Source organism: Zooshikella ganghwensis (assembly GCF_018263875.1).
Classification (GTDB): Bacteria; Pseudomonadota; Gammaproteobacteria; order Pseudomonadales; family Zooshikellaceae; genus Zooshikella; species Zooshikella ganghwensis.
In genome coordinates this window covers 1-57,671 of the sequence record NZ_JAEVHG010000016.1, presented here as the reverse complement: position 1 = coordinate 57,671, position 57,671 = coordinate 1, and the positions used below count along the sequence as shown (strand labels likewise).

Below are 57,671 nucleotides of genomic sequence, written 5' to 3'. Positions count from 1 at the left end.
GCGGCCAAATGAGGTTATATTTGTTGCTACTGCAGCCTTAGATCAAGCTGTGAGCTATACATCGACATTAATTGAGGCGAGTGGCATCACTACTAAAATCGTTTTTATTAGTGATGAGTGGAACTTTAGTGGGCATTTAATGGCTATAAACGCTTTGCTTCAGGATAGAGATACTATTGATTATGTATTGAATATATCAGGTGGTAATAAAGTTTTAGCTATCGCAGCTTATGAAGTCTTCAAACAGAACAATTTGGGCATCTTTCAGGTAAATCAAACTTGTGATGCTGTTGTGTGGTTGAATAATCCCAACGAGATAGGGAAAATAAACTTAGAAGATCATCTGACAATTGAGCGGTATTTCCAATTGCAGGGCGTTGCAGTTACAAATATGCAAATGACGAAGGTTTCTTATGACGCGCAACGAATAGGAAAGCGATGGGTTAAACGCGCTAGGTATTTGACTAAGGGATTAGCATTACTTAATCACTTAGCATCAACGGCAAATAATCTAAAGCTCTGTTCTCGCCGCTTATCCAGTCAAGAGTATTATAATGCTCAACTTCAAGAGTTAGTGGGGTCTTTGGAATACTATCAGATGGTTAGGTTGGAAAAAAAACGCTTAATATTTTCAAGTGAAGAGGCTAGAGCATTTTGTAATGGGTTTTGGTTGGAAGAATATGTTTTTTCTGAGTTAGATAAAATAGCAGCAGAAAGTGACTATATACAAAATGTTGCCAGAGGCGTTGAAGTCGTTTGGGATTATGGTAATAGTACTGTTAGAAATGAACTGGATGTCGTTTTTTTAGCAAATAACCGGTTGTTTATTATAGAGTGTAAAGCTAGGAACTTTTTAGCGCAAAGGAAGAGTGGAATTAATACTATTTATAAAATGGAAGCTTTATTGCATAGGCTTGGGGGTAAAAATACCTGTGGTATTATAGCCTCATTTGGAAGCTTTAATAGACATAATAAAGAGCGTGCAAGATTGATGGGGCTTTACATTTTAGAAGCAGAAACGCTGTTGGATCTGAAAACACATATCTTGGGTATTTTGCGAGATATTGAACAGTATTAAGTCAATTCGTATTTGTGAATATCACATTAAATCTAGGGGCTTCTTTATTTGAAGGCCCCTTAAAAGTATATTATTTGTGCTTTCTTAAAAAAGCTTTTATTATACCCAAAATGAAGGGTTTTTAGGGGCGGCCGTCAAGTGATGAAGCCCCCGGAGGTTATATTAATAAGTGACTGGGGTGAAGAGCGCTGACAACAAACCCTAAAAATGATTCGTGAAGGGTAGAGAGTCACTTATTATTAAAAGCTATACTTATCACGTACTTGAGCTATCTTGGCCTGCAACTCATCCGATATTTCTTCTATCCTTACTTTGTTAAGAATATTAGTTAATACTCTTTTCTCGTCATCATCAACAACTCCGTCACGGAGGGCGATAGTCATTAGCTGATCAAATTCGTTGGCATTTAACTTGCCATCACTTGCAAAAATATTTACCGCGTAGGTTGCCAACTTGATATAGTCGTGTGTTGTTGTATTCATAAAATTTATTCCTGTAATTTTTTCTTGGTAGGTGTTTGCTTATATAATAGCCAGGCCATGAGTCCACCACTTAACAGTCCTGCTAAGTGGCCTTCCCAAGAAACCTGTTGTGTATTGGGAAAAAGTCCGAAGATTAAACCGCTATAGGTGATGACGACAATAAGTGCGATGATAAGTGAAATGGGACTTCGATCAAACCAGGCTCGGCTGACAAGAAAACCAAAGTAACCATAAATCAGTACACTTGCTCCTATATGAATGGCTGCGCGACCAAACAGCCAGACAACGATACCGGATGCAATACTAATAAATAGTGTGGTTAAAAAGAAGTAATTGCTTCCACGTACAGCCACTAACAATCCTAAAATGGTGAAAGGAATGCTATTGGTGAGTAAGTGGTCAAAACTACCATGTAAAAAACTCCAATAAAATATTGCAGTAAAGTGGCTTATGCTACGAGGAACTAGCCCAAACTGATTGAGCTGGTAACCTAGTAGAAGGTTGACTAAATGAATTAGCCACATAAAACCTAAAAGACCTATTACACTTTTCCAGCAGGAAATATTAGTAACCTTTGAATTAAGCATAGTGAATAATATTTTATTGACGATCCAAAATGGCTTTAAATTGAGCTGATAACTCGTTAACTTTGCGCAATATATTTTGATCAAGTCCAATTTTATGATTCATGGTTGTAACGACAGGCATGAGTGAAGACTCTACTGTGTTTGCGAGGGCACTTAGTGATTGCTCCAGCACAGGGCTTGGCTGGTTAACAACATTGATAGAAAAATCGATGGTTTCAAGGTTTTTCTGGATTTGTTGGCAGGCATCACTTAACGCAGTAATATGTTGTAGGCCATGACTACTTTCTACCAGACTTTCACCGATCATTGTCATTGCTTTACTGATATTACCCAGTTGATGCTGAAGCATTTTACTTGCTGCGAGAGACTGTTTCTGTTGTTGTCCCAGAGTCTGGTGTACTGTTTGCTGAAAACCAGTAAGGTGCTCTGACCAGGCTTGTGCCGATGTTGACTGGCTTAAGCTTTTTTCGATACCGGTTAAACCTTGGTTTAAGCTAGCAATTTGAAAAGCAATTTTAGTCAGTGTATCTTGTTCATCGCCGCCAAGGGCAATTCGTTTAGTGAACTCATCTTTGATTTTTTGCCAGCGAGTAGTCTCGTCGTCATTCAAAAACTGCATTATTTCTTTAAGCTTAAGTAGGTTTTCCTCTGCACCAAAAGTTAATGTTTGAGCTTCTCCTACATAGTGGTCAAGTATCAGGTTGTTTAACTCCTCATCATTCATAATGGCAACTACTTTTTCAGCCATTTTGTTCATATTTCGGTAACTTCCTTGTAGTTTAAAAGGAGGCTCTGTTCTGTAAGCATCTGCTGTAGCAGCAGATTTTATGTAAGCTTGATTAACTTTAAGGACAAATTTTTGAATATGGAGAAGCTTTCGTAAAACACTTAGTATTTCTTCAAGTTCAGCACCTGAATAGTCGTACTCTAACTGTCCATTTGCTGATTGTTTACCTTTAGCCATATCAATAAGATGATATACGTCAGATAAACTACGAGTGGCTAATGGTGCCAATACAGCGTTAGAGGTTAAACTGTTTTCAATGTAGCTTAATTCAAACGTTTCTTCAGAACCGCTGAGTATATCCCCTAGATTATAAATGTCGGCACGGTTTGCGAGCATATCAGGAATTTTAAAGACCTCACCTGATTCTGTATAAGGGTTTCCAGCCATTGCGATGCAGAATTTTTTGCCTCTTAAATCATAGGTTTTGGTTTCACCATCCCAAACACCTTCTACCCGTCGCGTACCATCACACAGAGAAATAAATTTTTGTAAAAATTCAGGGTGTGTATGCTGTATATCATCTAAATACAACATGACATTATTGCCCATTTCAAAACTCAAGTTTAATTTTATAAGCTCTTGCTTTGCAGTTGCATTCGGGGCTTCTTCAGGGTCAAGTGAAATGACTTGATGACCTAACGAGGGACAGTTCACTTTAACAAAGATGAGTCCCAAGCGGTTGGCGATATACTCCATTAATGTTGTTTTTCCATAACCAGGAGGTGAAATAAGCAGTAATAGACCCATTAAGTCAGAGCGCTTCTGGTCACCTGCTGCTCCCATTTGTTTAGCTAAATTATCACCAATGATTTTAAAATAGACATCATTGATCAGTTTGTTTCGGACGAAGGAGGTGAGTGGCTTGGGGGTGAAATCATCAAGGCGTAATCGTTTACGCTCTTGCTCAAGGAGCTTATGCTTTATGCTGACAAGCTTTTCAAAGTTAGCAGTGTCTGTTTGGGTAAAATACTGTAGACGGTTATTGAACTCAGCTAAAGAAAAGGGTAGCTCTCCCTGTTGAATTCGTGGATGATCTCCTAGCATACCTGAAATACTATTACTTTCGGGGAGTGATAGGGTTTTGAGAGACAGCTTTTTATTGGTTAAGATGACTGTCACTGCATCAGCAATAACAGTGTCACGTATACTCTCAGGCATATCTTTTGTTAATGCACTTAACCAATGATAAAGCAATTCCCATTGAGCTTGAAAATTATCACTTAATTCAATTAGTGTTTTTTCAAAAGCAGCATAATAATTCAAGTCATGAAGGGTCTTATCAAGCTGCTCTGCTAGTTGTTGTCCTTGGACACTAATCATAAACTGAGTAGAGGATACGGCTAACACGTCAACGAGGTATTTAGCTGTACTTGTTAAATCGATAGATGCATTAGGTGATTTGTCTTGATAGAATGCCTTTAAATTTTCCTCCAGCTCATCAACCAGCGCATTTAGCGCTTTACTTTCTCCCATCTTATTAGCCAGTATCAGGGCACCTTGAGCTTTACCTGATAGCATATTAACATGTGAAGAGTTGCTTTGAATCGATAACCAAAAGTATGCAGCGCAACATCTTGATAGCCCTGCATATTTTAATAATCCTTGTGTTTCTAAAGCGGTTAAATATACCGTTAGTATTTTAGCACAATCATGATCATGAATACCTTTTTGATAACCTTCTTGATAACGAGGTGTCATATATTCACGAATAGCTTTTATTAGTTGCTCATTATCATATTTTAGTTCTTGTAGCTTTGCTACTGACCAGCCTTGTTCAAAATTTTCAGCTGACTGGATAATCTGATAAGCTAAATATTCAGCTCGATAAACAAATTGATTTTCAGACGAAATGGTTTGATTCCAATAGTCTTTTAAGCTTTCAAGTGCTTCATGATCAATAGGCTGGTAAAAATTTGTACCATTTAAGTGTAGATAAAGTTGACTATTTTTATGTATTAAACCAGTATCAAGCTGTTGTGTATTGACATTAAATAAATGTTTTCCGAGCTTTAATGTTTTACCTTGATCAGAGTATATTTCTGATTTATCTCGTAATGACTTGACTGCTTGATCTTTTATGCCTTTTAGTTGGGAGTGAAGGTCATCAGCTTTAACACTTTCTGTTAAGTTGATAAGCTGGTCTGAAAACGATTTAATTTTCAGCACCATGGCATCAGACGCAAAATAGGTATTAAGGTCTTCCACGGTAGTAAAACTTTGGCTGCGTCGTTCGATGCTTTTTAATACGCGTACTGCTGAATCATATAGATGTTGGGCTCGGCGTTGTCGCTCATCAAGCAGTGTTTGTTTAAGATTCTGGAATGTGTCGTATAACTCTTCACGCTTATTGAGAATTTCACCAAGATACTGTTCGTTTTCTGCAAACTGGCTTTCAATTTCTTCAAGCTGGATTGTTAGCTTCGTAAGCTCTTCATCGCAGCGTTCAGGCGTATCACTGACGCTGACTGCATTAGTAATACTAAGAGAAAATAGTTTAAACTGAGCGCCAAATTCGGCCACAGACTCTGTTGCTTTAATAGCTTTTAGTTTGTTCCGAGATTTAGCTTTTACCTGGTTTACCTGAGCATAAATTTCTGCCACTTTCTCCAGAATAATTGTCCTTTCTGGAGCCTCTTCAACTTCGAGTGTAGATAGAATATTGGTAAGTAAATCAAGACCTTCTGCTGTTTGTTCAATTTCATTCTGAATAGCCTTGAGTGACTTTGAATCTTCTGCTGTTGTAATTGACTCTTCAAATGTTTTGAGTTTTTGTTGGTAAGGGATTAGGGCTTCATCTTTACTAATGAAAGCAATTGTTTGCTGACTTATTTTGTCAATTATTTCATCTGTTTTTTTGTTGAGTTCTGCTAAGCGTTCTTCGTTGATATAACGTGTATCTTGCAGAGTAAGAAGATGACCTTTTTGTTTTTTAAAGTCGTTTAAAGCAGTTACAAACTGTTCAGGGCTATCCCAGCGCTCAGGGGTTAGTCCACTTAACAATGTTTTTTGTTGCTGTTCTGCTTTGTTTAATGCATCTTCTGCTCGATGCTGTAAGTGTTGTACTTTTTTGAACTCATCAAGTACTAACTCTGCATTTTTGACAATTTCTTTGACAGATGGGGCCAGATCGCCCACCTCACTTTGATCTAACCAATAATAATTATCAAATAATGTATTGCATTGGTTTATGAGGGATGTATAAACTTGCGTACTTGGCTGTAATTGTAGAATAGCTTTACTAATACTGTATAAGTCAGAAATTGCTCGCACAAGCTCAGCGTTACCTAACGTTGCAAATAAGCCTGTAGCTGTTTCTTGAGCACTGGCAAAGTCATCACTGACAAATGGCGTTTGCCAGATTTGCATAGGGTGAATATGTGTTGGTTCTTCACCACTATCTGAGAAAATAATCATTTTCCCATCAGGATATAAAGCGTAACCATGCCCTTCAATCGGGTTAGTTAACGTCTTGGTAATAAGGTTGTAAGCACATAACACTAAGCGTCCTGCAACAGGTTCATAATATACATAAAGTATATCTTCACCATTAGGTGATTTAATTGTACGTTTATAAACAAGATTTTCTGTGTTAATTGTTGAAAATGTTTTGTGCTCACCTGTAGTAAGATAATATCCCCCAGGATAAATTATTCCGTGATTTTCTGGTAACTGTTGGCATGAGTTGCCTAACTCATCTATTCGTGTGACAGTATTCAGAAGGGTATTAAATACTAAATACCGATACGATTCTTCACGATAAGGTTTTACTTTGAGTAAAATTAGATTAAACAAATCTGCATAGTAGATTTCTGCATCATCCAGTGATTGGTGCAAATCATCTACAGGCTCACTATATATACCTTGTCCATCAGCGGTGTTATTTTCAACTTTAACGGTAAGGTCACCATTAATCGTTTCAATAAACACCTTGTCAAGTATATTGATATGTGAATGCTCACCGAGTACATGATTATCTCGAGTTGTAGGCGTCCACTCAAAATCATGAGTAGCAGGCAGGGTAATATCACGTTCACCACGATTATCAATATAGCTAGGATTAGTACTATCCAAAGACCAGCGAAAGACACGAATATCGCCTACTTTTTGGCCGATCTGGAATGCAGCAAGTAGCATATTGTTGGTGGCACGGAGCTGAATCAGCTTAGCATGTTTATAATATGTGTAGAGTTCTTTAAAGTCGTCTAAAAACTTTTGGTCGTAAAGAAAACTTGTTTTTAATTCAATTGGAGTAATTTGTAACTCATTGGGGCTATCCTCAGAGAGTTGGTAAAGTGCAAAAACATCACTAATAGCATGTTCTTTTTTTAGCCCCATAAAAACATTAAAACCAAAAAGTAACTGGTTGCCTATTCTGACAATATCGCGTGCAACACAGTTATTCTCTGTTCTTGTTCGAACACGGTTTATGATAGAGATTTCTGTTTTGCCAAAGGCTGCAATACGTTGTTCATTTAACTGGGAAATTCTTTCATTAAGGGCTGATGCCTGCTGATGGAGCCGTGTTTTTAAAACTTCGTAGGCACCTTCTTGATGGACAGCTTGTTCCAGTACTTGTTCTGTATTATTAGTCACGGCTACAACCTCTTACTAAAACAGCTAAAGAAATCATCAATGTCTATACCCAGTTTGTTGAAGATAAAATGACTATTGTTTACATATAAAAGTGATGTGTCGGGTAATGATCGCTAGCTGAGTTTGGCATTCTGTTAATTTTGGGGTGGTTGAACTCATTAACTACTGTCTTCGTAGTGATGTGCAATTTGACTGTTTATTCAGCTTCACTTTGAAATATTGCTTTCCAAAACTTGTCGTAGACGAAGACATCAATGCTGGCCAAAATGCCGCCAGCATTGAGTAAAGCATTGTTAGCTTTTGTAGTTATCAAGCTTTTTCATCTTTGGCTGAGACTTGATCTATGGTATTCACGGATGCGTCCCCATTAGATTTACCCATAAATTGACTAAGCATGGTGGCAATAGATTGTAAAGTAACTGACTTATCAACAGCGCCATCAATAGCTTTTCCAACCGACAGGGCACTGGCAAATCGATCAAAGTATTGTCCATCACCACTGACAATATCGATGTTGGCTTGTTTTAAAGCTTCTGCCAGTACTTTTGCTTGCTCATGTGCAATTTCTTTATTGGTGGCAATAGATGACATATTTTCAGCATGTGAGGTATCCAGCTTCATGCGGAACTCTTCATGTTCTCTGGCCACATCACTGATTTCACCCATAGCTGCAAATTTCTCACGTAAGCCATCAGCTTCAGCTTTAAATCGTTCTTTGATAGCTTCAGCTTCTGCAAGTCCTTGTTTTTCAATCGCTTCTGCTTCAGCAATTTTGACCTTAATATCCACCAAGGCCTGTTTCTCTTGACTAAGAGCGTCAGCTTCTTTAACCCGGACTTCAGCCATACCCAGCTGTTCTTTTCCTTGCGCCTCAGCTTGCATTTTTTCTGCAGATGCTTTGGCTTCTGCCAAGCCTTTTTGCTCAATACCCAAGGCTTCTGCGCGCATTTTTTCCTGCAAGACTTTCGCTTGTGCTAAGCCTTGTTTTTCATAACTGATAGCTTGAGCTTCATCAATCTCAGCTTTTGCTAATCCTGGTGCAGCTTGTTCGGCTTTAACACCTTCAGCAATGCGAATCTTGGCAGCTGCTTCTTTTTCAGACGTTTCAAGCTCGGCTTGAGCAATAGTCAACATTTCTTTGGCTGCAAATACAGCTTTTTGCTCAGCAGCTTCTGCGGCTTTAAGCTCTTTTACCAGTGATTCTTGCGCTTCTGCTTCCGCTTCCATAACACGTACATCTTTGGCTCGTTCCGCTTCAGACAGTACGCGTACCCTTTTGATATTTTCTTCTTCTTCTGCCACTGTTCGATCAACAGCAACCCGCTCGCGCGTGACATCAGCGATTGCTTTGCGTTCTTCTTCTAATGCTTTCTCTTTAGCAATACGTTGTAATTCAACTTCTTTTTCTCTGGAAATGGTTTCTAGCTGACGAACACGCTCAACTTTTTCTGTTTCGATGGCTACAGCCCGTTCGCGATTTTTTTCAGCAACTTCAATTTCGCGCTGTTTATTTTGTTGAAGCACCTCAATTTCCTGATCTGCTTGAATTCTGGCTTGCTCTGCTTTGAGATTTTCTTCTGTTGCAACACGATCAGACTCAGCTGTTTCTCGTGCTTGTATGTTGGCAATTTCACGCTGTTGGCGGGCCTCAGCATCAGCTTCCTGGCGCTCAAGCTCCAGAATCATCTCTCGTGATTCGACATTTTTCTTTTTGATTTGAAGCTCTTCTTCCCGCTTTAAATTATTGGTATTAACATTTTGAGCGGCAGTCAGCTCTGTTATTTTACGAATACCTTGTGCATCAAGAATATTTTCTTTATCAAGCAAGCTAATCGGAGTTTGTTCCAGATAGTCAATGGCTACATCTGTTAGTTCATAACCATCAAGATCATTAGAGCTTGTGCCAATTTGTTCAAGTATTTTTTCACGAAACAGTGCCCGTTCTCGATAAAGGTCTTCAAAATCCAGTTGCTTACCAACAGTTTTTAAGGCTTCGGAAAACTTTGCATTAAATAACTCCTCAAGTGTTTGAGGTGTGGATGCGCGTTCGCAACCAATGCGAGATGCTACTTGGAGAACAGCTTCAGCTGTCTTATTTATACGCACGAAAAAGGCAACATCAATATCTGCACGAATGTTATCTTTACAAATAAGACCTTCTTTACCTTTTCGGTTAATCTCAATCTTTTTTTGAGAGATATCCATAATTTCTTTCTTATGGATAACTGGAAGCACTAATTTTCCTGTAAAACTTACAATTGGGTCTTTTTTAAGAGTGTTAACGATAAGGGCTTTTCCTTGATCGACTTTTACATAAAATTTATTGATTAAAAGGGCAAACACAAAAATTATAAACAGTGTAATGCCTATACTTACAATAAAAGGCATCAAACTTGTCAATAAGTCGCCTTCACCGTGCATAAAATACTCCTTGGGGTAAATACTCGTTTAAGTGTTGAGATTATACTTGTCACAACTCTTTTTTATGGTTTACTCGTCACGTTTATTTATAATACTTTCAGTAAAGCCCTGACATTATTATAATTTTAGTAAAAATCATTGCTTGAAATAGTTAAGGCATCTTGTCGTAATTAATTAGCAAAGTTAATTGTATGCTAGCCATTATTAGTGTTACGACTTAATCAAGCCTAAAAAATTTGATTATAGCTATCGTATAACTCTAATTATTACACTTTTTTAAAAGAGCGAACTTTTAATCACTATGCAGTTCTAATGTGGTTTTTACACAATAATTAATATTTATGATCTGTACTTAAGTACTTTTTTTGGCAAATGAGTTACTGTCCAACTTGGTCTTCTCCGTTCTCTACTTGTGTGAGCTGCTGGGAAAGTTGAGCATAACGTTCTGGTGTAATGGGTTATAGATTAGATCGAACCTTTAATCAATGCTGGCAACTTTATAAATATTTTTATCTGGATCGCAGTCAATAATAAGAACTTTGTCACCTTTGTGGATGGTGTTAGGTTCGCTTGATCGAATATGAATGATAATTGAGTCACTGTCTTTTGTTACTTCTGCTCGACCAAAGTGTTCATCAACTTTGCTACTTGTCACAATACAAGTAGTGCCTACAATGGAACCCAAACGACTGTCATGGGTTTGAAATAAGGGTCTTAATGGTTGAATGATACGTGCTGTAATTGGCACAGATATAAGGAAGCTAATAACAATACAAGCAAGTCCGAGAACGTTGTGAATCCAGCCAGGTTCAAGTAGCTGTAATAGAAAGAAATCTGTAAAGTAAGTGAGAATCCAGCTTAGTAAAACGAGTAGGCTTATGACAATCGTCAGGGGCACACCTGTGAGTCCACAAGAAATCAAAAGGCCACTGATAGATCCCGTTAATCCGGTAAACTCAATATCACCATCAATATCAAGATCTAAATCCAGAATATCTATGTCAAGTAAGCCAATTAATGACAGTAGCCAGTAAGCTAGAATAAATGCTAACAGTACAGAGTATACGATAGTTGGAAAAGAAGAAATGATGTTAAGAAATGCTACCATTATTCATCTGTCCGAGTTTGTGGTTTAGCTAAAGCGTGTTCAATAAGAGCTTCAGCTGCTTTGTGTTTAATCTGTACTTTATCATCTGGAGCCAGCTCAAACTTTTCAGCAAGAAAGATAAAGTCGTCAGGTGACAATGAGATAGATAAGCGTGGTCTTTGAGGCTTTTTGTTAACCGGCAGTCCAAGAATTTCTCGAATGAGATCCGAGGGGTTTAGGTGTTTATCGACGGCTTCTCGTCGAATAGATAAATGGATTTCCTCACCCAGGTCGAATGCTACTTGAACAGCTTTAAGTGCTTTTTTTTCCTGTTGCCACTTTTCAGGCAATATAGCTTTTTTCTTAGCCATATCCAGTTACAATTATTAAGTTAGTGTAAAATTAAATAACAAAAATTAGTCATTTTGTTGACTTTGTTTTATTTTTTCTAAAATGTCTTCTGCTCGGTTGTTTTTAATGATTCCTGCTTCAGTTAACTTTTTCTCCAACTGTTTATCTTCTGACTCATTGGCAAGTTGATCTGCAGCTTGTTGCTTGTATTTTTCTTCCTCTTGCTGCTTGGCGATGCGGTCAAGAGTTTCTTTTGCGGTGATTAATTTTGAATTGCCTGCAGAGAAGTTAGCGGAAATAGTTGATGTAGTTTGTTGTACTTTTTCTGTGGTTTTAACCATAGCCAGTTGGCGCTGATAGTCCCGCAATTGTCGTTCTGTTTTTTGAATCAGTACTTTTAATTGATTGGTATTACTTTGATAGTCTACGACAGTTTGTTTTACTTGGTTATGTTCACTTTCGAGCGCTGCAATTTTTTCTGCGATTTCCAGGGCCAGTGACTCGTTTTGGTTATTTAAGGCTTCTTTTACGTAGTTTTCATGCTTTTTTATATCAAGTTGGACTTTTTGCAGCTCATCTTCTGACTGGAGTTGCTTGGCAAGTAGTGTAGTCAGTTCTACTTTAGCTTCTTGTAAGTGTTGTTCAGCTTCAGTAATTTCCTGCTCAAATATACGTGTACTGTTAGCATCAATAATAGCATCACCAAGTTCACGGGCACTGCTTCGTAAAGCGGTAAGTAATTTTTGCATGACATTCATAGTGAGTACTCCTAAAACCTACTTTAAAAACGTTTGTAGTGCTGTGGTCGCTTCTAGTGCATTTTCATGTAATGTGATTATTTCATGAATAATGTCATCAAAAGAGGAGTGGATTGATAATGCTCCAAAAATTAAGTATTTATCTCCTGATTTAGCAAATGATGAGAGAGGCATGGGCACATTAAGTTCTAGTAATGATTCAAGTAATGATAATCGATGTTCCTCAATGATTTGCTCTTCTGTCCATAAGTAGGCAATGCAGAGGATTTGTTGCTCTGTGATGGTTACAAAAATAGGTAATGGGTCTAAGTTGGTTACAGTTATTTGAAGTACGTCGGGGCAGCCAGGTATTGGCTGACAGTCAAACTCATAGCCTTCATGTTGAAGCAGGTTGTTAAAGCGCAGAGCAAGGTCTTGAATGTGCATATTACCTCCGCGATGCAATGATAGTTGCATAGTGGCAAAAATGACATATTATGTCAAATTCGACTGATAAGAGGTTTTCTATTACTAACAATAGAAAAAGCAGGCGTTTTGTGAAGGAGAAAGGGAAAGGTGAAAGCGAACCTGTCACTTTCACCTATAGGATTACTCGTCTAAGAAGCTGCGTAGATGGTCAGAACGGGTAGGGTGGCGCAACTTACGTAAAGCTTTGGCCTCTATTTGTCTTATACGCTCACGGGTTACATCGAACTGTTTACCGACCTCTTCTAAGGTGTGATCAGTATTCATATCGATACCAAAGCGCATACGTAGTACTTTAGCTTCACGAGCTGTAAGTCCAGAAAGCACTTCACGTGTTGCTTCACGAAGTCCTTCAATCGTAGCAGAGTCCACTGGAGACTGTATGGTGATATCTTCGATAAAATCACCTAAGTGTGAGTCTTCATCATCACCAATTGGAGTTTCCATGGAGATGGGCTCTTTAGCGATTTTGAGCACTTTACGAATTTTATCTTCCGGCATATCCATACGTTCGGCTAACTCTTCTGGAGTTGCTTCACGCCCCATTTCCTGCAGCATTTGCCGAGAAATACGATTGAGCTTGTTAATTGTCTCAATCATGTGGACAGGGATACGGATTGTTCTGGCCTGGTCAGCAATAGAGCGGGTGATAGCCTGTCGAATCCACCAGGTAGCATAGGTCGAAAACTTATAACCCCGGCGGTACTCAAACTTATCTACGGCTTTCATCAAGCCAATATTACCTTCCTGAATCAGGTCCAGAAACTGTAGGCCACGATTGGTGTATTTCTTGGCAATGGAAATAACCAAGCGTAAGTTGGCTTCAACCATTTCTTTCTTGGCGCGGCGTGCTCGGGCTTCACCAATTGACATGCGCCGATTAATTTCTTTAATTTCCTGAATGCTTAATTGAAACTTTTCTTCAATAGCAGCCAGTTTTCGTTGAGCACGCTGAATATCCTCAAGTTGCTCGGCAAGGACAGGAGAGTACTTTTCATTTCGAGCAATGAGTTCTGGAGCCCACTCTTGGTTTGTTTCGTTGCCTGGAAACTCCTTTAGGAAGTTTTTTCTAGGCATTTTGGCTAGACGAACACAGCTTTGCATAATAGCGCGCTCATTTCTCCTGATACGCTCAAGTGCATAGCGAACACGAAAAACGAGTAAATCAAACTGTCTAGGAACAAGCTTCAGCGGCATGAAGTATTCAGCAGCTGAGGCGAGAGCCTGGCCAGCTTCTTTAGAGTGACGGCCATGAGCTTCAATGGCCTTTAATGCTTCAGCAAAGTGATCATACAACGCAGTGAAACGGATTCTGGCTTCTTCTGGGTCAGGCCCAGTATCTTTTTCTTCGTCAGAGTCTTCTTCGTCTTCATCATCTAGCTCCATAAGGATTTCTTCGTCATCCTCAGGATTAAACTCTTCATTATTGATCGCTGCTGGCTCATTGCTATCTGGATCAATATAACCGCTGATCAGATCACTTAAACGGCCTTCTTCAGTGACAATACGGTTGTACTCTTCCAACACAATTTCAACGGAACCAGGAAAGTATGAGAGTGCAGACATTACCTCTCGTATACCTTCTTCAATCCGCTTTGCGATAGAAATTTCACCTTCTCGGGTGAGCAGCTCGACGGTACCCATTTCTCGCATATACATGCGAACAGGGTCAGTGGTGCGTCCAGCTTCTTGTTCTACTGCGGCTAATGCAGCGGCAGCTTCTTCAGCAGCGGCTTCATCTGTATCAGCTTCATTGAGTAACAACGTGTCGACATCAGGAGCTGCTTCATAAACTGCAATTCCCATGTCATTAATCATGCGGATAATATCTTCAACCTGATCCGGATCTGAGATATCCTCTGGTAAATGATCATTTACCTCGGCATAAGTAAGGTAGCCTTGCTCCTTACCTTTAGAAATAAGCTCTTTCAAGCGAGACTGTTGCTGCGAATTTCCGGACATAGTAACCCTTTAACAACGAACTCAGACGTGCCGACGAAATGGTAAGCCGCCTATTATAGCCTAAACCCCCGATTTTCTTCTAGATATTCTTCTGCAGAACTTTACAGTTATGTAGATGGGGTACGCCTCATTAGATATCAACCCTACTCAATATTTTCTTACCAAGGCATTCGCTTTGGCAAAGAAATCAATGAAATACAGTTCATTTAACGTTTGCTTTGGCGCAGCTGTTCAAAAGCGCGCAAGAATGCTTCTTTTTTGGATGCATCCATAGACTTTAAATTTTTGAACTGACTTAACTCCTGATAAGTGTCCTCTAAGTTTAGCTGCTGTTGCAGTCTTGTTAAGGCTTCAAGAAAAACTTCTTTACTTGCTTGGCCTGTTTGGGGAGGAGGACGGTTTAGAACAGCTGCGTAAATATTGCCAAGTGGTGTATTGTATAGCTCACCAATTAAGTGTCCCACAGAAGCTTGGGGGTTATCTTTTAGTAGTTTCAGCATTACGGCGAGTAAGCGAGTATGCTCACTTTGATCATTAGCAAGCCGGTCAGAATTTTCTACTTGTTCAGCAAACTCAGGGTATTTAGATAATAAATACACTGCTACTTGAGCGGGCGTTAAGGATACACTTAATTTACTTGTACTGACAAAATTTTTAGCTGGGTATCTGGAGGTTTTTTTTTCTGAATACTGGTTAGCTTGGTTTATTGCTGGTACAGCAATTGTTTGGGTAGTTTGCTGAGTTACAGCATTTGATAGCTCACTGAGTGCTTGCTCACTAAGACCTGTAAGTTCTGCTAAATGCCCCAGCATTAATTGATGGAAAACCCCTTGAGGGAGCTGTTCAATATAAGGCTTTGCTAGAGCAGCAAGTCTTGCTTTGCCATCCATGTGTTGAATATCAACTTGCTCACAAAGTGTATGAAAAAAATAGTCAGCAATACTTTGGCTGTTGGATTTTAAACGTGCAAGAAAGGCTTGCTGGCCTTCTTTGCTAACCAGGCTATCAGGATCTTCACCTTCGGGTAAAAATAGAAATTTGGCTTGAAAGCCGTCTTGCATGAAAGGAAGGGTGGTTTCTAATGCTCGCCAGGCGGCTTTTCTTCCTGCCTCATCACCATCAAAACAGTAAATAACTTCTTTTACAGTTTTAAAAAGGCGAGTTACATGCTCTTGACTAACAGCAGTACCTAAGGTTGCTACCGCATTTTTAATGCCGTGCTGGGCTAAAGCAACGACATCCATATAGCCTTCAACTACAAGCAAAAAATCCAACTGACGTTGCTGTTGTCGAGCTTCAAATAGCCCATACAATTCTTGTCGTTTAAGAAAAATAGGGGTTTCAGGTGAGTTTAGGTATTTTGGCTTATCGTTTGGACTCAGTACTCGGCCACCAAAGCCAATATAACGACCTCTAATGTCTCTTATCGGAAAAATTAAACGGTGTCTGAAGCGGTCATAGACTGATTGCTTTTCAGGGTTTTCAATAACTAACCCTGCTGTCAGCAGGTGCTTGGTATTTTCAGGAGACTGATCAAAGTGTTCCAGTAAGTTTTGCCAGCCAGCTGGAGCATAGCCAATAGCATATTGTTTTAATGTTGCTGCCGATAACCCTCTTTGTTGGACATAATGCTGTGCAGCTTGCCCTGAAGGTTTAAATAATTGTTGTTGAAAAAATGTTGCAGATTGTTTAGTTATTTCAAATAAAGCTTCAAAACGATGAGTTTGTCGCTGATATTGCTGGGCTTCTCTTGGAACATCAAGACCTAAAGATTGAGCTAGTTGCTCAACTGCTTGGGGAAAGTCAAGCTGCTCAAACTCGATGATAAAGCGAAGTGCATTGCCTGCCGCACCACAGCCAAAGCAATAGTAGAACTGCTTGTCAGGGCTGACTGTGAAGGAGGGGGTTTTTTCCTGATGAAAAGGGCAGCAAGCAGCAAGATTCTTACCGGTTTTCTTGAGTTGAACACGACTTCCAATAACGTCAACGATATCGGTTCGTGCCAATAGATCATCAATGAAGCTTTGGGGAATTAAGCCGCTCATAACAGGAGTATAAATGGCCTTAGCTGTGATATATAGACTCGCACTAAAAGGAGTTCTATCACAGCTAGTGGAAGTAAGATGTTATTAGGTCAGTTTACTTTTAATGAGTTTACTAACCTCGGCCATATCAGCACGTCCGAGAACTTTGGGCTTTAAGTGTTCTACGACCAATCTCATATCTTTCATTGATTGAGCGGACGTTTGAACTATGGCTTCAGTCACAAGAGACTCTAGCTCAGAGGCAGTTAAGGCGGTTGGTAGGAAGCTCTGTAAAACTTCAATTTCGGCGCGTTCTCTTGCAGACAAATCTTCGCGGCCGGCGCTTTCAAACTGTTTAAGTGATTCACGACGCTGCTTTACCATTTTATCTAAAATAGTTGTGCATCTAGAGTCGTCGAGTTCCACTCGCTCATCAATCTCTACTCGTTTTAACTCAGAGAGAGCCATACGAAGGGTAGAGAGTTTGAGCTTTTCTTTGGCGCGCAGGGCATCCTTTACCGCCTCATTTAGGCGTTCTTTAATTGTTGCCATTGGAATTTTCTACGTAAGTTGAGAGCGAAAAGTCAGATCTACGTAGTGCTGGCAATAAAATTAATAGAGACGTTCGCGACGACGTTGCTCACGTTGAAGCTTTTTAGCTAAACGCTTAACAGCCGCTGCTGCTTTACGCTTACGAACAGATGTGGGCTTTTCGTAATGCTCACGACGGCGAACTTCAGCCAATACACCGGCTTTTTCACAAGAGCGTTTGAAACGACGTAATGCAACGTCAAAGGGTTCGTTATCTTTAACTTTTACCGCTGGCATGCAGACCTTACCTTCTTCCTCTTTTGGTTAATGATTAAGCAATCTATGCTTTGCAATTTTAGACCATTTCAAGGGCAGCGAATATTAAAGCGTTCTGGCAATAAATGCAAAGGTATAAGTAAAAAAATGTCGTTTTTTTGTGCAAAACAATAGTGAAATGGTTGGATACGTTGAAAAGCGAGCATTTGGCTTCAATTGTGCTAGAACAATCAATGGGTGCATTGTTGGACGTGGAAGATTATCATGTGCGCCTTATTGCATTTCTATGAGCGTGATTCAAGTTGTTATGAAGGTGTTGGGAATCGAAACGTCTTGTGACGAAACAGGTATTGCAGTGTATGACAGTGAGTTAGGCCTTCAGGCTCATGCACTGTTTAGTCAGGTTGATATTCATGCTGAATATGGTGGCGTAGTCCCAGAGCTTGCTTCCAGAGATCATGTTCGTCGCATTTTGCCTTTAATCGATAGTGTGCTGGCGAGTGCAGGTGTAGCAAAGAGTGATATTGAAGCTATTGCTTATACACGTGGTCCGGGCTTGATTGGTGCGTTGATGGTGGGGGCAGCTGTTGCCCAGGCGTTGGCTTTTGTCTGGAAGGTACCTACGATTGGTGTTCATCATATGGAAGGACATCTATTAGCGCCTATGCTCGAAGCAGTTCCTCCTGCATTTCCATTTATTGCATTGTTGGTGTCTGGTGGACACACGCAGTTGGTTGCTGTTAATGGGATGGGAGACTATGAGCTATTGGGGGAGTCGGTTGATGACGCGGCTGGTGAAGCATTTGATAAAGCCGCTAAAATGCTGGGCCTTGGTTACCCTGGTGGTCCCGTCATAGCGAAGCTGGCGACTCAGGGGAATGCTGCTCGCTATCGTTTCCCTCGGCCAATGACAGATCGACCAGGGCTAGACTTTAGCTTTAGTGGTTTAAAAACGTATACCCTTAATACCATCATCGAAGCTAAGGAAAATGATACTTTTGATCAACAAACCCAGGCAGATATTGCGTTTGCCTTCCAAGAGGCAGTTGTTGAGACATTAGCGATAAAGTGCCGTAGAGCATTGCAGCAAACAAATATGAACACACTTGTAATAGCAGGAGGCGTCAGTGCTAACCTGGCTCTTCGTAAACGGCTAGAAGCAGTGGTTGCTAAGTTGGGAGCACAGGTCTTCTATGCAAGACCAGAGTTTTGCACAGATAATGGCGCTATGATTGCTTATGCGGGTTGCCAACGCTTATTAGCTGGGCAATCTGACAATTTGGGTATTAAGCCAAAACCCCGTTGGCCAATGACAGAATTATCAAAAGTTTAGTAGCGCAAATATTCAGTCACTAAGCAAAAAAACTTGGGTGACTATATTAAAGTCCTTGTTGCTGATATCACCGTTTTCAGTGGGTGGTTATTCATTTATTACTGGGAGAGGGTGTGGATAAAGTTATTATTGAACAGCTTAAAGTGAGTGCGCTAATTGGAGTTTATGACTGGGAACGAGAACAACCTCAGCCACTCTTTATGGACCTGGTTTTATACTATGATTTGTCGCCCGCGATGGGTTCAGATAATCTGGAAGACTCACTGGATTATGCTGCTGTTGCTGATGCTGTGTCAGCCTTTTGTGCGTCAAGTAACTATCTAATGTTAGAAGCTTTGGCTGGTGGTCTATTAAAGCACATATTTGTAACCTTTCCTGTCGAGCATATTCGGCTGAAAATTCGTAAGCCTGAAGCACTTCCAGATGCTGTGGCAGCGATAGAATGCGAACGTTCTCGAGCAGCAATGATGAGTTGAATTAGGGTTATGTAGATTGTAATGAATCAGCAGGCATTTCTGGTTGGTATAGGCTGCAATACTCACTACCAGATAAATATCTCCTTTATTTTGCAGCAATTGTTAAATCGCTTTGGTGTTGTTGCCATGAGTCCACTGATCAGGACTGCGCCAGTAGGTATTAAACATGCAGCAGACTTTTATAATATGGTGGTTTACTTTGTCGCAAAAGATCAGCCTCAACACTTAAAAGCATGGTTTAATCAGCTTGAAACAACCCTAGGCCGTGATCGCAGAATTCCTGGTGCTGCTCTGACTGTTCAGCCTGGCGATTTAGACATTTTGCATAGCTCACCACCTAACGGCTTTATTAATACACGCCAAGTTATACGAGATAGTTACTACTTAACTATTGCGGATGAGCTACTTTCGTTTGTGGGGCTTGCAGAATTGGATGAAAACACAGAGTGTAAACCTGGTGAGACTCTGGATAAGGTGACGCTTTCTGTTTTTGGCAAAGAAATAGGTCTGCAACCCAAGGTTTTAGCGGCATCATCATTAGTAAGAAAGACAGAAAAAAGTGTCACAACCTTAACTCAGGCTGAAGCGCGTCAGTGGTTAGCAGATGAGGCTTGCTGTCTGATTTACAACAATGAGCCAGGAAATTAGCTATCACTAGATCTTTCTTTTGCTATCGCTCGAATAGCCCTTAGGCGTGCCTCATGGATAGCTGCACCTAAGGCTTTGCCAGTAAGCCCCTGTTTTAAAAAAGGTCCTGGTTTAATCGCCAGTGCTGCTTGCCATTGCTGATGAATTGCCTTGATGTGCTCGTTAACTTGCTCAAGTGTTAAGTGTGGTATATTGCCTGCTATACATTTTATGCATTGTAGCAGCATCATAAACCTCTCACCTCTTCGCCAGGCATCTGCTCGATCGAAAATATTTAATAAGTCTTTTGCTGATAGTTCAAGCTGCATCAGCTCTGCCCAAAACTGGTTTACCAATAAATTCAACTGACGAGTATTATTTGGTGCTTTTAATCGTTCTAAAAGTTGCTTAGTCAGGTTATGTGCAGTATCAACCTCTATTGAGGTGGAGGCTTTATTAGGGTGGACTTGTAACAATAGGGCGCAGGCTAGCTGTATTTCCTCGCCCAGTTGCTGCTGTTTGGCTGCTTTAAGCGCTTGTTGTGGCAAGTTAGACTCTTGCCAGAGGCTTGCAAGCTCAGGCAGGATTCTTTTTAGTGCGCCCACTTGTTGTAATGTTGTAAAGAAAATCCAAGGGCTTAGCGTTTGAGTGGCTTTAATGATTTCTTGCCATATACGCTCTGATACTAAGTGATCTACTTCTCCTGAATTGACCATTGCGCACATTAAGCTGAGTGTTTCTTCAGCAATATAAAAGCCTAAGTGGTGATAGCGTGCAGCAAAGCGAGCTACTCGCAGGACACGAAGGGGATCTTCTGCAAAGGCGGGCGACACATGACGTAAGCATTTTTGGCTGAGATCACCCGCGCCATTAAAGGGATCTATCAGCTCTCCTTGGCTGTTTTGTGCGATTGCATTAATTGTTAAATCACGGCGTTGCAAGTCTTCTGTTAAAGTGACATCAGGTGCTGCATAACATGTAAAGCCATGATAACCATGACCTGATTTCCGCTCAGTTCGAGCAAGTGCATACTCTTCGTGGGTGGTGGGGTGTAAAAAAACGGGAAAGTCTTTACCAACGGGTTGGTATCCTTGGTTGAGCATTTGCTCTGGGGTAGCACCGACTACAACCCAGTCATGATCTTGACTTTTAATACCCAGTAGTTGGTCTCTCACTGCACCGCCAACTAAATAGACTTCCACAACAACTCCAGTCTGATTAACTTTTTATGGTTGAAATGTTATTGGTCTACAGCATCAGGATAGCATTCTTGCCAAAGACAAAAACCTCCATCCAGGCTCATAACATTGTTAAAGCCTTTCTGTTTCAAATAAAGCGCAGCACTAACACTGCTATGTCCATGAAAACAATAAACTACTATAGATGTTTCAGTATCAGTGTCTTCTATAAAATCGAGGATAGTTTGGTTATCTAAATGTTGAGCAGTAGGGATATGTCCTTGATGAAAGCTATCTTGATCTCGAATATCAACAAAGCAGGTATTACCTGCTTGGAGATAATGCAAGGCTTCTTCAGGCTTGATTCTGTCAATCTCCATTTTTTCTATATCCTTCACACGATAGTGAGTGTAAGGTCCTGGCTTCTATATTCATGATGGTGAGCGCGTTCCCCCAAATGCAGCCAGTATCGAGAGCGTAGACATTTTCATGCTCTGCTTTTCCTTCTAAGGCTGCCCAATGTCCAAAAATAATTAAGTCATCATGGGTCTTTCGGTTGCTGTGGTTATACCAGGGTTGGAAACCTGCTGGAGCTTGGTTGGAGCCAGACTTATGAGTAAGTTCTAGTTGGCCATCGCTACTGCAGAATCGCATACGCGTAAAATAGTTAGTGATAATTCGTAACCGGTCCCAGCCTTTGAGTTTTTTGCTCCAGTCGTTTGGTTGGTTGCCATACATATTTACTAAAAAGTCAGTAAAGTTATCGCTTTGTAAAATGGTTTCTACCTCTTTAGCTCTACGTAAAGCTTTTTTGAGTGACCAGTGAGGTGGAATGCCTGCATGCACCATTGTGACCTGTAATAGTTCATCATAATAGATTAGAGGGCGAAACCTTAACCAGCTTAATAGTTCTTCTCGATCCGGTGCTTCAAGAATACTATCAAGTGAATCGCCTTTTCTTGGTGGTTGTTTACCATAAGCAATGGCTAATAAGTGTAAATCATGATTGCCTAATACAGCTTTACATCTGTCGCCTAATGAATACAAGTATCGTAGTGTTTCAAGTGATTTTGGCCCACGATTGACAATATCTCCAACTACCCATAACTCGTCGCGTAACGGATCGAACTCAACTTGGGTGAGTAGTTGTTGAAGTTCATCGAAACAGCCTTGGATATCACCAACGGCAAATGTCGTCATAAGCAAACCTTTTAATGTTAATGAAGTACATTAGGGATTGCTAAGGTAAATGTTGGAATTGGCACCTGAAATGCTTCCCCTGTCGCTGTCACCATATAGTAGCTACCGGACATACTGCCAATAGGAGTATTAAGTACACAGTGACTGCTGTAGGAATATGACGTATCAACACCAATCAATGGCTTTTCACCAACCACGCCCTCACCATGGACTTCTTCTTGTTGTGCATCTGCATTAGTAATAATCCAGTGCCTTGCAAGTAGCTGAATGGGAGAGTCACTCGCATTATGAATGGTGATGGTATAGCGGAATGCAAAGCACTGCTTTTCAGGCTCTGACTGCTCATCAAGGTATTCAGTTTTAACTGTTATCTTTACTTGGCTAGGGTCGACAGTGGACTCAGTCATAATGAAATTCTATGTGACATGCTGTGACAGTGTTTTGACAGGAGAGTTTGGAAAACTCTCACTGCATAGTAAATAAGTATTAATTGTCTTGTGGTGAGTTAGAGTCTTCAGCTAGCTTGATACTTTGCTGTGACTCGATGGCATTTGCGATAGCGACAAACTCAGCCAGTGAGAGCTTTTCTGCTCGAATGCTTGGGTTAATACCCAGTGTTGTGAGCACTTCAGCAGAGATCATACCCTTAAGTGCATTACGAAGTGTTTTACGTCGCATATTAAATGCACTACGAACGACGCGCTCAAATAGGTGTAAATCATTTGCAGGGTAAGGTAACGACTGGTGGGGAATAAGCCTTACGATCGCTGAGTCTACTTTAGGTGCAGGTTTAAAGGCTCCAGGTTTGACGATAAACAAATTATCGATTTTACAGAAATACTGAGCCATAACGCTTAATCTGCCATAAGCGTTTTCTCCTGGATTTGCCGCGAGTCGTTCAACAACTTCTTTTTGTAGCATAAAGTGCATATCACTTATTAAATGTCGAAAGTTAAATAAGTGAAACAGAAGTGGTGTGGAAATGTTATAGGGAAGATTTCCTACTACGCGTAAAGGGTGCTCTTTTTTTAGTTGGCTAAAGTCGAGTTTAAGGGCATCGCCTTGGTGAACTGAAAAATGAAGGTGTTGGCTAAACATAGCCTGGAGCATTGGAATCAGGTCTCGATCTAGCTCAATAACATCAATCTGAGCACACTGTGGCACCAAATATTGAGTTAAAGCGCCTTGCCCTGGACCGATTTCTACCAGATGGTCATTTAGTTTAGGGTTTATCGCGCGGACAATGCGCTGAATTATTTGATCATCGTGCAAAAAATTTTGCCCAAAGCGTTTGCGCGGCTTGTGAACATAGTTAGGCGTTTTGGCCATAAAGTCTGCTTATTGGTAATAAATGAATCGTGTTGATTGTACGAGTAACGTTGATAAGTAATGCTGTAATAAAGGACTAGATTATAGCTGCTTACTGTTTATGGCTTGTTTTGTGCCATATAAATAGCATATTCAATTGCAGTCAATAAGCTGCCAGCATTAGCTTTACCTGAGGCGGCTAAGTCCAGAGCTGTACCATGATCTACTGATGTTCGAATAATGGGGAGACCCAAGGTGATGTTAGCAGCTTTGCCAAAGCCATGAAACTTTAACACTGGTAATCCTTGATCATGATACATGGCTAACACGACATCAGCTGTTTGTAAATGTTTGGGGGTGAATAATGTATCGGCAGGTAAAGGGCCAATTAATGACAGGCCCTCATTTTTAAGCTTGCTTAACGTAGGGTTGATAATATCCAGCTCTTCTCGGCCCAAGTAGCCATTTTCACCAGCGTGAGGGTTGAGTCCGCAGACTAAAATAGTGGGCTTTAGCTGCCCAAAATAATTAATTAAACCCTTATTGAGTGTTCTTATGACCTGTTCTAGCAAAGAGGGGGTAATGAGACTGGCAACCTGTCTTAGAGGATGATGGGTTGTCACTAAGGCAACTTTCATATCTTGGGTAGCCAGCATCATCACAACTTGTTGAGATTGAGTTTGTTGAGCCAGGTATTCTGTATGACCGCTAAATGCAATGCCAGCTTCGTTGAGAATGCTTTTATTGATGGGTGCTGTCACCATACCATCAAAAATACCTTGCTGGCAGCCGGATATGGCTGTGTCTAGTTGCTCTAAAATATAAGAAGCGTTATCAGGTGTGGGTTGGCCTGGAATGACTGGATAAGGTGTTTTAAGAGGGAGTATCTTTAAGGCACCTGGTGTTGGTGGTTCATTAATAGCAACATGGGTAACTGGTTTTTTTATCGCGTAATTGAGTTGGGCAGCTCGCTCGGCAAAAAGGCTTGGGTCAATCGCAACCACAAGCTCCGCAGAAAAAGAGTGATTGATCAGTGAAATGCAGAGATCGGGACCAATCCCTGCAGGCTCTCCAGATGTAATAATCAGTCTTGGCGTTTTAACGCTCATAGTCACTTAACTTGGACAAATGCTTCATCTCGAATTTTTTGAAGCCAAGCTTGTAGCTCTTCCTGGTATTTTTGCTTGCGAATAGTATTGCGAATTACGTTCTTTTGAACATCACTGCTCACGTCTTTTTGCCGTATATCAAGCACTTGCATTACATGCCAGCCATACTTGGTTGCAAATGGTGGTGTGATTGTACCTTTTGAAGTAGCAGTAACTTTATTGCGGAACTCAGGCACCATATCATCAGGGTTAATCCAGTTTAAGCTGCCTCCGTTAAGTGCGCTTCCTGTATCATCCGAGTTTGCTTTAGCAAGTTTCGCAAAGTCTTCACCACTTTTTATACGGGAGTAAATTCGTTCAGCAATGGCTTTAGCCTGTTGCTCTGAACGAATTTGTGAAGGTTTTATAAGAATATGACGCACTTTATATTGTGTCATCACATGATCTTGTTCACCTTTTTTCGCAAGCAACTTAATAATATGGAAGCCACTGTTTGAGCGGATTGGCTTGGCAATATTACCCACAGACATTTTGGGTACAACTGAGGCAAACATGGAAGGAAGTTGATCTGCTTTTCGCCAACCCAAGTCTCCAGCTTTTACACCCTGATATTCCTGAGAATAAGCGCCAGCCACTTGAGCAAAGTCTTTTCCTTTTTGCAGAGTACGGTAAATATCCTCTGCAAGTTCTTTGGATAGGGTAACGCGCTCATTATTGGCTTGAGGTGGAATCGGTACCAGAATATGACCAACTCTGTAGTCAGTAGACAGTTGGTATTTACCCTGGGCAGAGTGTAGGTAGTTTTTGATTTCCTGGTCAGTCACACGGATTCGATCTGCAACTTGACGCTTACGCACACGACTTATAGTAAGCTCTCGTCGTATCTGCTCACGTGCTTTGCTGTAAGAGATACCATCAGCTTCTAGTACACGTTTGAACTCTAAAAGAGAAAGGTTGTTACGGGAGGCTATTTTTGCCATTGCATCATTCAGAGTTTTCTCGTCGATTTTGATCCCTGCTCGCTCTGCCATTTGCATTTGTATACTTTCGACAATTAAGCGTTCTGTAACCTGCTCTCTCAACTTGTGCTCTGGAGGGATATTACTCCCTTTTTGTTTTAACTGGAGGCGGACCATCGCCAGACGCTCATTAAGCTGTGACTGCATGATCACATCTTTATCAACCACTGCAATAATTTTATCGAGTGGTTGAATTTCTGCATTCACATTGAAAATGGCTGCCGCACTTAATGTGGCAGCCAATAGCAAACGTTGCACTAGTTTCATGAGTTAAAAGTCTTCTCTGTCTTCGCGCTCACGGTAACCATCAATGCCGCCAAGAAAATCATCAACCTTGTTACCAAAGAGGTTGCCTAATCCCTTCATGACAAATTGAACGAAGATACCGCGATCTGCTTCTGCATTATCAATGTCTTCATCACCATCTATCCAATAGCGGTTAACGAAGCGAATTTTGTAGCAGCAGTTATCATACTCGGCTCCGAACATAGCTTCCAGACTTCGGCTGTTAGTAATGTCATAATTCCAGCGGCCTAGTGCACTCCAATTGCTGACCACTGGCCAGATAAAGGACATGTCAGTTTGTTCTATATCACCATCTGCAAACTCGCCAGGAATAACATTACCTAGCGCATTTTTACGAGTACGATCAACTTGGTCTAGGTAGCGGTAGCTGACATTGAAAACGCGATCATAGTCAGGGCTATAGCGCATGGATAAAGAATATTCCTGGTTATGGTTTTCATTAGTGTTCCAAATCCAGTCTTGTCTTAGAGACAGTGCATCAGTGGCATTCCACACTAGTTCTGTGGCAATGGGGGAGGTAGAGGCTTTTTGACTATCCAGATAACGGCGTTGGCTTTCATTAAGGTTGACATCAGTATCTGGTGTGCCTCCAAGGAGTTCTGAATAGTATGGATCAAGTTGTACCTTACGGTCTTCGAAGTAAAAAATCTGACCTATGCCAGCCCGAAAGCGCTCAAAACCATTTTTTTCCAGAAAACGTGTGGTTAAACCAACAGAGAGTTGGTTCATATCTGCTAAACGATCATAGCCACTAAAGCGATTGTCACGCCATAACTGAGCATAACTGAAACTGTTATTACCAGTATCAAAAACAGGATTTTCAAGTTGATCTTTTTCTTCCGGAGAGTAAAGGTAGAGCATTCTTGGCTCAAGGGTTTGGGTGTACTCTGTGCTACCGAACAAGTTGGTTTTTCGGTCAAAGAAGAGGCCAGCATCTAATGAATAGATAGGTACTGTGGTGCTTGGGCTTGTGTTGTACTTAGGATCGTTTGGTCCATAGTCCTCACTATCTAAGTTACTCAGATGATATTGAACATGCTTGAGCTTTAAGCCTGGTGTTATGAAGGCATAGGGCCATTCAAACTTATACTTAGCACCTGTTTCCAAGTAAGTACGATTGCCATGGGCATTGGTGATTTCTGAGTTTCCTTCACCGTAAACAGGGCGATCAATCTCATGCTCACGGTCAAACTCACCTTCACGTACTTTGGTTTTATAGTTCCATCGCTTGTCTCGGGTAAAGTAAGTGTTGTCAGCTATGTAGTCAACTTCAAAACCATTATTTTTGGCGAGCCAGTTACCCTTCAGCTCAATTTGCGGAACTTTTTCATAGGAATCACTAGCATCAGAAGTCATGTTTTGGTACTTCTGAACAGCGCCTTTTAGTGACCAGAAGTGGTTATCGCTTCCGCCATTATAGGTGGTCACAAATTGCTGATTTAAGTTATCAGTTGCAGTGACATCCAGTGAAGTGCCAAAGTCTCTTAGATAGTCTCGATCGCTTGCCCGGTTATAATCAACATCAGCAGTCCATCGTGGTTGAAGAGCTTGGTGATGAGTCCAGTCAAATAGCCAGCGCTCTTCACTGTAGTTTCGGTTGCCATCTTTAAGCTTGTCGTCATTAAGGTAAGAGCCGCCTAACTCACCACGACTGCTTTCGGTAAGGTAACGGAATTGTCCCTCAAGCAGTAAGCCACGCTCAGACATGATCCTAGGATACAAGGTGGCATCATAATTAGGTGCTAAATTGAAGTAGTAAGGTGTAGTGATGTCTACACCATTATCATCTGAATACCCCAATGTAGGAGGAAGGAATCCTGACTGCCGTCGGTCATCAATGGGAAAGTAGATATAAGGCGTGTAAAAAACCGGTATACCCTTGACCCTGATAGTGGCATTGGTAGCAGTACCAAAGCCAGTAAACTTGTTCAAGGTGACGTTATTGCCTGTGACTGTCCAAGTATCTTCTGTTGGTGGACATGTTGTATATGTTGCATCATGCAACACAACAAGCTCATCCTCTCGTCGAGTAATCTGGTCTGCATCTCCACGTGCATGTTGGTCGTGGAAAACATAGCGCACATTACTAGCATCAAAGCGGCCTGATTGCATATTGACACTGGCTTGGTCACCAACCAGTAAGAGGTTAGGCTCTCGGAACACAACATTGCCTTCAAACTCAGCTGTTTCAGTGTCACGGTATAAAAAAGCCAGGTCACTTTGGAGTTGGCGATAGCCTTGTCGAACTAACACATTACCTGTAAATGTTGCAGTACCACCCTCAACTGAGCGATAAGTATCTGCAGTTGCAAAAATGGGTGCTAGAGACATATCACCAGAGAAAGTTTTGCCTTCACGGTCTGGTTCAATATATGCGCCTGTACAGTGTGCTGGAACAGCTGCAAGCTGGCGCGGATCGAGCTGGTACCGTGGCACCCAGTCTAAGTTGTTAACCCCGTCTGGTGGGGGGGAAGATGGTGTACTCGCAACTTGCTGAACAGTGTCTTCTGTTGTAACTGGCTGGGTGTCAGTTGCTGCTTTAGTTTCTTGAGAAGGCTCTGTTATCGCCTGGGTTGGACGAGGTGCTCGTTTAATGGGGGCTGGAGCACGATTATTTACGTTACAATCCCAGCCTTGCCCTGAAGCATTAGGAACACAGTGCCACTGCTCATCGGCGCTAGCAGGGTTAGCGGCCCAAGTGGGGATTAATGGCTGGACGGTAAGAATACCAATAATCCAGGGAATATTTATTCTGCGGGGAAACTTGTTTACTGCCATCGCGGTTTAATCCAGGCTTCCTGTCGGGTAATCTATTTGTATGCTGAAGCGTTTTCTTGCTTAAAGTGATGAATCAGCGCTCGTGCAACCGTATTACTAAACGTTGCATAATAATCTATTCCAATCATGTTCAGCTACCCCATTTCAATTTTATTCCTCTTTTGAGACATTTTTGGGGAAAAAAATGCATTAAATGCTGTTGTATTACGCTCTAATAACGCAAACAAACGTTATTGAATAAAAGTTAACCATTGATTACAGCCTATAGGCAGTTGAGCACAAATAAAATGGATAAGCGTTATCTAAAATTATGCCAGTGGCTACAAGATAAATATGTTGACCAAAGGGCTTTGTTGAATACACAACATGAGCTTTCAAAACAACTTGTTCCACTTCAGGGAGATGCCAGCCAGCGACGTTATTTTCGTTGGAATGTAACACCTAAGCACGCTGTGATCGCTGTTGATGCACCACCTGAAGTAGAAAATACGACTGCTTTTGTTGCGATTGCTAAGCAATGGCAGTTGCAGGGTATTCCTGTTCCTGAGATTTATTTTGCTGATAGTCAGCAAGGTTTTTTATTGATCGAGGATCTAGGAGATCAATTGTTACTCCCCTTACTCAATCAAGATAATGCTCAGTACTACTATGGACAAGCGTTCAACATTTTACAGCAAATACAACAATCTACTTCTTTTTTCACAGATTACTCTTTACCAGCATATGATCAAACTTTTTTACAAAGGGAGCTTGATTTGTTTCATGAATGGTTTGTGGTTGAATTCTTAAAAATTGAATTAAACGCGATCCATAAAAAAATGCTGCAAAGAATGTTTGAACAAATCATCGATTGTGCATTACAACAACCACAAGTTGTTGTACATCGAGACTTTCATGCGCGTAACTTGATGATTACTAATGACGTATTACGTGTCATTGATTTTCAAGGTGCCGTAAAAGGTCCTGCAACGTACGACCCAGTCTCACTTCTTAAAGACTGCTATATTTGTTGGCCCATTGAGCAAGTAAAACATTGGTGGGCTGACTGGTCAAAGAGCTTAACAGTGCTAAATGGGTTTTCACCAGAGCAAACATGGCAGTGGTTTCAGTGGATAGGTTTGCAGCGTCATCTTAAGGTTTTGGGGTTATTTGTACGGCTATTTAAGCGTGAAAAGAAAGCACGATATTTGCAGGATTTGCCATTAGTGGTGAAGTATGTGGAACAGGTCATTCTGTCAGAGTCAGACTTTGCGGATGTAGCGAGTTGGTGGCAGGATGTACTTCAGCCACGCTGGTTAAATTATTACCAAACGACAAAGGACTCATCATGAAAGTGATGTTGCTTGCTGCAGGAGAGGGCCAGCGTATGCGGCCTTTGACACTGACAACACCCAAACCATTGCTTCCTGTAAATGAGCAACCTCTAGTCGTTTATAGTTTGCAGCGCTTGGCGCAGTCAGGTTTAACACAAGTAGTGATGAATACTGCTTATTTAGCTGAGAAAATTGAGCAAGCATTAGGTAATGGTCAGCAGTTTGGGGTACAAATTCAATACTCAAGAGAGCTGCAAAAGCTAGAAACGGGTGGGGGTATTTTTAATGCATTACCGTTGCTAGGGAGTGAGCCTTTTCTTGTTGTCAACAGTGATATTTGGTGTGACTACCCTTTTGCAGTATTGGAAAAGCAAAAGCAACGGCTTCAGGATGGCGGTAAGTTGGCTCATTTAGTTTTGGTTCCCAACTCTTCTCATCACCCAGAAGGTGATTTTTATTTGCCAGGTGGACGAGCAATTACTTTATCTGGCTGCGATGAACACCGTTTTACATATAGTGGTATTAGTGTTCTTCACCCTGACTTATTCGAAGACTGCAAGCCTGGTGTGTTTTCATTGGCGCCATTATTGAGGCAGGCGATTCTTCAGGGCAAAGTGACAGGGGAGCTTTATCATGGAGAGTGGATGGATATTGGTACACCTGATCGGTTACAGCAACTGAGCCATCATTTACAAGCAAGAGAGTCACTGGGTGCAAAATAATGAAGTATGGAACGCTAATTGGTGCTTTGCTGGGTTTTCTTATTGGCGGTGGCCCTTTGGGGGCTCTCATTTTAGGTGCGGCGGGATTTTGGCTAGTGGATCGTCGGTCTGTGTGGCAATTATTAGCGGGAAGTGGATTACAGAGTAGGTTGTTTTCTGTTAATCATGAGCAGGTACAGTCTGCGTTTTTCACAGCCACATTTACTGTAATGGGACGTGTTGCTAAAGCAGATGGACGCGTTTCTGAGCAGGAAATAAAAACTGCTTCAGAAATCATGAAGTCAATGAGGTTATCTCCAGGTCAGCGTAAAGCAGCGATTAGTCTTTTTAATGAAGGTAAAGAGCTGTCTCGAGACTTGGTTCCAGTGCTTAGCTCATTTCATCAGGTGGCACGTCATCGCCACAGCTTAATGAATATGTTTTTGGAGTTACAGCTGCAGGCTGCTTATGCTGATGGCGTGATTAGCCGGCAGGCAGAAAACGTATTACGTGATGTATGTTCTGCACTGGGTATTAGCCAGTTTCGTCTACAGGTCATTCAACAGCGCTATTTAGCACAGCGAGCCTTTTTTAATCAATACCAGGAGCAAACCAGGCAGAGACATCAGGCTAATCTGGCAGGTCGCAATCAATTAAATAATGCTTATGCTGTGTTAGGTGTGCCTGTTGGATGTGATGATCAGCAGCTTAAAAAAGCGTATCGTCGTTTAATGAGCCAGCACCATCCAGATAAATTGGTCGCTAAAGGTCTACCTGAAGAAATGGTTTCTGTCGCAAAACAAAAAACTCAGGAAATTCAAGCAGCTTATAACTTAATTAAAAACTATCGAACTCAAAAAGCGTAGCATTAATATTTTGATGCCTAATTTATTAGTGTCTTTAATTGTTTTTTTGCTTGCGAGGTCCTCGAGTATTTTGTTGCTGTAGTGCAGCAGCTTCTTCCGCAAGTTTTTCTGCTCGTTTTATGGCTGTTAAAACAGCATCTATCCACTGGCTTACATACTTTAAAATTCGTTTATCCAGCGTCTTGTCATAACCCACACTAATTAAGAGACGTTGCCGATAACTAGGATTTTCTGCTTTAAGGCTGGCTGCTTTTCGAAGTTGTGCCCATCTGGAGTAGTGAGGGGTTCTTTTTACTTCAAGATCTAATACTGGAATTTTTTGTTTATCTAAAGGTTCAATTGAGGTGGATGTAGGGGACCAATTGTTAGGTTTGCAGTCAATCAATATTATTCCAGTGTAGTCATTAGGATGTTTAGCTAATTGGGATAGTAAAAAAGAACAGCTGCTCCCTATTGCCAGTAAAAATACTTTGTCGGTTGTTTTTTCTTGAGCAAACTGATGTGCACTTTTCATTAATTCATTGACTGTGTCTGAGTATTTCGCCTGCATTGAGGGGGTTACTTGAAACACGGGTAAATGCTTATCAAACTCTGCTTTCTGGCTATTTGGATTAACATTATCATCTTTGTTGTCTGGTTTAGGCTGACTGTTATTTGGCGTATTTTGCTGCTTTTCATTATCTGTAGGGTTGGTTTTTTTATTGTTGTTAGACATTTGGTTTTCTTTTTCTTGTCCAGCTTGAGCATTTACATTATTTGTTTGAGCATCGGCTGAGGATGTTTTTTTGGCTTCCATGATGGCTATAGATGGTGAGGGTGGAGTAATAGCAAGAGTGCTCCAACCTCTTAATGGCAGCTGCTGCCGGAGCTTATGCATATACTTGGGCCAATCGGCATGATTGCCTTGCTCAGCGAGGAGAATGACTGTTCCTTTTAATGAACCTGAACGCTCATCTTGCCACAGTCCATATGCAGAGTCCTTTTCTAGGTTGAGTGTTACCAATTGGTCACTAGTGTAAAGTTGTTGCAGTGCTTGTTGGCTTCTACTTATAAAGTCACTAGCAAGTACTCTATCTTGCTTTGTCGGAGTTGTACTTTCCTGTGCGGTAGAGCTTGTTGATTCAGCTAAGGTGTTTTGCTCTTTTGACTCAGAGCCAGAAGGTTGATTGGCTGCGTTACCTTCTTGTGCAGCCCTTACGGGCAAACAGCAAATCAGTAGAATAATAATGCAGAGAATGATTGAGTCGTTATGACGCATGGTACGTTGGGTCCTGATTGAGAGTCGTTACAACGTTGCTCCTTTTGAATATGCGCTGGAGGAAGTATATCCTCAGCGTTTATTGAGCTAGCCCTACTGAAAGCATAGATAAGTTCAGCTAAAATGCGCTCAACCTGAATGAAGAGGCGGTGATAATGAAAGACTACTTGATAGCACCCAGTATTTTATCGGCAGACTTTGCGCGCTTGGGTGAAGAGGTGGATGCGGTTTTAGCGGCTGGAGCAGACATTGTTCATTTTGATGTAATGGATAACCATTTTGTGCCAAATTTAACAGTAGGCCCATTGGTATGTCAGGCACTAAGAAACTATGGGGTAACTGCTGATATTGATGTTCATCTAATGGTAAAACCGGTTGACCGAATTATTGGTGACTTTGTTGAAGCTGGCGCCACATATATTACGTTTCATCCAGAAGCATCAGAACATATTGACCGATCTCTCCAGCTTATTAAGTCAAGTGGTGCTAAATCAGGGTTGGTATTTAATCCTGCAACCCCGTTAGATGTGCTGGAATATGTGCTTGATAAAGTGGATATGGTATTAATCATGTCTGTAAACCCAGGGTTTGGCGGTCAAAAATTTATTCCACAAGCACTTAAGAAAATTCAACGTGCTAGAAGCATCATTGATGAAAGCGGTTTACCTATTCGCTTGGAGGTTGATGGTGGTGTGAATGTAGATAATATTGCGCAGATAGCGGCTGCCGGTGCGGATACTTTTGTTGCGGGATCAGCCATTTTTGGTAAAGACGACTATCGAGCAGTTATTGAGCAAATGCGTGCTAATTTGGCGGAGATAAGTTAATGGCGGTCATTGCATTCCCAGCATTACCAAATCCTGAATTGGTGTTGTTTGATTTGGATGGGACATTGGTTGACAGCATTCCTGACTTAACCAGTGCTGTTGATGCCATGCTTATGACGCTGGGGCTTGAGCCTGCAGGTCAGGCTCAGGTGAGCCATTGGGTAGGTAATGGAGCACCCAAGCTTGTAGAGCGAGCTTTACAGGCTATGTCGGCTGAACCGCTGACAGAAGCATGCTTAACACAAGCTAATCAGCTATTTAATGAACACTATCAATACCACAATGGTGAGCAGGCCTGTGTTTATCAAGGTGTTTTAGCTTTTTTGCAGCATTTACATCAGCAAAAGATCAGTATGGGGATTGTGACCAATAAACCTAGCCAGTTTACTGAGCAGTTGTTAGAGCGGTTAAATTTGGCGCACTTTTTTAATTTGGTGCTGAGTGGTGATAGCCTTCCCGAGAAGAAACCAAGCCCTGAACCATTACTGCATGCTATGGATTTCTTTGCAAAAGGCCCTCAAGATACGTTAATGGTAGGTGATTCCATTAATGATGTGAAAGCAGCCAGATCGGCTAATGTTTCTGTGGTTGCAGTTAGCTATGGGTACAATCATGGAGAGCAGATCGATACGGCAAACCCCGATAAAGTGGTAGACTCCCTTGCAGAGCTTTTATGCTGAAACCTTTTCGATGGGGTTAACTGCTTAGATAGCGTTGATAAAAATTACTGTGATTAAGATAACCATTGGTTGCTCTATACGTTTTACTTAAGTTGATGTTATGTGAAGCCGATGGTTATTGTTTGAGTTTCAGTGATTTATTATTTAGCATCGTTAACTTAGTACTAGAAAGATTAAGTGAGTAACTGAAAAGGCCTTAAAACAATAAGCCTGTTATTTAGGAAAACAGTAGGGGAATAAACTGTGATAATGTTAGCTTTTACAAAGCAATATATGAGTCTTTCACAACGACCTCTAATGGCCAGTTGGCGATGGTGGCGTTGGTCTTGGTGATAGTAAAACAAAGGAAATTTCTAATGACTCAATATTGTTTAGGTAAAACGCATGACACACGAGCAGTTTTTACAGCTAGCCGAACAAGGCTACAATCGTATTCCAGTTACCCGTGAGCTTTTAGCTGATCTTGATACTCCGCTTAGCACCTACCTTAAATTGGCAGATCTGCCGTATACCTACCTTTTAGAATCTGTTCATGGCGGCGAAAAGTGGGGACGTTACTCCATCATTGGACTGTCCTGTCGCACGGTTATTAAAGTCTTTGGTCATCAGGTCATTATTGAAGAACAAGGTACTGTTTTAGAAAGTCTAACGGTTGATGACCCTTTGACGTTTATTGAGACCTACTTTCAACGTTTTAACGTTTATGAGCCTGATGATTTACCTCGCTTTAATGGTGGTTTGGTTGGGTATTTTAGCTATGATGCTATCCGTTATATAGAGTCTAAACTTGCAAACTCTTGCCCTAAGGATGAATTACATACTCCAGATATACTATTAATGGTGTCTGATGATGTTGTTGTTTTTGACAACTTATCTGGAAAAATTTTGTTGGTCACTCATGTTGATCCTCATGAGACGGATGCCTATCAAAAGTCTCAGGTAAAGTTAGGCCAGCTGGTTGCCAGGATGCGTAGGGCGTCAGTCAATGCACCACACGCAGCAGGTAGTGCGCCACTTTCAGAAACTGATTTTGTTTCCTCATATGGGCAAGAGGCCTTTCAGGAGGACGTTAATAAAATAAAAGACTACATAATGGCAGGAGATGCCATGCAAGTGGTTTTATCGCAGCAAATGCAGGCCCCTTTTTCTGATCCGCCGATAAACTTGTATCGTGCGCTGCGATGCTTAAATCCTTCCCCTTACATGTATTACTTTAACCTGCAGGATTTTTATGTCGTGGGCTCTTCACCAGAAATCCTCGCTCGAGTTGAAGATGGTGAGGTTGTAGTGCGTCCTATCGCGGGTACTCGACCACGGGGAAAAAATCCAGAAGAAGATGTAGCTTTAGAAAAAGATTTATTGGCTGATCCAAAAGAATTAGCCGAACATTTAATGCTGATTGATTTGGGACGGAATGATATAGGTCGTGTTGCGAAAACGGGTACAGTTACTGTATCTGATCAGATGGTTATCGAACGATACTCCCATGTCATGCATATTGTCTCTAATGTGACAGCACAGCTTAAAGATAACCTCACAGCAATGGATGTGTTGAAGGCAACCCTGCCCGCTGGAACACTCAGTGGTGCACCCAAAGTCAGGGCGATGGAAATTATTGATCAGCTAGAGCCGGTTAAACGTGGCATTTATGGTGGTGCTGTGGGTTATATTTCCTGGAGTGGCAATATGGATACGGCTATTGCGATTCGAACAGCAGTCATTAAACAAAATACCCTGTACATTCAGGCAGGGGCTGGTGTGGTGGCTGACTCACAGCCTGAAATGGAGTGGCAGGAAACGCTCAACAAAGGACGAGCAGTTATGCGTGCAGCCATGCTTGCTCAAACAGAGTTAGATCTTCCTTAGCCGAAATAAGCTAGCACCATTACCACAGTCAGTATTTTGAGGGGTAAATACCATAGTGAGTTAGAAGTGATGCATTAACTACAAGTAGCTCACTCCAAAGCACTCTGCTTGGTATTTTTCCTCTGGAGGTAGCCATGTTATTAATGATTGATAATTACGATTCCTTTACTTACAACATTGTTCAGTATCTAGCTGAATTGAATGCAGATGTTGAAGTGCACCGCAACGACGAAATTGATCTTGCTAAGATTCAAGCGCTTTCGCCTTCTCATATAGTTATTTCACCAGGTCCTTGTACGCCGAATGAGGCAGGTATTTCACTTGCTGTTATTGAAGCATTTGCAGGAAAAATCCCAATTTTAGGGGTATGTCTTGGTCATCAGAGTATTGGTCAAGTCTTTGGGGGTCGAGTAGTAAGAGCTAAAGAAGTCATGCATGGCAAGACATCTCCTGTTAAGCACAACTCTCTTGGCGTTTTTTCTGGTTTGCAGAATCCGTTACAGGCAACACGCTATCATTCGCTTGTGTTGGAGCAGTCAACACTTCCTGACTGCTTTGAGGTTACTGCATGGACTGAGTTAGCTGATGGCTCTGTGGATGAAATAATGGGGATCAGGCATAAGTCTCTGGCTGTCGAAGGGGTACAATTTCACCCTGAGTCGATTTTAACAGAGCAGGGGCATGATTTACTGGCTAACTTTTTGCGGCAAAGCTGCTAAGTAGAGGGGGGAGTGTCAATGAATATAAAACAAGCCATAGCACATGTGGTTGATGGGCATGACTTAACGACCCAGCAGATGCACAAAGTCATGACAGAGGTGATGACAGGACAGGCAACAGATGCACAAATTTCGGGTTTGCTTGTTGGTTTGAGAATGAAAGGCGAAAGTGTTGATGAACTGGTGGGTGCAGCAGAAGTCATGCGCTCGCTTGTTCAGCCTGTCCATCTTGATCTCCCAGACCTCATTGATACTTGTGGGACTGGTGGAGATGGTTCAAACATATTTAATGTTTCAACAGCCGCAGCATTTGTAGTCGCGGCTGTTGGTGGGCATGTTGCTAAGCATGGAAATCGCTCTGTTTCAAGTAAGACAGGTAGTGCTGATGTTCTTGAAGCAGCTGGGATTAAATTGGACTTAACCCCAGATCAAGTTGCTCGATCAATTGAGCATGTTGGTGTTGGCTTTATGTTTGCGCCAGCCCACCACAGCGCAATGAAGTACGCAGTTGGCCCTAGGAAAGAGCTTGGAGTAAGAACACTGTTTAATCTGGTAGGCCCTTTAGTTAATCCAGCGGCTGTGAAGCGACAGGTGATGGGGGTGTTTGCTCGACAGTGGGTTAAACCTGTGGCGACTGTTTTGCAAAGGTTAGGCTCAGAGCATGTTATGGTGGTACATGCTGAAGATGGTCTGGATGAGGTAAGTATTGCTGCAGACACCTGGGTAGCTGAGCTAAAAAATGGCGAGATTCATGAGTATAGGTTAAGCCCAGAGCAATTTTCTATTAAAAGGCAGTCACTGTCAGGGCTTAAAGTGGACTCAGCTGAAAACAGTATAGAGTTAATTCGTGATGCACTGGGTAAACAAACCAGTGAAAGTGCAGCTAAAGCAGCTGATATGATTGCACTCAATGCTGGTGCAGCAATTTATGTAACTGGTTTGGCAAGCAATATTGAGCAGGGCGTGGCGATGGCGCAAGATGCAGTTGCCAGTGGCTTGGCCAAAGAAAAAATCAGTGAACTAGCAAGTTTCACACGATATGCCACTCAAGTGGATGAATAACAACGATTAAAGAAGCTGTCTTAATGAATACTCCAACAGTACTTAAAAGAATTTTGCAACGAAAGCAAGAAGAAGTCAGCTTGCGCAAACAATCTGTTTCATTGTCTACGCTGCAGGCTAAAATAGTTGATTTGCCTGAGGCAAGGGGATTTGCTTCAGCGATCGAGCTGCAGTTGAGCAAGAAAAAAGCAGCGATTATTGCAGAAATTAAGAAGGCTTCCCCTAGTAAGGGAGTGATTCGTGAGGACTTTCGGCCTGCTGAGCATGCTGCTGACTATCAGCAATATGGTGCTACCTGTTTGTCAGTGCTTACAGATAAAGATTTTTTTCAAGGGGATGAGGTTTATCTGAAGCAGGCTCGTGAGGCATGTAAGATTCCTGTGTTGCGTAAGGATTTTATTATTGATGCTTATCAGGTTATAGAGTCTAGATACATAGGCGCTGACTGTATTTTGTTGATCGCAGCAGCATTATCGCATCAACAGCTTGTTGATTTTTCGCATGAAGCCATTGAGTTAGGCTTGGATGTTTTAGTTGAAGTACATAATGAAGCAGAGTTGGAAATGGCCTTGGATTTACCAACACCTCTGCTAGGTATTAATAATCGTGATCTGCATACATTTGATGTTTCTCTAGATACAACGCTGCGGTTGTTGCCTGCTATACCAGAAAGCAAGATTGTGGTTACTGAGAGTGGAATTTTAACATCAGCTGATGTTGAAAAGATGACCGCTAATAATGTTTGGACATTTCTAGTGGGGGAAGCCTTTATGCGTCAGCAAAATCCAGGTAAAGAGTTAGCTGCTTTATTTGATGGCTATTTATAAAATAATGAAAACAAAAAAGGCGAATTAAATTCGCCTTTCTTGTTGAACGCCTATCTATAAAACGGGTTGGGGTATTAACGAGTTCCAAATACCACCATTGTTTTTCCTTTAACGGATACTAGCCCTTGCTCTTCCAATGTTTTCAATACACGTCCAACCATTTCTCTTGAACAGCCAACGATTCGACCAATTTCCTGACGGGTGATTTTAATTTGCATGCCATCAGGGTGGGTCATAGCATCTGGCTCTTTACACAGGTCAAGTAGTGTGCGAGCAACGCGACCAGTAACATCTAGGAATGCGAGGTCACCAACTTTGCGGGTTGTATTGCGCAGGCGGTTAGCCATTTGCTTACCAAGTGCAAAGAGAATTTCAGGGTCTTCTTCACAAAACTCTTTGAATTTGCTGTAGCTAATTTCAGCTACTTCACATTCAGTTTTTGCTCTTACCCAAGCGCTACGAGAACCTTCTTCATCGTCAAGGAATAATCCCATCTCGCCAAAGAAGTCTCCAGCATTCAGATAAGCGATAATGATATCGCGACCATCATCATCTTCGATTAAAATTGTGACTGAACCCTTCACAATATAGTAAAGGGAGTCGCTGCTGTCGCCGGCATAAATAATTGTGCTTTTAGCACTATAACGGCGACGATGACATAGAGACAAAAATTTGTCTAAGTCTTTAATTTTGGGTGTAGGTGTAGTAATAGCAACCATAAACAGGGTCCAACAACTTATGTTAATAACATCCTATTATTTTTAGTTTTCATTATGACCCTAAAATTCCCTTTATTCTAGCTAGTCAATTGGTTAAGTGCTTAAACTATGATGCCTGTCCATTTTTTTAGAGTCAGACAGCTAATTTAAACGTGAAAACATTCGCAATAAAATAATAAGGATTCAAAAACTATGTTAGTCTTCATCTCTCGTTATTAACTATACAAGATAGCTCGTTGAGTAATAATTATGCAAGCACGTGTTAAATGGATTGAAAATGCTATGTTTCTTGGAGAGTCTGGTACTGGTCATACAGTAGTGATGGAAGGCTCTCCTGATGACGGTGGGCGTGAGCTTGGTATTCGTCCAATGGAGATGTTGCTGTTAGGGATGGGAGGGTGTTCTTCAATTGATGTGATTTCTATTTTAAAGAAGGCGCGTCAGCAAGTTAGTGACTGTTATGTGGAAATTAGTGCTGAACGGGTAGATACAGTTCCAGCTACATTTAAAAAAATACATTTGCATTTTGTTGTAACGGGGAAAAATCTTAAAGAATCACATATTGAGCGTGCAGTAAATTTGTCTGCAGAAAAATATTGCTCCGTATCAATTATGTTAGGACGAGCGGGCGTTGAAATAAGTCATGATTATAAGGTATGTGAACAGGAATAATGTATGACTACATTATTAGAAAAACCAAAAAAAACTGCAGGTTTACGTCACGTTGCGTTGTTCGTTAAAGATTTGGCTGCATGTGAACATTTTTATGTCAATTTATTGGGTATGATAGTTGAGTGGCGACCTGATAGTGAAAATGTTTTTTTAACATCAGGTAATGATAATCTTGCGCTTCATAAGCGCCATACTGAAATTGATAAATCACAACAAAGGCTCGATCATATCGGTTTTATTATCGATGAAATAGAACAAGTTGATGTATGGTATGAATTTCTTCGTAAGCAAAATATTGTGATGTTATCTGAGCCTCGTACTCACCGTGATGGTGCCAGAAGCTTTTATTGTCTTGACCCTGACGGTACGACTGTCCAGATGATTTATCACCCGCCTATTTCTAAAGGTAAGTAAACACTTATTTACATGCTTTGTACTAATCATTACCCCAGCGGAACTTTTTTTACTGCTGGGGTTAATTGTTTAATCTTGGTTTCAAGTAATGTAGTTATTCGTTAGTCACTTTTTTCCTAACATGGGGGGCTAACCAGGAGGCCAATGCATATTTCTCCCACCTATTACATGAAGATGGATATGAAAAACAGTTTGTCCTCCTTGACTGTTACAGTTCATCACCAGCCGATAACCTTTTTCAGCAATATTCTCATCCTGTGCTAAACGTTTAGCTACCAAAAGCATATGGCCAAGTAGTGCTTGATGTGTATTATCTGCTTCATTGATGCTACTGATATGGGCTTTGGGGATTACGAGCAAGTGATGGGGAGCTGCAGGGGCTATATCACGAAAAGCCAGTGTTAGCTCATCCTCATAAACAATCTGAGCATCAAGCTCACGATTGATAATTTTACAAAAAATACAAGACACAGACTTAATCCTTTTGTCCTAAATTAAATTTCAGAAATAAACGTTAACCTACACTGAAGAGTCAAACAACAGTTTGATTGAAAAGGGTGTTTTGGAGCAGACATTGAAAAACGATATCCACGATCTTGGCTTAGTCATTGATGCAGGTACGCCCATTATCGTTATAGAGTCATACGACGAGCTTCGTGTGCTTGAGATGATGACTCGTTTAGCAATGAATCGTGGCTTAGTGCTGTTTACCTGGAGTGTAACAGAGGGGTTAAACCGGCTGGGATTTGGACATGGCTCTGATAATGAAGCAATCACTGAGCCTGATGATGTTTTAGCCCATATCAAAAAAGAAACAGTTCCTAGCCTTTTTGTGCTGTGTGACTTCCACCCTTTTCTTCAACCAAATGAGCACCGAAATATCCGTTTATTAAAAGATATAGCGCTACAGCACTCTCAACTACGGCATACTGTCGTGCTTTTAAGTCATGCATTAGACTTACCCCCCGAGTTAAAGCGGCTTGGTGCTCACTTTGAGCTATCACTACCAACAGATGAGCAGCTATTAGCTATGGTAAGAGAGGAAGCTAACAACTGGTCTAAAAAGAATCTTGGACGAAGAGTCAAAACCGATAGTAAGACGCTGGATAAACTGGTCAGTAACCTGCGCGGTTTGAGTTTAAATGAGGCACGACAGCTGACGAGAGGTGCAATTTTTGATGATGGTGCAATTACGGTTGATGATTTGCCGGAAGTGAATAAGGCAAAGTTTTCGCTGATGGATATGGAAGGTGTTTTGAGTTTTGAGTATGAAACTGCGCATTTTTCTGAGGTCGGTGGGTTAAGTGCATTTAAAGCCTGGTTAAGCCAACGAAGAACAGCATTTCTACAGCCATCAGAGCAGCAGGACGTACCCAAAGGCGTGATGTTGCTGGGTGTTCAGGGGGGAGGTAAAAGTTTGGCTGCAAAAGCTGTAGCGGGGATGTGGGGAATTCCCTTGCTGAAGATGGATTTTGGAGCGCTTTATAATAAATATATTGGTGAGACTGAGCGCAATATTAGAGAGGCCCTAAAACTTGCTGATGTGATGTCACCCTGTGTGTTATGGATGGATGAAATTGAAAAAGGCATAGCTGTAGGGCGGAGTGATGATGGCACCTCAAAGCGCATACTAGGCACATTATTAACATGGATGGCTGAGCGCAAAAAAGCGGTATTTGTCGTCGCAACTTCAAATGATATAACACAATTACCACCAGAGCTGATTCGGAAAGGGCGCTTGGACGAGATTTTCTTTGTTGATTTACCCGATGCTGAAGTACGTCGAGAAATTTTCGGCATTCATTTTAATAAGCGTAGTATTGAATCAGAGTCTTATGACTTAGATACTTTAGTGGAGCTTACAAATGGTTTTTCGGGTTCAGAAATTGAGCAAGTTATTGTGGGAGCACTTTACTCAGCCAAGGCGAGTGATGAACTGCTTCAACAGTCACATCTGGAAAAAAATATTCAATCAACAAGCCCTCTTTCTGTAGTAATGGCGGAAGATATAGCAATGTTACGGAACTGGGCGGAGAGCAGGACGGTTCAGGCTCAGTAAGTGCTTACCTGTATATCCTAAAATAGTCGTATTATTAATAAAATCCTCAATGAAGGTTAACTTGCATCTGAGAGTTGGCCTTCTTCATGGTGCTTTTCATTGGTTATCGTGCTTTTTTCTTGTCCTTCATTGTTTTGCTCCATGGGTATTTGTTGGTTATGCATTTTGATTAATGCTGACTGGGCTTCGTGGATAAAGTTTTTGTAATGAGTTATTTGTTCAGCAGAGTTTAAATAACCCATTATTTTCTTTGAGCGAGAAAGAGATAAAAGCTTTAAATTTATAGGGGTTCTGAGCTTTGATTCAAACTCTAAAAGAGGAAACAAAAAGTGGATGTATCCATGCTCTTTCTCATAATTCATAATGTATAGTTTTGCTCGGTCTATCTCTTTTTTATATTGGTTAATAAGTCGTTGGTAGTGAGTTGCGCCACTAAAATGGGGTAATATTTCATCTGAGTAGGTAATGGCAAGTAAAAATGCGAAGGCGCCTATAACGCCCCCCAGCCAACTCGGTAAAAAGCCCATTAAACTCGCAATAAAAATAAAGCAAAGTAAACTAAAGCATAAATACCATATATTTTTTATTAGCTTAGATACTCTTATTTCTGTTGTATTTGGCAGGTTGTCAAGGTCTAACTGGGTTAAGTCAAAAAGTTGTAGTGTTTCTGTAGCTTGAATAAATTGAGGTGAGTTTTTCGAGATATGTGATGTTTGCATAAATGACATCATCAGATCTGTATTACAGTCCATGTGGTCAGTTCCTGTAAAATCAAGAATAGTATAGATATACCCTTCACGAATGATTTCTAGGTTTTGTTATCTTCACGCCTCACCCCAATCACCTATTAATATAGGCTCATGGGGCTTCGCCACTCGATGGCCGCACCTAAAAACCATTCGTATTGGGTATAGTTGTAGCAATCATAGTTGTAATGCCCCTAGTTGAAGTTAGGAACAATAATCTATAGTTCTAATAATAGAAAAATATCCAGTGATATCATAGCTTCTATAAATATAGGATGAATAACTCATAGGACTTGGTTTATTTGGTCGCTGTCGATTTCTACAAGAAAAATAGGTTGTTGCGATAATGTTAAATAAAAAATACGTGTATTTGATGATTATGTATATGCTGCCTGTCTTTTGTGTAGCCGAAGAACTTATGAGTAATCGGTTTGATATTTACACGTTTCAGGAAACAGCCCAGAACCCGATTACAATTAAGCTGGATACCTATTCAGGCGATAGCTGGGCTTTTAATGGTATAGCTTGGAAGTCATTAAAAGAAACGGGGAAAAAAAATAACTATGACTTTGCTAGTTATAAATTAAGTGTTACTGACTCAAAGAATGGAGTAGTTATTTTTCGATTTAGCCAACAAAACGGGTCTGCGTGGATTTATACTGATCATGGTTGGGAGTTTGTCGAAACTTCAACAGAATAATTGAATGTTTATTGGGTTTACATGACATTTTTTAATGGTTGAAGAAAAATGGTTAATGTATTGTTTTATTTAGGTTTTTATGGGTTGGTCTAGTTCGTGCTCTGCAGCAAGTGTCTTTCTAAATAACACTTGCTGGGGAGCAAAATATGAGATTGAAAAATTTATCACTGGCGCTTTGTGCGATATCTTCTTTTACATTGTCGTCATGGGTGCTTGCTGATGCGCAGCTTGTTTCTGGAGACATTGTTCTGGGCGTTAATGATGAAGCCCATTTGAATGTAGCTGATATAATGGGGGTTACAATTAATACAGGTTCAACAGGGTTAACTTATATCCCTGTTGGTGATGCCACATCACCTGGTTGTTTGTGTGAAGGTTGGGGTGTTTCTGTTGAAAATGGAGGCACTCATGTTGGGTATGCTAGTGTTGATAGTGGGGGTATATCTAATCTTACAGTCGATAGTTTTGTTTCAGATCCCACTACAGCGACATCTGTAGTGCATTTGACAGATATGCCAGGAGTGATGGTAACTCATGAGTTTATGCCTTTTGAAGGCGCGCCTGAAAATGCGTTTCGTGTTGCTGTAACGATTGCAAACACGACTGGTATGGACTTAATGGATACACGATATATGCGAGCGATGGATTGGGATGTGCCTCCTACTGAATTCTCTGAATTTGTTACTATTTTAGGATCAGATGCTGCCAATGTTTTAAGTACCAGTGATAATGGTTTTGCAGTACCTGATCCAACATTAATTCCTTTAACTGATATCGGTCCTTGTGGTGTTGATACTGATTTCGTTAAGTGTGGTCCTGATGATCATGGGGCTGGGTTTGTATTTGGCTTTGGAGATTTGGCTGATGGTGAGACGGTAACATTTGATATCTTTTATGGTGCAGGTGAGGATGAGGCTGAAGCAATATTTGTTTTAGGTGAAATTGGTGCAGAAGTGGTTTCGCTTGGCTACTCTAGTATTTTTGATGATATTTTAGGTGAGTCTGTTCCAAATGTTGATTCACCTGTATTTTTCTTTGCTTTCTCTGAAGTTGGTGGTGATATTATTTTCCCTGATCCAACACCAGATCCTATTCCTACACCAGAGCCTGGTAGCTTAGGTGTTCTAGCATTGGGATGTTTAGGATTAGGTTTATTCCGTCGTCGCCGTAACTAATAGTTGTTAAACTACTTTGCTGAATAAAAATAGATGCCTTTTAGGCATCTATTTTTATTTTTAATATTAATTTTTTATTGGCGTTTTAGTTAGTGGTAATAGTTGTATTGTTTTGTTAATAAATATGTAGCAGTAATGTTTATGTTTTTTACAGTTGGCATTTTTAGGTTTTTATATTAAATGCTAACTATCTGAATTGTAAAAAAATATACTGTCTGGCCTAAAACATGCCCTTTTAGTTAGAAAAGTTAACTGTATAACTCACTGGCTAAGGGAAATGTAATGAGACTAAAACACTTACCGTTGTGGCTGGTAATAAGTATCTTGTCACCACATGTTGTTTCGTCAACGATCAAAACGTTGCCATATAGTCATCCCTATTCATTTAGTCAACAGCAACTCATTAATGAAGCAAAACAGTTATTGCAAAATAAGCAATATACTCAGGCGAAGGTTGTTATTGAGCGACTTTATGAGAATTTCCCTGAGAATGTTAACTACTACATTTTGTTAGCTGAAGTATATCTGCATCAAAAAAAACATACTGAAATGCATGAACTGCTCAGCAAAGGAGTAGATAATTACCCTAAAAACGCAAGACTACATGCTGCTATCGCTAGGAGTTTCTCTTTACAACAAAAACACCAGCAAGCTTTGCGTCACTTACTTATTGCAGAAAAGCTAGATCCTACATTATTTGTTGCTCAGATTGATGTGGGTGACTTATATATGAATGTGTTCAATAAGCCTGGATTAGCTGTTGATTATTACAAGCGTGCAATTGCACTTTTTCCCAGTCATGGGGGGGCACATTTTGCACTTGGGGCAGCGTTACTAAGGCTTGAAAAGTATGATGAAGCTGAGAAAAGTCTACTTAGATCCAACCAACTATCTCCAGATCGAATTGAACCATTTTGGGCATTGGCGCAAAGTGCCTATTTACAGGGCCATTTTGTAGAAGCCATTAACCGTACAAAAACATTGCTGAGTAAATTTCCCAAATACTCTAGCGCTTTTATTTTGCAGGGAGATAGCTACTTATTACAAAGAGATTGGAATAACGCCTTGAAAGCCTACGAAAATGTAGAAGAAGATAATAGTAGTAATTTGTTGGCAAAACTAAAAATAGCAAGAGTTTACTTTCTTAGTGGTCAGTATCAAAAAGCATTGACGGCTTACCAATCGTTGCAGGAAGAAAACCCTGAAAATTCTGAAATTTATTTTCATTTAGCTAGTTTGGGGCTTAGCCAGAAACAATTGGTTTCTATAGACCGTACATCAGAGTGGGGACGTACAGCAGTGATGCTTGATCCTGAAAATAAGAAATATCGGCAGTTACTAGCATGGATTTATCATGCACAAGGTAAAATACCTGAAGCACTTAACTTAATTAAGGAATATGTGTCGGAACAGTCAGGGGATGCAAATATTAACTATCAAGCAGGTATTCTTTACCGTGATTTGAAAAATTTAGAGAAGGCAAAGTATTTTTTACTACAAGCATTGTCTATCAATCCTGATATGAAAGATGCTGAACAAGCATTAGAACAGTTGTAAGTATCAAGTACAAAATATGCGCTTTTTAAAGCGCATATTTTGTATTTAAAAAGGGCGAACAACGGCAAGTATAATAATACCTAATAGTAAAAATACAGGTATTTCGTTAAAAATACGGTAGTAAGTATGGTTACGTTTGTTTGCGTTATTTTGAAATAGCTTGACAAAATATCCACAAATAAAGTGGTAAATTACCAGTAATACAATTAATGAAAGCTTTGCATGAATCCATCCCATTTTTAGGTAGGCTTGCCAGTTATAACTTAATAGCCATACTCCAAATACTAAGGTTGCAATCATTGCTGGCGTAGTAATGCCACGATATAATTTTCGTTCCATCGTTTTAAAATAGGTTTGACTTGTTGTATCTTCAGCCATAGCATGATAAACAAACAGTCTTGGTAGATAAAATAATCCTGCAAACCAACACACCATAGCAATTAGATGTAAAGCTTTAATCCAGAGCATAATACTCCCTTAAGCATTGGTGAAAAATCAGTGTTTGAATTGATAGAATCGTTCGATTGCTTTACGTGTGATAATACCATTTATTCTATTAATCATTGGTGCCCTCACACTGGTAATGTACAGGGCTTCAACTTGTGTTTGATCGAGTTTCTCTAATGCTTCATGCAATGTGGCCTGAATATAGAGAGGAGTAATATCTTTACGCTCACCAGGTAGTGCCAGTAAATCTATAGTGTCACTCTCAGATTCATCGTTAGCTTCCTCTTGAGTTTGCCCAAGATATCGGGCTAAGTCTGCAGCCAGTAAAATAGCCTCTGGTTTATTGGTATCAATGACAATCCAGATTGGATTCGTTGTGAGTGCCTGACTAGCCTCTTCGTAGGTGCAGTGGCGTGCCAAACGCACAAACTGTCGTTCCATAATTGATGACACACCTGTACGCTGAAGTGCTTGAGATAAAGGATCATTTCGAAAGTTCAAGCCTTGCGCTTGTAACTGAGTTAAAAACACTGAAGGTTTTTTAAAAAAGTATTTGCTGGTCATACTTGCAACAACAATGACCAGCATGGCGGGTAAAATGATATGTGGATTTTGCGTCAGCTCTAGTACTGCCATAAGTGCAGCCAATGGCGCTTGTAGCACAGCGCCCATCATTGCCCCCATACCCAGCATGGCATAGAAACCACTAGGTGAGCCAGAAGAGTCTGTTAAATATGCACCTGCAATACCTAGTGCTCCACCAAGCGATGCGCCTATAAACAGTACTGGCCCTATAAGTCCACCTGGTAGTCCCAGGCCACAGATTGTGCCGCTCACGAGTAACTTGCCAATAACCAGAAAGCAAAGTAATTGCAGGGGGATAATACCTGACAGTGTCATATTCACGGTATCATAGCCAACCCCCATAATTTCAGGAAGGATCGCCCCAGAAATAGCGGTTAATAAGCTAGCAAGTATAATGCGTTGCCAAAGTGGTCGAGTGCGAAGCTTACAGCTTAATTGAACTAAATGAGTGAAACATGCGGCTAGTATTCCCGCCAGAATTCCAACGATGACCACCAGAGGCAGTTCCCAAAGTGAGGCGAGAAACATGGGAGGAACACTGAACGCAGGTGCCATGCCATACACCATTTCAGAAAGTACAGCTGCTGTGACTGCAGCTAGAATAACAGGTGTAAATCCGGCAATAGTATACTCCATCATAATCACTTCCATAGCGAAAATGACGCCTGCAATAGGCGTGTTAAATGCTGCAGAAATAGCACCTGCAGCACCACAGCCTACCAGTGTACGAATACTGTTGTTTGGTAACTTTAACCACTGGCCCAGCAAACTACTACATGCTGCACCAAGGTGCACGGCAGGGCCTTCGCGTCCAACAGGTTGTCCAGAAATAATAGCAAGACTGCCACCAAAAAATTGAACCAGCATATTTTTAATAGGTAAATGGCCTTGATGATAACTGAGCCGCTCGATCACATGGGTAATACCTACACGTAGATATTTGGGTTTTACTCTATAAAGGGTGATTAAAATTAGCATACCAACAAAAAGTGGTAATCCTATGCGTTCGACTAAAGTCAGGCCTTCAAAGTTTTCGTCATCAAAATTGGGCAATATGTGTTGTAAAGGTAACTCAACGGCATGACGAAACAGAATAACGACCATGCCGGAAAATAAACCAGAGAAAAAACCTAAAATTGCAAGCTGAGGCAAAGCATTGACATCTGCAACTTGATGTCGGAAGCGTTCCAGTGTAGGTAAACGAAATCTATCCTTTAACATAGTTAACCAAGAGTATATTGAATAAATGCGTTAATCGCAGGTTAAGCAAGTAACGCATAAAGTGTCTAAAACGTTTTGCGTATACTTCACTCAAGTGTTTATCAGACGCTGGGGCGATTATTGTAGCGCCTGATTTGTTCTAGCAGAAAATCAAAATGCTCATAGTGGTTATGCGTATTTCCTTAATTTTAATGAGCGCTTTCCTTAGCGTTATCGATCAATGTTGCCTTTAATGTATATGATGATAGTTAGGTAATTTACTCGGCGTACTGAAAGTAGGCACTGTGCAGTGGCAATCATCTTTTTTTAAGCTAAGTGTCTAATAAATTAGTGCCCCTATTTAGATTATTAACGGGTATATTATCGTGTTCGTCATTTACTTTGAATGACTACATGAGAGTTTTCTTCGTTGTATACTAATTGAATACCTTCAGGATAATTTATTGATTAATGCTAAAATACATTTTCTCAAGGATATGGTTTACTTTAGCTTGTGCAAATAGAGGTTGGTGTGAAAAGAATTGGTATTGTGGGTGGGACTGGATATACCGGTGCTGAGTTATTACGTTTATTGTTAGCTCATCCAGAAGCAGAGGTTGTTACTATCACTTCTCGAGCAGAGCAGGGGCGAGAAGTCGCTGAACTCTATCCTAATTTACGTGGAATAACATCATTACGCTTTGATCGTCCAGATGATGCACCTTTGGCTGACTGTGATTTGGTTTTTTTCGCGACTCCAAACGGTGTGGCAATGAAGCAAGTACCAGGTCTATTGGCTCAAGGAGTACGGGTGATTGACTTGGCTGCTGACTTTCGGCTGCATGACGCAAATCAGTGGGCTGAGTGGTATGGACAACCTCACCATTGCCCAGAGTTACTTGATTTTGCCGTGTACGGGCTTCCTGAAGTTAATCGCCAGCTTATTCAAGAGGCTCAGTTGGTTGCAAACCCTGGCTGTTATCCAACAGCGGTTCAATTGGCTTTGCTTCCACTTATCAAGCATAAGTTAGTTGATTTGCAGTCATTGATCGCAGATACCAAGTCTGGGGTGAGTGGTGCAGGGCGTGGAGCAAACGTAGGCACTTTACTTTGTGAGACCAGCGAGAACTTTAAAGCCTATGGTGTTGCTGGGCACCGGCACTTGCCTGAAATTGTACAAGGGTTAGCTCAAGCGGGTCAGGTTGATATACAACAAGTTGCTTTGACATTTGTACCTCACTTGACACCCATGATTCGGGGTATTCATGCCACATGCTATGGTAAGTTGTCAGTAGCTGGGACAAACTTGCAAGAACTGTTTGAGCAACACTATATACATGAGCCTTTTGTTGACGTGATGCCTGCCAGCAGCCACCCTGAAACAAGAAGTGTTAAAGGCAGTAATCTTTGTCGTATAGCGGTTCATCAACCACTTCAGAAAGACACTGTAGTGGTGTTATCGGTTATAGATAATTTGGTTAAAGGGGCTGCAGGTCAGGCAGTTCAAAATATGAATATCATGCTCGGGTTTCCAGAGCAATTGGGCTTACAGGTAACGGCAGTACTGCCCTAGATTGCAGGAGAGATTATGACTGCGGTAAAAGGAAGCAAACAAGAACGTTTGGTAGTTGTTCCATACCATCCTGTCAGACGACTACTGGCGCATTTATTATATTGGTTAATACTATTGGCTGTTGGGGCTGCAAGTTTTTACATCGGACAGTTTGTGGGTGTTGAGGCTAAATATGCGGTGGAATATGAAACAGGACAGTTGAAAGATTTAATTGATGATCAGGATGATAAAATAGCTGATTTGACGCAGAAGCTTGCGGTAATGGAGCGGAGTCGACAAATAGACCAGCATACTAATGAAAGTATTCGCCAGCATTTACGCAAGTTACAGGCAGAAAACCTTGAGCTAGAGCAGGAAGTGAGCTTTTTAAAAAGCATCATGCAGCCAACGGATCAAGCTAAGGGCTTGAGTATACAAAAGTTCGAGCTGAAGGCTACGGACAACCCACGTCAGTTTCGGTATAAGTTAAGGCTTACTCAAATAGCTAAACGTCACAACAAGCTTAATGGTTTTGCCAGTGTGACTATTATTGGTAAGAAAGCTGGTATTCATCAAGAAATACCACTAAGTGAAATTTCAAAAAATGTAGAATCAAAAGACATCAAGCTTGGTTTTGTATACTACCAGGAAATACCCGGCCCGGATGGCCATTTCGGCATCATGGATTTACCTGAAGGGTTTGAGCCTGAGTATGTATTGGTAGAAGCACGTAAAACAGGCGCTAACGCCAAACGGGTAGAAAAGAAATTTATGTGGAAGAAGGAGGCCCAGTTAAATGTGGGGCAAGGGTAATAAAAGAAAAAGTACAAGCATTGATAAGCATGGCGAAAACATAACACTAATATCTAAAGGCACTGTTCTGTTTGGGGATATACAGTTTACCGGTGCTTTGCAAATAGAAGGACGAGTCAAGGGTAATGTCACTGGGCAGGATGGCTTGGTTCGCTTGGCTGATCAAGGCATTGTTGAAGGTGATATCAAAGCGCCTAATGTTGTCATTAACGGTACTGTGACAGGAGATCTTTACTCATCTGACCATTTAGAGTTGGCTTCAAAAGCTATTGTAGCTGGTAACGTCTATTACAATCAGATAGAGATGGTGAAAGGGTCACAGGTGAATGGTAGCCTTGAGTATTGCCCAAAAGCAGATGATAAGGTCAAGAAAAAAACGGTAGCAGCGTTGACGGTAAAAGCTCAAGCTGTAGCGGAAGGGGCATCGTAAAGGAAGTCCTGAGACTTAGTGTGGTAAATTGCCTAGTTGACTTGCTGCAGTCTGGAAAATGTTTCTTGTAATAAGTCAGGAAAAAGTTGACGGAAACACTTGGTTACTTGGATAATATTCATTCAGGGTTGCAATGATGGATGTGGAGCATAAATGACCGTTGAGACTTTTGACCCAAATGAAACTGTTGCCATCAACTTTTCAGCTGCTGCAGCCGCTAAGGTGAAAGACTTAATTGAAGAGGAAGGTAATGATCAACTGAAACTGCGTGTCTTTGTGACGGGCGGTGGTTGCTCAGGCTTTCAGTATGGTTTTACCTTTGAAGAAGATATGGCTGATGATGATACTCAGGTTGAGCGTGATGGTGTGCTGCTTGTAGTGGACCCTTTGAGTTTTCAGTATCTGGTTGGTGCTGAAGTTGACTATCAAGAGGGTCTGGAAGGCTCACGATTTGTGGTCAATAATCCAAACGCAGCGACTACCTGTGGTTGTGGTTCATCTTTCTCTATATAGAATTTAGTGTAACTTGCTTCTCTCTTCTAAACAGTACATAACAAAAGAGAGCATACCCTATGCTCTCTTTTGTTATGTTTGCTTGATAAGTGAAATAAATGTCATTCTTCCCTAACTGCTAAGGCAATAGGCTTCAGGGATAATAAATCGCACCTAATACTCTAGGTCCTTTAGCATTGGTAACGCTAGGGATGTTTCCTGTTTTATGATTTAGCGTTTGTTTTGCCAGCCAGGCAAAAGCAATGGCTTCCAACCAATTAGCAGGGATACCTTGTTCATCTGTTGTATATGCTTGATAGCCGATAGGTAATTCTTGGGAAAAAATATTTAGCAAAAATTTGTTGTAAGCACCACCACCACAAATAAAAATATCACCAGGGCCTATACCGTACTGTTGGATTGCTCCAATAATACTTTTGACCGTTAAATAAGTGAGAGTAGTTTGTACATCATTAGCACTATATTTTGAATAATCACGTAAGTATTGATTAAGCCAAGAAGTATTGAAATGCTCCCGACCAGTGCTTTTGGGAGGAGGGATGTGGAAGTAAGCGTCCTGCAAAAAGTGGCCTAAAAGTTCTGGAATGCACTGGCCAGATAATGCCCACTGCCCATCTTTATCAAAGTTTAGGCCTAAGTGTTGTGTACACCACTCATCTAATAGCACATTTCCTGGACCAGTATCGAAACCTCGGACATCAAGTTCGGTAGATTTTGTGAGTGGTGGTAACACCGTAACATTTGCCATACCGCCAATATTGACTATATAGCGAGTCGTGTCAGGGTGACTGAGAGCATAAGCATGATAGGCAGGAACAAGTGGTGCACCTTCTCCACCTGCAGCAATATCTCTCCGTCGAAAGTCCGCAACTGTGGTGATACCTGTAGATTCAACAATAATATTCGGGTCACCTATTTGGTGGGTAAAGCCTAACTGAGGATAGTGCCGTATAGTTTGCCCATGGCTACCGACAGCTTTAATTTCTGAGCTATTGATACTAGAGCTGCTGAGTAAATCTTTAATGAGTTGAATACTGAGTAAAGCAATGTCTAAATCAGCTTGCGCTAGCAAGTGCACATCATAGTGTGTTGCATGGCAAAGAGTATGTAGTTGGTGACGAAGAGAGTCGGTATAAGGTTGATGAGCTGAATTTAGAAGTTTGCCTGGTGAAGATGTCAAGTCAACTAGGACGGCATCAAGGCCGTCCAAGCTAGTTCCAGACATTAAGCCAATATATAAGTTGGATTCCATTTACTCTTGTTTCAGTGCTATAGCCGTATTTTCTGCATTTTTAAGCAATGACAGCATACTTTTGGCTTGTTGTTTAAAGTTTGCTAGCTCTTTACGTGCAATCGGCATAGCCTTGGGCAGTTTAACTTTTAGTGGATCTTTGTGTACACCACTGACACGGAACTCATAGTGTAAGTGTGGTCCTGTAGCTAGCCCAGTAGCACCAACAGCACCAATCACATCACCTTGCTGAACTCTGGTTCCAACACGAATGCCTTTACCAATACGATTCATATGTGCATAAAGTGTACTGTATTGTTCGCCATGCTGCAGAATAACCACTTTTCCATAACCGCCTTTTCGCCCTGCAAATACCACCTTGCCATTCCCTGCAGCACGAATTGGAGTACCCCGAGGGGCTGCATAGTCAACACCTTTATGTGCACGAATACGGTTTAGAACAGGGTGTTTGCGGCCTAGACTAAAGCGAGAACTTATACGTGAAAACTCGACAGGTGTCCGAATAAAGGCTTTGCGCATGCTACGACCTTCTGGAGAGTAAAAGTCGTTTGCGCCTTCAGAGTCAGTATAATTAATCGCAGTAAATGTTTCGCCACGATTGCTAAATTCTGCTGCGAGAATGTTGCCATCACCTATTTTTTCACCATCAAGGTATTTCTCTTCATAAACAACTTTGAAGGAATCCCCTTTACGAATATCGAGAGCAAAGTCGACATCCCATGCAAAAATATTAGCTAATTGCATGGTCATCTTATGAGATAAACCTGCTTTCCGGCTAGCTAGAAAGAGGGAGTGGTTAATTTTGCCTGAAGCGACTTTGGCACGAACATTGGGCTTGAGCTTTATTTTTTCTGCACGATAGCCATTGTCTGTCGCCGTAAATAAAATACTTTCCAATTTATTACGGACAAAACGTACTTTCTCTAGTTTGCCATTGAATGAGTATACCTCTAAAGACTGACCTGGCCGGATTTTCGCTAATGATTTTCCTTCTGGACCACTATTAATCAGGCTGTAAAGCTTAGATACGCCTAAACCATGGCGAGAGAAAATGGAAGATAAAGTGTCTCCTGCGTTCACTTTGATTGTAAACCAACTGCCTTGTGTTTGATCGGCTATTTGATGTGCTGGTTTGGGGTGAGGCTGGCTTTGGAGGATAGTGTCTTCTGGTTTAGGGTTTGTTAAAGCGGAAGGTTGGGATACTGATACTGGCAGCATCACGTCATCAGGGTTATCAATACCTAAGTCTACATGAATGGGTTTATCGGCTTCAGTTACCGTATCTACTTGGGTTTTCAAAGCAGGTTTTACAGATGCATCATCCGTTTTTTGTACAGTCGCTATTTGCCCAGTGTTAACGCCTGAGTCTTTAGATATAGGTGTTGTAACAGAAGTTACCGAAACGGTTTGATCAACTGCTTGCTGTGCGGAAACAGTAGTATTGTTGGATGATTCTGTTTTATCTGCTGGAAGAAAGCCAATTGAAAACCCTATCCCTACGGCAAGTGCGCCAGCAATCACCAAATGCTGTCTTGGAAATCGCTGTTTTCCTGTTACTGTTAAATCAGCTTTTTTCATGATGTTCTTACAGCGCCTTGTTCAGTGATAGGTGTAAATGCCCAAAGTATAAACAAATATTCAAATGTGATGTAGTCGAAAAAAGCTTATATCAAAAAGTCTTAATACAACGTAGATCGTTTAATTACTAAAAAATTCCATTAAGTTGTTGAAAATGAAGACTAAAGCGACTTTAGTGCTAAAAAAAACCGTTTGTCGACTTTTCATGGTTGTCATATTTTTTTCATAAACTGCATTATTTATCTGACGAGTAGACTTAAGATGAGACACACCTTTCGTGTTTGATAGGCCAAGTGACTTATTAGGTACTACTAATAATGTATTGTGGAGTAATGAGTCGTTTATTTCTTCTTAATACATAATGAAACGTTTATTAATTGATATGGTATTTGTCTTGAGTGATCTTACTCAATGAGTAGTTTTCAACATTAGCTAAGTTGAAATACTGAACATTGGTTAAGGCTATGGCTTTATGCGCCTAGGGCCATTAAAATTAGTCGCTTTATTATCAGGCAAGACGGAATATAGGGTTGAACAATGTCTGCGGATCAAAATCCACTGATTGATGATTTAACAAATAGACAGCTGATCGCTCAGATGACGGCTGAGGATCAATTACATGCTCACTTAAATGAGCAGTCCCGAACTGTCTATTGTGGCTTTGATCCTACTGCTGACAGTTTACACATTGGTAGTTTGGTTCCTCTTTTAGCTTTACGTCGTTTCCAGCTTGCTGGGCACAAACCTGTCGCTTTGGTGGGTGGGGCTACAGGTATGATTGGTGACCCTAGTTTTAAGGCGGCTGAACGTAAGCTCAATACACCTGAAATTATTCAAGAATGGACTGAAAAAATTCGTCAGCAAGTTTCAAGATTTATAGATTTTGATAGTGGGGCTGCACAAGCGCTTGTGGTTAATAACTATGAATGGACAAAGCAGCTTGATGTTCTGACATTCTTACGAGATGTTGGGAAGCATTTTGCCGTGAATATGATGATTAACAAAGAATCTGTTAAGCAACGTATTCAACGTGAAGGGGAAGGTATTTCTTACACTGAGTTTTCATACATGCTGCTGCAGTCATACGACTTCGCTGAACTTTACAAGCAGTATGGTTGTTCCGTGCAGATTGGTGGTAGTGACCAGTGGGGTAACATCACGGGTGGTATTGATTTAGCACGCCGCCTGCATAATGCGCAGGTTTATGGTCTGACACTACCTTTGATTACTAAATCAGATGGCACTAAGTTTGGTAAAACTGAGGCTGGCACAGTTTGGCTGGATGCAAATAGAACATCGCCTTATGCATTTTATCAGTTTTGGATAAATACAGCTGATGCTGATGTATACCGCTTTTTAAAGTATTTCACGTTTCTGCCAGTAGAAAACATTGTGCAAATTGAGTTGGAAGATGGTCAGGCTCAAGGCCCAAAGCAAGCTCAAAAAATACTAGCTCGGGAAGTTACACGTCTAGTGCATGGTGATGAAGGATATAAAGCGGCTGAGCGAATCAGTCAGGCACTCTTCAGTGGAGAGCTTGATGCATTATCAGAAAGCGACTTATTACAGTTAAAGCAAGATGGTCTTCCTTGTACTTTGCTTAATGAAGCAGAGCTTAAAGACAAATCACTTATCCAGTTGTGTGTAGAGGGTGAGCTTGCTAGCTCAGGCAAGCCGGTTAAAGATGCGTTAGGACGAAAAGCTATTCTGGTTAACGGTCGTCCTCTGACAATGGAAGACAACATGAAAGCTGAAGAAGTCTTCTCTGAGAGGTATGCCTTGTATGGCCGCTTCTTTATTATGCGTATGGGTAAGAAGAAGTATCACTTATTTGAGTGTGCCTGCTGAGTTAGTTTGGTTTATAGCGATACACATTATCTTTGCTAAAAGCTTTATTGCTAGGGTGTTTTTTTATTAGTTACTTTGAATTATCAACAGTATATTGCTATGAAAAAAATGCCTTAGAAACTTCACAGAGTTTCTTGCTTGATAAGCTTTAGTATTTATACTTATAAATTACCAGCAGAAAGGAGTTGACCTTTCAGGTGAGCTCCTTATAATGCGCCCTCACTTCAGCGGTAACGCTTTTCAAGTCCCCGACGCCCAGAGGGTTTCACCGAATATAGATGGTGAGTAAGTCTCTTTTGATGTGCGTCAAACGTCGTTCAATAGGATGACAAAAAAGAGGGGGTTGACAAGGTTATCGAACGCGCTAGAATGCGCGGCCGCTGAGAGGCGAGTTGGGTTGTGATTGAGGTTGAAATAAAATTCAACACGCAGCTTGACAAAACAAGGCGAGGCAGTAGAATAGCCGGCCTTGGTTGAGACCAGCGCTTAACCAAAGTTCTTTAACAAATGATCAAGTAATTCGTGTGGGTGCTTACGATGACGGATTAGGATACTG

At 41.0% G+C, this 57,671-nt stretch carries 52 protein-coding genes (1 of these 52 running past the window's edge); 24 read left to right on the top strand and 28 right to left on the bottom strand.

From position 1 onward, the window contains the following. On the top strand, positions 1 to 1,078 hold the 3' portion of the coding sequence (locus KHS79_RS19270) for a Card1-like endonuclease domain-containing protein (protein WP_212721101.1). The gene continues 80 nt to the left of window position 1, outside the view; the window shows 1,078 of its 1,158 coding nt (coding positions 81-1,158); its start codon lies off the left edge, out of view; it ends in the stop codon at positions 1,076 to 1,078. 239 nt (positions 1,079 to 1,317) lie between these two features. Here KHS79_RS19270 and KHS79_RS19265 read toward each other — a convergent pair whose 3' ends face one another. The 12 genes from KHS79_RS19265 to rpsU all read right to left on the bottom strand — a co-directional run bounded on the left by KHS79_RS19265 (position 1,318) and on the right by rpsU (position 17,423). Beyond that, complete coding sequence (locus KHS79_RS19265; protein WP_038291216.1) at positions 1,318 to 1,560, bottom strand: hypothetical protein; 243 nt, start codon at positions 1,558 to 1,560, stop codon at positions 1,318 to 1,320. Positions 1,561 to 1,565: 5 nt separating this feature from the next. After that, the gene (locus KHS79_RS19260) at positions 1,566 to 2,084 is read right to left on the bottom strand and encodes a rhomboid family intramembrane serine protease (RefSeq protein ID WP_212721100.1); all 519 of its coding nucleotides are present in this window, start codon (positions 2,082 to 2,084) and stop codon (positions 1,566 to 1,568) included. Between the two features lie 76 nt (positions 2,085 to 2,160). After that, positions 2,161 to 7,527, bottom strand: coding sequence for a DNA repair ATPase (locus KHS79_RS19255; protein WP_212721098.1), 5,367 nt, complete (start codon positions 7,525 to 7,527; stop codon positions 2,161 to 2,163). A 309-nt stretch (positions 7,528 to 7,836) separates the two neighbouring features. Next, positions 7,837 to 9,948 carry a flotillin family protein gene (locus tag KHS79_RS19250; protein WP_212721096.1) on the bottom strand — a complete coding sequence of 704 codons (2,112 nt, stop codon included), beginning with the start codon at positions 9,946 to 9,948 and terminating at the stop codon, positions 7,837 to 7,839. Positions 9,949 to 10,426: 478 nt separating this feature from the next. Continuing rightward, positions 10,427 to 11,056 (bottom strand): hypothetical protein, encoded by a 630-nt coding sequence (locus KHS79_RS19245; protein ID WP_212721094.1) that lies wholly within the window; start codon positions 11,054 to 11,056, stop codon positions 10,427 to 10,429. Next, complete coding sequence (locus KHS79_RS19240) at positions 11,056 to 11,406, bottom strand: hypothetical protein (RefSeq protein WP_027708356.1); 351 nt, start codon at positions 11,404 to 11,406, stop codon at positions 11,056 to 11,058. Before KHS79_RS19240 ends, KHS79_RS19245 begins: the two co-directional genes overlap by 1 nt. A 45-nt stretch (positions 11,407 to 11,451) precedes the next feature. After that, positions 11,452 to 12,144, bottom strand: a complete 693-nt coding sequence (locus KHS79_RS19235; RefSeq protein WP_094788666.1) for a PspA/IM30 family protein — start codon at positions 12,142 to 12,144, stop codon at positions 11,452 to 11,454. Positions 12,145 to 12,162: 18 nt separating this feature from the next. Further along, entirely contained in the window at positions 12,163 to 12,570 is a 408-nt protein-coding gene (locus tag KHS79_RS19230) for a YjfI family protein (protein WP_212721092.1), read from the bottom strand. A 162-nt stretch (positions 12,571 to 12,732) separates the two neighbouring features. After that, on the bottom strand, positions 12,733 to 14,571 hold the full coding sequence (rpoD, locus tag KHS79_RS19225; protein ID WP_027708359.1) for an RNA polymerase sigma factor RpoD: 1,839 nt from the start codon (positions 14,569 to 14,571) through the stop codon (positions 12,733 to 12,735). 206 nt (positions 14,572 to 14,777) lie between these two features. After that, complete coding sequence (dnaG, locus tag KHS79_RS19220; RefSeq protein ID WP_212721090.1) at positions 14,778 to 16,616, bottom strand: DNA primase; 1,839 nt, start codon at positions 16,614 to 16,616, stop codon at positions 14,778 to 14,780. 84 nt (positions 16,617 to 16,700) lie between these two features. Next, the gene (locus tag KHS79_RS19215) at positions 16,701 to 17,147 is read right to left on the bottom strand and encodes a GatB/YqeY domain-containing protein (RefSeq protein WP_027708361.1); all 447 of its coding nucleotides are present in this window, start codon (positions 17,145 to 17,147) and stop codon (positions 16,701 to 16,703) included. A 60-nt stretch (positions 17,148 to 17,207) separates the two neighbouring features. After that, the gene (gene rpsU, locus KHS79_RS19210; protein WP_027708362.1) at positions 17,208 to 17,423 is read right to left on the bottom strand and encodes a 30S ribosomal protein S21; all 216 of its coding nucleotides are present in this window, start codon (positions 17,421 to 17,423) and stop codon (positions 17,208 to 17,210) included. 286 nt (positions 17,424 to 17,709) lie between these two features. Here rpsU and tsaD point away from each other — a divergent pair, with 286 nt between their 5' ends. The 3 genes from tsaD to KHS79_RS19195 all read left to right on the top strand — a co-directional run bounded on the left by tsaD (position 17,710) and on the right by KHS79_RS19195 (position 19,859). Next, entirely contained in the window at positions 17,710 to 18,735 is a 1,026-nt protein-coding gene (gene tsaD, locus KHS79_RS19205; RefSeq protein WP_212721165.1) for a tRNA (adenosine(37)-N6)-threonylcarbamoyltransferase complex transferase subunit TsaD, read from the top strand. A 113-nt stretch (positions 18,736 to 18,848) separates the two neighbouring features. After that, the gene (folB, locus tag KHS79_RS19200) at positions 18,849 to 19,211 is read left to right on the top strand and encodes a dihydroneopterin aldolase (protein ID WP_212721089.1); all 363 of its coding nucleotides are present in this window, start codon (positions 18,849 to 18,851) and stop codon (positions 19,209 to 19,211) included. Between the two features lie 21 nt (positions 19,212 to 19,232). Beyond that, positions 19,233 to 19,859, top strand: a complete 627-nt coding sequence (locus tag KHS79_RS19195; protein WP_212721088.1) for a 2-amino-4-hydroxy-6-hydroxymethyldihydropteridine diphosphokinase — start codon at positions 19,233 to 19,235, stop codon at positions 19,857 to 19,859. Here KHS79_RS19195 and KHS79_RS19190 read toward each other — a convergent pair. The 8 genes from KHS79_RS19190 to KHS79_RS19155 all read right to left on the bottom strand — a co-directional run bounded on the left by KHS79_RS19190 (position 19,856) and on the right by KHS79_RS19155 (position 28,736). Continuing rightward, the gene (locus KHS79_RS19190) at positions 19,856 to 21,040 is read right to left on the bottom strand and encodes a hypothetical protein (RefSeq protein ID WP_212721087.1); all 1,185 of its coding nucleotides are present in this window, start codon (positions 21,038 to 21,040) and stop codon (positions 19,856 to 19,858) included. The two genes, KHS79_RS19195 and KHS79_RS19190, sit on opposite strands and share 4 nt — an antisense overlap. A 38-nt stretch (positions 21,041 to 21,078) precedes the next feature. Then, positions 21,079 to 21,396 carry a thiosulfate sulfurtransferase GlpE gene (glpE, locus tag KHS79_RS19185; protein WP_038291222.1) on the bottom strand — a complete coding sequence of 106 codons (318 nt, stop codon included), beginning with the start codon at positions 21,394 to 21,396 and terminating at the stop codon, positions 21,079 to 21,081. Continuing rightward, positions 21,386 to 22,216, bottom strand: coding sequence for a symmetrical bis(5'-nucleosyl)-tetraphosphatase (locus KHS79_RS19180; RefSeq protein ID WP_212721086.1), 831 nt, complete (start codon positions 22,214 to 22,216; stop codon positions 21,386 to 21,388). The genes glpE and KHS79_RS19180 overlap by 11 nt, the downstream gene beginning before the upstream one ends. Positions 22,217 to 22,233: 17 nt before the next feature. After that, complete coding sequence (apaG, locus tag KHS79_RS19175) at positions 22,234 to 22,623, bottom strand: Co2+/Mg2+ efflux protein ApaG (protein ID WP_094788658.1); 390 nt, start codon at positions 22,621 to 22,623, stop codon at positions 22,234 to 22,236. 79 nt (positions 22,624 to 22,702) lie between these two features. After that, positions 22,703 to 23,545 carry a 16S rRNA (adenine(1518)-N(6)/adenine(1519)-N(6))-dimethyltransferase RsmA gene (gene rsmA / locus KHS79_RS19170; RefSeq protein WP_212721085.1) on the bottom strand — a complete coding sequence of 281 codons (843 nt, stop codon included), beginning with the start codon at positions 23,543 to 23,545 and terminating at the stop codon, positions 22,703 to 22,705. Positions 23,546 to 23,643: 98 nt separating this feature from the next. After that, on the bottom strand, positions 23,644 to 24,633 hold the full coding sequence (gene pdxA, locus KHS79_RS19165; RefSeq protein ID WP_212721084.1) for a 4-hydroxythreonine-4-phosphate dehydrogenase PdxA: 990 nt from the start codon (positions 24,631 to 24,633) through the stop codon (positions 23,644 to 23,646). A 2-nt stretch (positions 24,634 to 24,635) separates the two neighbouring features. Further along, positions 24,636 to 25,919 carry a peptidylprolyl isomerase gene (locus KHS79_RS19160; protein WP_212721082.1) on the bottom strand — a complete coding sequence of 428 codons (1,284 nt, stop codon included), beginning with the start codon at positions 25,917 to 25,919 and terminating at the stop codon, positions 24,636 to 24,638. Between the two features lie 3 nt (positions 25,920 to 25,922). After that, positions 25,923 to 28,736, bottom strand: a complete 2,814-nt coding sequence (locus KHS79_RS19155) for an LPS-assembly protein LptD (RefSeq protein ID WP_212721080.1) — start codon at positions 28,734 to 28,736, stop codon at positions 25,923 to 25,925. 287 nt (positions 28,737 to 29,023) lie between these two features. Between KHS79_RS19155 and KHS79_RS19150 the strand changes: the two genes are divergently transcribed. The 3 genes from KHS79_RS19150 to djlA are packed head-to-tail and all read left to right on the top strand — an operon-like array spanning position 29,024 to position 31,616. Beyond that, positions 29,024 to 30,067 (top strand): aminoglycoside phosphotransferase family protein, encoded by a 1,044-nt coding sequence (locus KHS79_RS19150; RefSeq protein WP_212721078.1) that lies wholly within the window; start codon positions 29,024 to 29,026, stop codon positions 30,065 to 30,067. Next, entirely contained in the window at positions 30,064 to 30,771 is a 708-nt protein-coding gene (gene murU / locus KHS79_RS19145; protein WP_212721076.1) for an N-acetylmuramate alpha-1-phosphate uridylyltransferase MurU, read from the top strand. Before KHS79_RS19150 ends, murU begins: the two co-directional genes overlap by 4 nt. Then, positions 30,771 to 31,616: a co-chaperone DjlA gene (gene djlA, locus KHS79_RS19140; protein WP_038291223.1), complete on the top strand. Its 846-nt coding sequence runs from the start codon at positions 30,771 to 30,773 to the stop codon at positions 31,614 to 31,616. The genes murU and djlA overlap by 1 nt, the downstream gene beginning before the upstream one ends. A gap of 34 nt (positions 31,617 to 31,650) precedes the next feature. Here the strand turns inward: djlA and KHS79_RS19135 are convergent, their stop codons facing one another. Beyond that, on the bottom strand, positions 31,651 to 32,874 hold the full coding sequence (locus KHS79_RS19135) for a DUF3530 family protein (protein WP_212721074.1): 1,224 nt from the start codon (positions 32,872 to 32,874) through the stop codon (positions 31,651 to 31,653). A 155-nt stretch (positions 32,875 to 33,029) separates the two neighbouring features. Here KHS79_RS19135 and rpe point away from each other — a divergent pair, with 155 nt between their 5' ends. From rpe to trpC, 6 genes are all read left to right on the top strand, one after another. Further along, complete coding sequence (gene rpe / locus KHS79_RS19130; RefSeq protein WP_027709766.1) at positions 33,030 to 33,701, top strand: ribulose-phosphate 3-epimerase; 672 nt, start codon at positions 33,030 to 33,032, stop codon at positions 33,699 to 33,701. Next, entirely contained in the window at positions 33,701 to 34,381 is a 681-nt protein-coding gene (locus KHS79_RS19125; RefSeq protein WP_094788649.1) for a phosphoglycolate phosphatase, read from the top strand. Before rpe ends, KHS79_RS19125 begins: the two co-directional genes overlap by 1 nt. 384 nt (positions 34,382 to 34,765) lie before the next feature. Next, entirely contained in the window at positions 34,766 to 36,247 is a 1,482-nt protein-coding gene (gene trpE / locus KHS79_RS19120; protein WP_212721072.1) for an anthranilate synthase component I, read from the top strand. A gap of 134 nt (positions 36,248 to 36,381) precedes the next feature. Further along, entirely contained in the window at positions 36,382 to 36,966 is a 585-nt protein-coding gene (locus KHS79_RS19115) for an aminodeoxychorismate/anthranilate synthase component II (protein WP_027709769.1), read from the top strand. Between the two features lie 18 nt (positions 36,967 to 36,984). Continuing rightward, positions 36,985 to 38,028 carry an anthranilate phosphoribosyltransferase gene (gene trpD / locus KHS79_RS19110; RefSeq protein ID WP_212721069.1) on the top strand — a complete coding sequence of 348 codons (1,044 nt, stop codon included), beginning with the start codon at positions 36,985 to 36,987 and terminating at the stop codon, positions 38,026 to 38,028. 23 nt (positions 38,029 to 38,051) lie between these two features. Then, the gene (gene trpC / locus KHS79_RS19105) at positions 38,052 to 38,855 is read left to right on the top strand and encodes an indole-3-glycerol phosphate synthase TrpC (protein WP_212721067.1); all 804 of its coding nucleotides are present in this window, start codon (positions 38,052 to 38,054) and stop codon (positions 38,853 to 38,855) included. Between the two features lie 74 nt (positions 38,856 to 38,929). Here trpC and crp read toward each other — a convergent pair whose 3' ends face one another. Further along, positions 38,930 to 39,574, bottom strand: a complete 645-nt coding sequence (crp, locus tag KHS79_RS19100; protein WP_027709772.1) for a cAMP-activated global transcriptional regulator CRP — start codon at positions 39,572 to 39,574, stop codon at positions 38,930 to 38,932. A gap of 249 nt (positions 39,575 to 39,823) precedes the next feature. Between crp and KHS79_RS19095 the strand changes: the two genes are divergently transcribed. Then, the gene (locus KHS79_RS19095) at positions 39,824 to 40,246 is read left to right on the top strand and encodes an OsmC family protein (RefSeq protein ID WP_212721065.1); all 423 of its coding nucleotides are present in this window, start codon (positions 39,824 to 39,826) and stop codon (positions 40,244 to 40,246) included. A gap of 3 nt (positions 40,247 to 40,249) precedes the next feature. Further along, on the top strand, positions 40,250 to 40,660 hold the full coding sequence (locus KHS79_RS19090; protein ID WP_027709774.1) for a VOC family protein: 411 nt from the start codon (positions 40,250 to 40,252) through the stop codon (positions 40,658 to 40,660). Between the two features lie 129 nt (positions 40,661 to 40,789). Here KHS79_RS19090 and KHS79_RS19085 read toward each other — a convergent pair whose 3' ends face one another. Then, positions 40,790 to 41,131: a histidine triad nucleotide-binding protein gene (locus KHS79_RS19085; RefSeq protein WP_212721063.1), complete on the bottom strand. Its 342-nt coding sequence runs from the start codon at positions 41,129 to 41,131 to the stop codon at positions 40,790 to 40,792. A 103-nt stretch (positions 41,132 to 41,234) separates the two neighbouring features. On the opposite strand from KHS79_RS19085, the gene KHS79_RS19080 reads away from it, so the two are divergent. Beyond that, positions 41,235 to 42,719, top strand: a complete 1,485-nt coding sequence (locus tag KHS79_RS19080) for an AAA family ATPase (protein ID WP_233468505.1) — start codon at positions 41,235 to 41,237, stop codon at positions 42,717 to 42,719. A gap of 56 nt (positions 42,720 to 42,775) precedes the next feature. Here KHS79_RS19080 and KHS79_RS19075 read toward each other — a convergent pair whose 3' ends face one another. Beyond that, the gene (locus tag KHS79_RS19075; protein ID WP_212721062.1) at positions 42,776 to 43,471 is read right to left on the bottom strand and encodes a hypothetical protein; all 696 of its coding nucleotides are present in this window, start codon (positions 43,469 to 43,471) and stop codon (positions 42,776 to 42,778) included. Between the two features lie 340 nt (positions 43,472 to 43,811). Between KHS79_RS19075 and KHS79_RS19070 the strand changes: the two genes are divergently transcribed. The 3 genes from KHS79_RS19070 to KHS79_RS19060 all read left to right on the top strand — a co-directional run bounded on the left by KHS79_RS19070 (position 43,812) and on the right by KHS79_RS19060 (position 46,897). After that, the gene (locus KHS79_RS19070; protein ID WP_212721061.1) at positions 43,812 to 44,165 is read left to right on the top strand and encodes a hypothetical protein; all 354 of its coding nucleotides are present in this window, start codon (positions 43,812 to 43,814) and stop codon (positions 44,163 to 44,165) included. Between the two features lie 146 nt (positions 44,166 to 44,311). Next, positions 44,312 to 45,340 carry a PEP-CTERM sorting domain-containing protein gene (locus KHS79_RS19065; protein WP_212721060.1) on the top strand — a complete coding sequence of 343 codons (1,029 nt, stop codon included), beginning with the start codon at positions 44,312 to 44,314 and terminating at the stop codon, positions 45,338 to 45,340. 282 nt (positions 45,341 to 45,622) lie between these two features. After that, complete coding sequence (locus KHS79_RS19060; protein WP_212721059.1) at positions 45,623 to 46,897, top strand: tetratricopeptide repeat protein; 1,275 nt, start codon at positions 45,623 to 45,625, stop codon at positions 46,895 to 46,897. Positions 46,898 to 46,942: 45 nt separating this feature from the next. Here the strand turns inward: KHS79_RS19060 and hemJ are convergent, their stop codons facing one another. Both hemJ and KHS79_RS19050 read right to left on the bottom strand, forming a co-directional pair. Beyond that, positions 46,943 to 47,365 (bottom strand): protoporphyrinogen oxidase HemJ, encoded by a 423-nt coding sequence (gene hemJ, locus KHS79_RS19055; protein WP_212721053.1) that lies wholly within the window; start codon positions 47,363 to 47,365, stop codon positions 46,943 to 46,945. A gap of 27 nt (positions 47,366 to 47,392) precedes the next feature. Further along, positions 47,393 to 49,150, bottom strand: coding sequence for a chloride channel protein (locus KHS79_RS19050; protein ID WP_212721049.1), 1,758 nt, complete (start codon positions 49,148 to 49,150; stop codon positions 47,393 to 47,395). Positions 49,151 to 49,661: 511 nt separating this feature from the next. Here KHS79_RS19050 and argC point away from each other — a divergent pair. The 4 genes from argC (at position 49,662) to erpA (ending at position 52,437) form a co-directional block, all read left to right on the top strand. Further along, positions 49,662 to 50,702: an N-acetyl-gamma-glutamyl-phosphate reductase gene (gene argC, locus KHS79_RS19045; RefSeq protein WP_212721048.1), complete on the top strand. Its 1,041-nt coding sequence runs from the start codon at positions 49,662 to 49,664 to the stop codon at positions 50,700 to 50,702. 15 nt (positions 50,703 to 50,717) lie between these two features. Then, positions 50,718 to 51,494 carry a DUF6776 family protein gene (locus tag KHS79_RS19040; RefSeq protein WP_027709295.1) on the top strand — a complete coding sequence of 259 codons (777 nt, stop codon included), beginning with the start codon at positions 50,718 to 50,720 and terminating at the stop codon, positions 51,492 to 51,494. Next, positions 51,478 to 51,924 (top strand): bactofilin family protein, encoded by a 447-nt coding sequence (locus KHS79_RS19035; RefSeq protein WP_027709296.1) that lies wholly within the window; start codon positions 51,478 to 51,480, stop codon positions 51,922 to 51,924. The genes KHS79_RS19040 and KHS79_RS19035 overlap by 17 nt, the downstream gene beginning before the upstream one ends. 153 nt (positions 51,925 to 52,077) lie before the next feature. Then, complete coding sequence (erpA, locus tag KHS79_RS19030) at positions 52,078 to 52,437, top strand: iron-sulfur cluster insertion protein ErpA (RefSeq protein WP_027709297.1); 360 nt, start codon at positions 52,078 to 52,080, stop codon at positions 52,435 to 52,437. Positions 52,438 to 52,570: 133 nt separating this feature from the next. On the opposite strand, the gene KHS79_RS19025 is transcribed toward erpA, so the two are convergent. Both KHS79_RS19025 and KHS79_RS19020 read right to left on the bottom strand, forming a co-directional pair. Then, a complete protein-coding gene (locus tag KHS79_RS19025) occupies positions 52,571 to 53,689 on the bottom strand; it encodes an anhydro-N-acetylmuramic acid kinase (RefSeq protein ID WP_212721047.1) in 1,119 nt (372 codons plus the stop codon). Beyond that, a complete protein-coding gene (locus tag KHS79_RS19020; RefSeq protein WP_212721046.1) occupies positions 53,690 to 55,267 on the bottom strand; it encodes an OapA family protein in 1,578 nt (525 codons plus the stop codon). A 537-nt stretch (positions 55,268 to 55,804) separates the two neighbouring features. Here KHS79_RS19020 and tyrS point away from each other — a divergent pair. Then, a complete protein-coding gene (tyrS, locus tag KHS79_RS19015; protein WP_212721045.1) occupies positions 55,805 to 57,115 on the top strand; it encodes a tyrosine--tRNA ligase in 1,311 nt (436 codons plus the stop codon). The last annotated feature ends 556 nt before the right edge of the window (positions 57,116 to 57,671 follow it).

Excerpts from the sequence above, each read along its gene's own strand:
- tsaD (WP_212721165.1), top strand. The coding sequence starts at position 17,710 with ATGAAGGTGTTGGGAATCGAAACGTCTTGTGACGAAACAGGTATTGCA.
- KHS79_RS19260 (WP_212721100.1), bottom strand. The coding sequence starts at position 2,084 with ATGTGGCTAATTCATTTAGTCAACCTTCTACTAGGTTACCAGCTCAAT.
- KHS79_RS19150 (WP_212721078.1), top strand. The coding sequence starts at position 29,024 with ATGGATAAGCGTTATCTAAAATTATGCCAGTGGCTACAAGATAAATAT.
- djlA (WP_038291223.1), top strand. The coding sequence starts at position 30,771 with ATGAAGTATGGAACGCTAATTGGTGCTTTGCTGGGTTTTCTTATTGGC.
- KHS79_RS19245 (WP_212721094.1), bottom strand. The coding sequence starts at position 11,056 with ATGGTAGCATTTCTTAACATCATTTCTTCTTTTCCAACTATCGTATAC.
- KHS79_RS19240 (WP_027708356.1), bottom strand. The coding sequence starts at position 11,406 with ATGGCTAAGAAAAAAGCTATATTGCCTGAAAAGTGGCAACAGGAAAAA.
- trpE (WP_212721072.1), top strand. The coding sequence starts at position 34,766 with ATGACACACGAGCAGTTTTTACAGCTAGCCGAACAAGGCTACAATCGT.
- rpsU (WP_027708362.1), bottom strand. The coding sequence starts at position 17,423 with ATGCCAGCGGTAAAAGTTAAAGATAACGAACCCTTTGACGTTGCATTA.
- tyrS (WP_212721045.1), top strand. The coding sequence starts at position 55,805 with ATGTCTGCGGATCAAAATCCACTGATTGATGATTTAACAAATAGACAG.
- KHS79_RS19035 (WP_027709296.1), top strand. The coding sequence starts at position 51,478 with ATGTGGGGCAAGGGTAATAAAAGAAAAAGTACAAGCATTGATAAGCAT.
- KHS79_RS19065 (WP_212721060.1), top strand. The coding sequence starts at position 44,312 with ATGAGATTGAAAAATTTATCACTGGCGCTTTGTGCGATATCTTCTTTT.
- trpD (WP_212721069.1), top strand. The coding sequence starts at position 36,985 with ATGAATATAAAACAAGCCATAGCACATGTGGTTGATGGGCATGACTTA.
- trpC (WP_212721067.1), top strand. The coding sequence starts at position 38,052 with ATGAATACTCCAACAGTACTTAAAAGAATTTTGCAACGAAAGCAAGAA.
- pdxA (WP_212721084.1), bottom strand. The coding sequence starts at position 24,633 with ATGAGCGTTAAAACGCCAAGACTGATTATTACATCTGGAGAGCCTGCA.
- rpoD (WP_027708359.1), bottom strand. The coding sequence starts at position 14,571 with ATGTCCGGAAATTCGCAGCAACAGTCTCGCTTGAAAGAGCTTATTTCT.
- KHS79_RS19155 (WP_212721080.1), bottom strand. The coding sequence starts at position 28,736 with ATGGCAGTAAACAAGTTTCCCCGCAGAATAAATATTCCCTGGATTATT.
- erpA (WP_027709297.1), top strand. The coding sequence starts at position 52,078 with ATGACCGTTGAGACTTTTGACCCAAATGAAACTGTTGCCATCAACTTT.
- KHS79_RS19040 (WP_027709295.1), top strand. The coding sequence starts at position 50,718 with ATGACTGCGGTAAAAGGAAGCAAACAAGAACGTTTGGTAGTTGTTCCA.
- KHS79_RS19090 (WP_027709774.1), top strand. The coding sequence starts at position 40,250 with ATGACTACATTATTAGAAAAACCAAAAAAAACTGCAGGTTTACGTCAC.
- KHS79_RS19265 (WP_038291216.1), bottom strand. The coding sequence starts at position 1,560 with ATGAATACAACAACACACGACTATATCAAGTTGGCAACCTACGCGGTA.
- KHS79_RS19115 (WP_027709769.1), top strand. The coding sequence starts at position 36,382 with ATGTTATTAATGATTGATAATTACGATTCCTTTACTTACAACATTGTT.
- KHS79_RS19250 (WP_212721096.1), bottom strand. The coding sequence starts at position 9,948 with ATGCACGGTGAAGGCGACTTATTGACAAGTTTGATGCCTTTTATTGTA.
- murU (WP_212721076.1), top strand. The coding sequence starts at position 30,064 with ATGAAAGTGATGTTGCTTGCTGCAGGAGAGGGCCAGCGTATGCGGCCT.
- KHS79_RS19095 (WP_212721065.1), top strand. The coding sequence starts at position 39,824 with ATGCAAGCACGTGTTAAATGGATTGAAAATGCTATGTTTCTTGGAGAG.
- KHS79_RS19125 (WP_094788649.1), top strand. The coding sequence starts at position 33,701 with ATGGCGGTCATTGCATTCCCAGCATTACCAAATCCTGAATTGGTGTTG.
- KHS79_RS19025 (WP_212721047.1), bottom strand. The coding sequence starts at position 53,689 with ATGGAATCCAACTTATATATTGGCTTAATGTCTGGAACTAGCTTGGAC.
- KHS79_RS19180 (WP_212721086.1), bottom strand. The coding sequence starts at position 22,216 with ATGACGACATTTGCCGTTGGTGATATCCAAGGCTGTTTCGATGAACTT.
- rsmA (WP_212721085.1), bottom strand. The coding sequence starts at position 23,545 with ATGGCCAAAACGCCTAACTATGTTCACAAGCCGCGCAAACGCTTTGGG.
- crp (WP_027709772.1), bottom strand. The coding sequence starts at position 39,574 with ATGGTTGCTATTACTACACCTACACCCAAAATTAAAGACTTAGACAAA.
- KHS79_RS19160 (WP_212721082.1), bottom strand. The coding sequence starts at position 25,919 with ATGAAACTAGTGCAACGTTTGCTATTGGCTGCCACATTAAGTGCGGCA.
- hemJ (WP_212721053.1), bottom strand. The coding sequence starts at position 47,365 with ATGCTCTGGATTAAAGCTTTACATCTAATTGCTATGGTGTGTTGGTTT.
- KHS79_RS19075 (WP_212721062.1), bottom strand. The coding sequence starts at position 43,471 with ATGGACTGTAATACAGATCTGATGATGTCATTTATGCAAACATCACAT.
- KHS79_RS19135 (WP_212721074.1), bottom strand. The coding sequence starts at position 32,874 with ATGCGTCATAACGACTCAATCATTCTCTGCATTATTATTCTACTGATT.
- apaG (WP_094788658.1), bottom strand. The coding sequence starts at position 22,623 with ATGACTGAGTCCACTGTCGACCCTAGCCAAGTAAAGATAACAGTTAAA.
- KHS79_RS19195 (WP_212721088.1), top strand. The coding sequence starts at position 19,233 with ATGAATCAGCAGGCATTTCTGGTTGGTATAGGCTGCAATACTCACTAC.
- KHS79_RS19050 (WP_212721049.1), bottom strand. The coding sequence starts at position 49,150 with ATGTTAAAGGATAGATTTCGTTTACCTACACTGGAACGCTTCCGACAT.
- KHS79_RS19235 (WP_094788666.1), bottom strand. The coding sequence starts at position 12,144 with ATGAATGTCATGCAAAAATTACTTACCGCTTTACGAAGCAGTGCCCGT.
- KHS79_RS19230 (WP_212721092.1), bottom strand. The coding sequence starts at position 12,570 with ATGCACATTCAAGACCTTGCTCTGCGCTTTAACAACCTGCTTCAACAT.
- KHS79_RS19060 (WP_212721059.1), top strand. The coding sequence starts at position 45,623 with ATGAGACTAAAACACTTACCGTTGTGGCTGGTAATAAGTATCTTGTCA.
- KHS79_RS19215 (WP_027708361.1), bottom strand. The coding sequence starts at position 17,147 with ATGGCAACAATTAAAGAACGCCTAAATGAGGCGGTAAAGGATGCCCTG.
- glpE (WP_038291222.1), bottom strand. The coding sequence starts at position 21,396 with ATGGAGATTGACAGAATCAAGCCTGAAGAAGCCTTGCATTATCTCCAA.
- rpe (WP_027709766.1), top strand. The coding sequence starts at position 33,030 with ATGAAAGACTACTTGATAGCACCCAGTATTTTATCGGCAGACTTTGCG.
- KHS79_RS19020 (WP_212721046.1), bottom strand. The coding sequence starts at position 55,267 with ATGAAAAAAGCTGATTTAACAGTAACAGGAAAACAGCGATTTCCAAGA.
- KHS79_RS19070 (WP_212721061.1), top strand. The coding sequence starts at position 43,812 with ATGTTAAATAAAAAATACGTGTATTTGATGATTATGTATATGCTGCCT.
- dnaG (WP_212721090.1), bottom strand. The coding sequence starts at position 16,616 with ATGAGCGGCTTAATTCCCCAAAGCTTCATTGATGATCTATTGGCACGA.